The sequence below is a fragment of the Saccharopolyspora sp. 7B genome, from assembly GCF_020177435.1.
Classification (GTDB): Bacteria; Actinomycetota; Actinomycetes; order Mycobacteriales; family Pseudonocardiaceae; genus Saccharopolyspora_C; species Saccharopolyspora_C gregorii.
Window position 1 is genome coordinate 1 of record NZ_JAIUKC010000058.1, and the last position, 56,005, is coordinate 56,005.

Annotated in this window: 53 protein-coding genes, 2 pseudogenes and 1 riboswitch (1 of these 56 cut by a window edge); of the genes and pseudogenes, 40 read left to right on the plus strand and 15 right to left on the minus strand. The window is 73.2% G+C overall.

Features of this window, described 5'->3' with window-relative positions:
• The 6 genes and pseudogenes from LCD33_RS11065 to LCD33_RS11090 all read left to right on the plus strand — a co-directional run.
• Window positions 1-438, plus strand: a pseudogene (locus LCD33_RS11065) (hypothetical protein); the annotation flags it as partial.
• 186 nt (window positions 439-624) lie between these two features.
• A complete protein-coding gene (locus LCD33_RS11070) occupies window positions 625-1,437 on the plus strand; it encodes an ESX secretion-associated protein EspG (protein ID WP_224977792.1) in 813 nt (270 codons plus the stop codon).
• Window positions 1,438-1,521: 84 nt separating this feature from the next.
• Entirely contained in the window at window positions 1,522-2,847 is a 1,326-nt protein-coding gene (locus tag LCD33_RS11075; RefSeq protein ID WP_224977793.1) for a sugar ABC transporter substrate-binding protein, read from the plus strand.
• Window positions 2,844-3,728: a carbohydrate ABC transporter permease gene (locus LCD33_RS11080; RefSeq protein WP_224959320.1), complete on the plus strand. Its 885-nt coding sequence runs from the start codon at window positions 2,844-2,846 to the stop codon at window positions 3,726-3,728. Before LCD33_RS11075 ends, LCD33_RS11080 begins: the two co-directional genes overlap by 4 nt.
• Window positions 3,721-4,524 carry a carbohydrate ABC transporter permease gene (locus LCD33_RS11085; protein ID WP_224959321.1) on the plus strand — a complete coding sequence of 268 codons (804 nt, stop codon included), beginning with the start codon at window positions 3,721-3,723 and terminating at the stop codon, window positions 4,522-4,524. Before LCD33_RS11080 ends, LCD33_RS11085 begins: the two co-directional genes overlap by 8 nt.
• A gap of 55 nt (window positions 4,525-4,579) precedes the next feature.
• Window positions 4,580-5,605 (plus strand): YafY family protein, encoded by a 1,026-nt coding sequence (locus LCD33_RS11090; RefSeq protein ID WP_224959322.1) that lies wholly within the window; start codon window positions 4,580-4,582, stop codon window positions 5,603-5,605.
• Here LCD33_RS11090 and LCD33_RS11095 read toward each other — a convergent pair.
• A complete protein-coding gene (locus tag LCD33_RS11095) occupies window positions 5,548-6,456 on the minus strand; it encodes an SDR family oxidoreductase (protein ID WP_224959323.1) in 909 nt (302 codons plus the stop codon). The genes LCD33_RS11090 and LCD33_RS11095 overlap by 58 nt on opposite strands.
• Window positions 6,457-6,898: 442 nt before the next feature.
• Here LCD33_RS11095 and ftsZ point away from each other — a divergent pair, with 442 nt between their 5' ends.
• The 12 genes from ftsZ to LCD33_RS11155 all read left to right on the plus strand — a co-directional run bounded on the left by ftsZ (window position 6,899) and on the right by LCD33_RS11155 (window position 19,751).
• Window positions 6,899-8,263, plus strand: coding sequence for a cell division protein FtsZ (ftsZ, locus tag LCD33_RS11100; RefSeq protein WP_224959325.1), 1,365 nt, complete (start codon window positions 6,899-6,901; stop codon window positions 8,261-8,263).
• 132 nt (window positions 8,264-8,395) lie between these two features.
• The gene (gene pgeF / locus LCD33_RS11105; RefSeq protein WP_224959329.1) at window positions 8,396-9,112 is read left to right on the plus strand and encodes a peptidoglycan editing factor PgeF; all 717 of its coding nucleotides are present in this window, start codon (window positions 8,396-8,398) and stop codon (window positions 9,110-9,112) included.
• On the plus strand, window positions 9,109-9,846 hold the full coding sequence (locus LCD33_RS11110; protein ID WP_224959330.1) for a YggS family pyridoxal phosphate-dependent enzyme: 738 nt from the start codon (window positions 9,109-9,111) through the stop codon (window positions 9,844-9,846). Before pgeF ends, LCD33_RS11110 begins: the two co-directional genes overlap by 4 nt.
• Before the next feature lie 71 nt (window positions 9,847-9,917).
• The gene (locus LCD33_RS11115; RefSeq protein ID WP_224977794.1) at window positions 9,918-10,568 is read left to right on the plus strand and encodes a cell division protein SepF; all 651 of its coding nucleotides are present in this window, start codon (window positions 9,918-9,920) and stop codon (window positions 10,566-10,568) included.
• A 19-nt stretch (window positions 10,569-10,587) separates the two neighbouring features.
• Window positions 10,588-10,887, plus strand: a complete 300-nt coding sequence (locus LCD33_RS11120) for a YggT family protein (protein WP_224959332.1) — start codon at window positions 10,588-10,590, stop codon at window positions 10,885-10,887.
• A gap of 47 nt (window positions 10,888-10,934) precedes the next feature.
• Window positions 10,935-11,762 carry a DivIVA domain-containing protein gene (locus tag LCD33_RS11125; protein WP_224959333.1) on the plus strand — a complete coding sequence of 276 codons (828 nt, stop codon included), beginning with the start codon at window positions 10,935-10,937 and terminating at the stop codon, window positions 11,760-11,762.
• 117 nt (window positions 11,763-11,879) lie between these two features.
• Entirely contained in the window at window positions 11,880-12,356 is a 477-nt protein-coding gene (locus LCD33_RS11130; protein WP_224959334.1) for a hypothetical protein, read from the plus strand.
• 397 nt (window positions 12,357-12,753) lie between these two features.
• Window positions 12,754-15,942: an isoleucine--tRNA ligase gene (ileS, locus tag LCD33_RS11135; protein ID WP_224959335.1), complete on the plus strand. Its 3,189-nt coding sequence runs from the start codon at window positions 12,754-12,756 to the stop codon at window positions 15,940-15,942.
• Between the two features lie 124 nt (window positions 15,943-16,066).
• A riboswitch (SAM riboswitch) is annotated at window positions 16,067-16,181 on the plus strand.
• Between the two features lie 71 nt (window positions 16,182-16,252).
• Complete coding sequence (locus LCD33_RS11140; RefSeq protein WP_224966952.1) at window positions 16,253-17,581, plus strand: aminotransferase class V-fold PLP-dependent enzyme; 1,329 nt, start codon at window positions 16,253-16,255, stop codon at window positions 17,579-17,581.
• A 34-nt stretch (window positions 17,582-17,615) separates the two neighbouring features.
• Window positions 17,616-18,329: a signal peptidase II gene (lspA, locus tag LCD33_RS11145; RefSeq protein WP_224959336.1), complete on the plus strand. Its 714-nt coding sequence runs from the start codon at window positions 17,616-17,618 to the stop codon at window positions 18,327-18,329.
• A gap of 11 nt (window positions 18,330-18,340) precedes the next feature.
• A complete protein-coding gene (locus tag LCD33_RS11150) occupies window positions 18,341-19,258 on the plus strand; it encodes an RluA family pseudouridine synthase (RefSeq protein ID WP_373690067.1) in 918 nt (305 codons plus the stop codon).
• Between the two features lie 118 nt (window positions 19,259-19,376).
• The gene (locus LCD33_RS11155; protein ID WP_224959338.1) at window positions 19,377-19,751 is read left to right on the plus strand and encodes a hypothetical protein; all 375 of its coding nucleotides are present in this window, start codon (window positions 19,377-19,379) and stop codon (window positions 19,749-19,751) included.
• 223 nt (window positions 19,752-19,974) lie between these two features.
• Here LCD33_RS11155 and LCD33_RS11160 read toward each other — a convergent pair whose 3' ends face one another.
• Entirely contained in the window at window positions 19,975-20,991 is a 1,017-nt protein-coding gene (locus LCD33_RS11160; RefSeq protein WP_224959339.1) for an AsnC family protein, read from the minus strand.
• A gap of 412 nt (window positions 20,992-21,403) precedes the next feature.
• On the opposite strand from LCD33_RS11160, the gene LCD33_RS11165 reads away from it, so the two are divergent.
• Window positions 21,404-22,624, plus strand: a complete 1,221-nt coding sequence (locus LCD33_RS11165; RefSeq protein WP_224959341.1) for a cytochrome P450 — start codon at window positions 21,404-21,406, stop codon at window positions 22,622-22,624.
• 48 nt (window positions 22,625-22,672) lie between these two features.
• Here the strand turns inward: LCD33_RS11165 and LCD33_RS11170 are convergent, their stop codons facing one another.
• Window positions 22,673-24,622 (minus strand): arabinofuranosyltransferase, encoded by a 1,950-nt coding sequence (locus LCD33_RS11170; protein WP_224977795.1) that lies wholly within the window; start codon window positions 24,620-24,622, stop codon window positions 22,673-22,675.
• 462 nt (window positions 24,623-25,084) lie between these two features.
• On the opposite strand from LCD33_RS11170, the gene LCD33_RS11175 reads away from it, so the two are divergent.
• Window positions 25,085-25,618, plus strand: a complete 534-nt coding sequence (locus LCD33_RS11175; RefSeq protein ID WP_224966951.1) for a DUF2567 domain-containing protein — start codon at window positions 25,085-25,087, stop codon at window positions 25,616-25,618.
• A 26-nt stretch (window positions 25,619-25,644) separates the two neighbouring features.
• Here LCD33_RS11175 and LCD33_RS11180 read toward each other — a convergent pair whose 3' ends face one another.
• The 3 genes from LCD33_RS11180 to LCD33_RS11190 all read right to left on the minus strand — a co-directional run bounded on the left by LCD33_RS11180 (window position 25,645) and on the right by LCD33_RS11190 (window position 28,093).
• Entirely contained in the window at window positions 25,645-26,625 is a 981-nt protein-coding gene (locus LCD33_RS11180) for a hypothetical protein (RefSeq protein ID WP_224977796.1), read from the minus strand.
• A gap of 54 nt (window positions 26,626-26,679) precedes the next feature.
• Window positions 26,680-27,357 (minus strand): LON peptidase substrate-binding domain-containing protein, encoded by a 678-nt coding sequence (locus LCD33_RS11185; RefSeq protein WP_224959599.1) that lies wholly within the window; start codon window positions 27,355-27,357, stop codon window positions 26,680-26,682.
• 76 nt (window positions 27,358-27,433) lie between these two features.
• A complete protein-coding gene (locus LCD33_RS11190; RefSeq protein WP_224959598.1) occupies window positions 27,434-28,093 on the minus strand; it encodes an NUDIX domain-containing protein in 660 nt (219 codons plus the stop codon).
• Window positions 28,094-28,229: 136 nt separating this feature from the next.
• Here LCD33_RS11190 and nadA point away from each other — a divergent pair, with 136 nt between their 5' ends.
• From nadA to nadC, 3 genes are read left to right on the plus strand one after another with little or no spacing between them, the layout of a single operon-like run.
• Complete coding sequence (gene nadA / locus LCD33_RS11195; RefSeq protein WP_224977797.1) at window positions 28,230-29,234, plus strand: quinolinate synthase NadA; 1,005 nt, start codon at window positions 28,230-28,232, stop codon at window positions 29,232-29,234.
• Window positions 29,231-30,826, plus strand: a complete 1,596-nt coding sequence (locus LCD33_RS11200) for an L-aspartate oxidase (protein WP_224966861.1) — start codon at window positions 29,231-29,233, stop codon at window positions 30,824-30,826. The genes nadA and LCD33_RS11200 overlap by 4 nt, the downstream gene beginning before the upstream one ends.
• Complete coding sequence (gene nadC / locus LCD33_RS11205) at window positions 30,823-31,710, plus strand: carboxylating nicotinate-nucleotide diphosphorylase (protein WP_224959595.1); 888 nt, start codon at window positions 30,823-30,825, stop codon at window positions 31,708-31,710. The genes LCD33_RS11200 and nadC overlap by 4 nt, the downstream gene beginning before the upstream one ends.
• Before the next feature lie 171 nt (window positions 31,711-31,881).
• Here nadC and LCD33_RS11210 read toward each other — a convergent pair whose 3' ends face one another.
• Complete coding sequence (locus tag LCD33_RS11210) at window positions 31,882-32,673, minus strand: carbon-nitrogen hydrolase family protein (protein ID WP_224959594.1); 792 nt, start codon at window positions 32,671-32,673, stop codon at window positions 31,882-31,884.
• Window positions 32,674-32,761: 88 nt separating this feature from the next.
• Between LCD33_RS11210 and LCD33_RS11215 the strand changes: the two genes are divergently transcribed.
• A complete protein-coding gene (locus tag LCD33_RS11215; RefSeq protein ID WP_224959593.1) occupies window positions 32,762-33,388 on the plus strand; it encodes a GntR family transcriptional regulator in 627 nt (208 codons plus the stop codon).
• On the opposite strand, the gene LCD33_RS11220 is transcribed toward LCD33_RS11215, so the two are convergent.
• Complete coding sequence (locus LCD33_RS11220) at window positions 33,360-34,658, minus strand: MFS transporter (RefSeq protein WP_224959592.1); 1,299 nt, start codon at window positions 34,656-34,658, stop codon at window positions 33,360-33,362. The two genes, LCD33_RS11215 and LCD33_RS11220, sit on opposite strands and share 29 nt — an antisense overlap.
• Window positions 34,659-34,757: 99 nt before the next feature.
• Here LCD33_RS11220 and LCD33_RS11225 point away from each other — a divergent pair, with 99 nt between their 5' ends.
• Window positions 34,758-35,435, plus strand: coding sequence for a DUF2848 domain-containing protein (locus tag LCD33_RS11225; RefSeq protein WP_224959590.1), 678 nt, complete (start codon window positions 34,758-34,760; stop codon window positions 35,433-35,435).
• Between the two features lie 311 nt (window positions 35,436-35,746).
• Window positions 35,747-35,908, plus strand: coding sequence for a hypothetical protein (locus tag LCD33_RS11230; RefSeq protein ID WP_224959588.1), 162 nt, complete (start codon window positions 35,747-35,749; stop codon window positions 35,906-35,908).
• 485 nt (window positions 35,909-36,393) lie between these two features.
• Here LCD33_RS11230 and LCD33_RS11235 read toward each other — a convergent pair whose 3' ends face one another.
• Window positions 36,394-37,335, minus strand: coding sequence for an SAM-dependent methyltransferase (locus LCD33_RS11235; protein WP_224959586.1), 942 nt, complete (start codon window positions 37,333-37,335; stop codon window positions 36,394-36,396).
• Between the two features lie 15 nt (window positions 37,336-37,350).
• Window positions 37,351-38,478 (minus strand): annotated as a pseudogene (locus tag LCD33_RS11240) (M14 family metallopeptidase); the annotation flags it as partial.
• Between the two features lie 482 nt (window positions 38,479-38,960).
• Here LCD33_RS11240 and hisD point away from each other — a divergent pair.
• The 4 genes from hisD to LCD33_RS11265 are packed head-to-tail and all read left to right on the plus strand — an operon-like array spanning window position 38,961 to window position 42,224.
• A complete protein-coding gene (gene hisD / locus LCD33_RS11250; protein WP_224959582.1) occupies window positions 38,961-40,289 on the plus strand; it encodes a histidinol dehydrogenase in 1,329 nt (442 codons plus the stop codon).
• Window positions 40,290-40,311: 22 nt separating this feature from the next.
• Window positions 40,312-41,442 (plus strand): histidinol-phosphate transaminase, encoded by a 1,131-nt coding sequence (locus LCD33_RS11255; RefSeq protein ID WP_224977799.1) that lies wholly within the window; start codon window positions 40,312-40,314, stop codon window positions 41,440-41,442.
• Window positions 41,439-42,071 (plus strand): imidazoleglycerol-phosphate dehydratase HisB, encoded by a 633-nt coding sequence (hisB, locus tag LCD33_RS11260; RefSeq protein WP_224959578.1) that lies wholly within the window; start codon window positions 41,439-41,441, stop codon window positions 42,069-42,071. Before LCD33_RS11255 ends, hisB begins: the two co-directional genes overlap by 4 nt.
• Window positions 42,072-42,224 carry a hypothetical protein gene (locus LCD33_RS11265; protein WP_224966860.1) on the plus strand — a complete coding sequence of 51 codons (153 nt, stop codon included), beginning with the start codon at window positions 42,072-42,074 and terminating at the stop codon, window positions 42,222-42,224.
• Between the two features lie 245 nt (window positions 42,225-42,469).
• On the opposite strand, the gene LCD33_RS11270 is transcribed toward LCD33_RS11265, so the two are convergent.
• Window positions 42,470-43,393, minus strand: coding sequence for a PHB depolymerase family esterase (locus LCD33_RS11270; protein ID WP_224959572.1), 924 nt, complete (start codon window positions 43,391-43,393; stop codon window positions 42,470-42,472).
• Between the two features lie 49 nt (window positions 43,394-43,442).
• Window positions 43,443-44,822 (minus strand): cation:dicarboxylate symporter family transporter, encoded by a 1,380-nt coding sequence (locus LCD33_RS11275; protein ID WP_224959570.1) that lies wholly within the window; start codon window positions 44,820-44,822, stop codon window positions 43,443-43,445.
• Window positions 44,823-44,979: 157 nt separating this feature from the next.
• Between LCD33_RS11275 and LCD33_RS11280 the strand changes: the two genes are divergently transcribed.
• Together LCD33_RS11280 and LCD33_RS11285 are read left to right on the plus strand one after the other, a co-directional pair.
• Window positions 44,980-46,575, plus strand: coding sequence for a sensor histidine kinase (locus LCD33_RS11280; RefSeq protein ID WP_224977800.1), 1,596 nt, complete (start codon window positions 44,980-44,982; stop codon window positions 46,573-46,575).
• Window positions 46,572-47,255: a response regulator gene (locus LCD33_RS11285; RefSeq protein WP_224959566.1), complete on the plus strand. Its 684-nt coding sequence runs from the start codon at window positions 46,572-46,574 to the stop codon at window positions 47,253-47,255. Before LCD33_RS11280 ends, LCD33_RS11285 begins: the two co-directional genes overlap by 4 nt.
• Here the strand turns inward: LCD33_RS11285 and soxR are convergent.
• Window positions 47,252-47,710, minus strand: a complete 459-nt coding sequence (soxR, locus tag LCD33_RS11290) for a redox-sensitive transcriptional activator SoxR (protein ID WP_224959564.1) — start codon at window positions 47,708-47,710, stop codon at window positions 47,252-47,254. The two genes, LCD33_RS11285 and soxR, sit on opposite strands and share 4 nt — an antisense overlap.
• Before the next feature lie 27 nt (window positions 47,711-47,737).
• Complete coding sequence (locus LCD33_RS11295) at window positions 47,738-48,994, minus strand: helix-turn-helix domain-containing protein (RefSeq protein WP_224977801.1); 1,257 nt, start codon at window positions 48,992-48,994, stop codon at window positions 47,738-47,740.
• A gap of 243 nt (window positions 48,995-49,237) precedes the next feature.
• On the opposite strand from LCD33_RS11295, the gene LCD33_RS11300 reads away from it, so the two are divergent.
• The 7 genes from LCD33_RS11300 (at window position 49,238) to hisI (ending at window position 53,687) form a co-directional block, all read left to right on the plus strand.
• Window positions 49,238-49,948 (plus strand): thiamine pyrophosphate-dependent enzyme, encoded by a 711-nt coding sequence (locus LCD33_RS11300; protein WP_224959560.1) that lies wholly within the window; start codon window positions 49,238-49,240, stop codon window positions 49,946-49,948.
• The gene (locus LCD33_RS11305; RefSeq protein WP_374108085.1) at window positions 49,945-50,874 is read left to right on the plus strand and encodes a transketolase family protein; all 930 of its coding nucleotides are present in this window, start codon (window positions 49,945-49,947) and stop codon (window positions 50,872-50,874) included. Before LCD33_RS11300 ends, LCD33_RS11305 begins: the two co-directional genes overlap by 4 nt.
• A 9-nt stretch (window positions 50,875-50,883) precedes the next feature.
• Window positions 50,884-51,513, plus strand: coding sequence for an imidazole glycerol phosphate synthase subunit HisH (gene hisH / locus LCD33_RS11310; RefSeq protein ID WP_224959558.1), 630 nt, complete (start codon window positions 50,884-50,886; stop codon window positions 51,511-51,513).
• A 19-nt stretch (window positions 51,514-51,532) separates the two neighbouring features.
• Complete coding sequence (locus tag LCD33_RS11315) at window positions 51,533-51,712, plus strand: hypothetical protein (RefSeq protein ID WP_224959556.1); 180 nt, start codon at window positions 51,533-51,535, stop codon at window positions 51,710-51,712.
• A 46-nt stretch (window positions 51,713-51,758) separates the two neighbouring features.
• Window positions 51,759-52,490 carry a bifunctional 1-(5-phosphoribosyl)-5-((5-phosphoribosylamino)methylideneamino)imidazole-4-carboxamide isomerase/phosphoribosylanthranilate isomerase PriA gene (priA, locus tag LCD33_RS11320; RefSeq protein ID WP_224959554.1) on the plus strand — a complete coding sequence of 244 codons (732 nt, stop codon included), beginning with the start codon at window positions 51,759-51,761 and terminating at the stop codon, window positions 52,488-52,490.
• A gap of 85 nt (window positions 52,491-52,575) precedes the next feature.
• The gene (hisF, locus tag LCD33_RS11325; protein WP_224959552.1) at window positions 52,576-53,349 is read left to right on the plus strand and encodes an imidazole glycerol phosphate synthase subunit HisF; all 774 of its coding nucleotides are present in this window, start codon (window positions 52,576-52,578) and stop codon (window positions 53,347-53,349) included.
• Entirely contained in the window at window positions 53,346-53,687 is a 342-nt protein-coding gene (hisI, locus tag LCD33_RS11330) for a phosphoribosyl-AMP cyclohydrolase (RefSeq protein WP_224977802.1), read from the plus strand. The genes hisF and hisI overlap by 4 nt, the downstream gene beginning before the upstream one ends.
• Here hisI and LCD33_RS11335 read toward each other — a convergent pair.
• Entirely contained in the window at window positions 53,684-54,442 is a 759-nt protein-coding gene (locus tag LCD33_RS11335; RefSeq protein ID WP_224959548.1) for a TetR family transcriptional regulator, read from the minus strand. The genes hisI and LCD33_RS11335 overlap by 4 nt on opposite strands.
• 93 nt (window positions 54,443-54,535) lie before the next feature.
• Here LCD33_RS11335 and LCD33_RS11340 point away from each other — a divergent pair, with 93 nt between their 5' ends.
• Window positions 54,536-56,005 carry the 5' portion of an anthranilate synthase component I gene (locus LCD33_RS11340; protein ID WP_224977803.1) on the plus strand. It continues 93 nt past the right edge of the window, so only the first 1,470 of its 1,563 coding nucleotides appear in the window; its start codon is at window positions 54,536-54,538; its stop codon lies off the right edge, out of view.

The window sequence follows — 56,005 nt, forward strand, 5'->3', positions numbered from 1 at the left end:
CCACCGGTCCTGACCGGCCCGGTCCCGCTGCCCGCGCGCGGACTTCCCGGCGGCCCCGGGGGCCGCGGCGGTGGTCGTGGTGCCGGCGCTTCCGCGCTCGGCGGACCCGGCGCAGGCGGCCGGAACACCGGCGGCCCGGGCGGCAGACCCGGCGGCGGAACTCCCGGCACCCGCGCGGGCGGCACCGGCAACCAGCCCGGCCCCGGCGGACGGGCCGGCGTCGGAGCAGGTTCCGGCGCGGGCGCCCGCGGCATCCCGGCAGGCGGCCCGGCCGCCGCCACCAGCGGTGCGCGCGGTGGTGCCGGGGGAGCGGGCGCGGCCCGCCGCGGCGAAGGCGGCGAGGACTACGAGCACGAGCGGCCCGGCTGGCTGGAGGAGCAGGACGACGTCTGGATGGAAGGAATGCCGAAGACCGCCCCACCGGTCTTCGGCGAGTGAACGCCCGCTCTCGTCGCCACGGGGTGGCGGCCTCGTCACCGGTGAGCGAAGGCCGGACTCGCGAGAACGCCGCTGCGAATCCGCGGGCGGCCGGGCCGCGCACCTGGTCGGCGGCTTCGCCGCGGACAGGACGGCGGTCGGTGGACGGGTGGGAGTGTTCGAGGATCGTGCTCAGAGGGGAACCGGATGGCGCTGGTGGGTCGGTGGCGGTTGCACCCGCTGCACCTGTACTTGTTGCGCCGTTACCTGGCGGTGGATGATCTCGCGCTACCGCTGGAGGCCCCGGCGTACGGGCGCACGCGGCGGCAGCTTCGCGAGCTGGCGCGCCGTGAGGCCCCCGCGATGCACCGGGCCGGGCTCCTGGTGGACGACGACGCACCGGCGGAGCTGGCCGAGGCGCTGCGGGTGCTCGCGGGGCCGCAGCTGTGGGTCGACTCGTTGTGGTGCCCGGAGTTCGGCGGTGAGGCCGCGTGGCGCTCGGTGGCCGCGCTCACCGGCCGCGATCGGGTGGTGCTCGGCGTGCAGGAACCGGGGGAGGGCGCGCGGTACGGCGGGGCGCTGACCGTGGAGCTGCACCAGCGGGCGGCGCTGTCGGAGGTGCTGCTGGCGACGCTGCCGCCCGCGCCGCCCGGTACCCGCGGCCGGGTGCGGGTTCCGGAGAGCTCGCTGCGGTCCGGCCCGGAGGAGCTCGCCACCGGGTTCCTGCAGCACGTGGCGCCGGTGCGCGGCAGCAGCGGCGACCGGCTGGTCGAGCAGTACCGGAGCATCGGTTCCGGCCCGCACCTGCGGGCGGGACAGTTCGCCGCGTCCGCGCGCGATCCGCGCGGTGCGCGGCGGCGTTCGGCGGTGGTGCGCTGGTTCGACAACGCCGCCCCCGACGGCCGCTACCTGGATCACGCGGAGCGGGGCGGCGCGGGCGAACGGGTGCACGCCCTCACTCCGGCGGACGGGCGGGAGGTCCGCATCCGGTTGGAGGCGCTGGTCGACTCGGTGCGCTAACCCCGGCAGCGCCCCACCAATGGCGCATTGACCGTGTTCGATCGCCGGGAATAGCGTTCGGCAATCGATTTCTGGGGGAATCAGATGCGCGACGTGCCCGCGATCAGCCGCCGGACCGCCCTCGGGGCGGGTGCGGTGCTGCTCGCGGGTGCCGCCGGGTGCGCCCCGGCGCGGGATCCGCGCGAGATCAGCCTGTGGAACTTCTACGGGCCGGGCGGGCAGAACAAGAGCCAGAGCGACTGGATCAGCAGGCTCGCGGCGGAGTGGAACGCCACGCACGAGGTGCGGGTGCGGCTGCGGTACGTGCCGAACAAGGACTACAAGGCCGGGCCGACCTTGCAGACCTCGTTCAGCGCCGGTGCCGGTCCGGACGTGTTCCTGCTGAGCCCCGGCGATTTCCTGCGCTACTACAACGGAGGCGCGCTGGCCGACCTCACCCCGCACCTCGAACCGGGCGTGCGGGAGGACTTCCTGCCGGAGGTGCTGGCGACGCGGCTGGTCGACGACCGGGTGTACGGGCTGCCGATGGAGATCGAACCGCTGGCGCTGTTCTACAGCGAGGACGCGTTCGAGCGGGCGGGGCTCGCGGAAGGCGACCTGCCGGGTACGTGGGACGAGCTGCTGGGCCTGGCGGAGCGCCTGACCACCCCGGACCGGTTCGGGATGCTGTTCGAGACGAACCCGGGCTACTACCAGAACTTCACCTGGTACCCGTGGCTGTGGATGGCCGGTGGCGACGTGTTCACCCCGGACCTGCGGCGCAGCGCGTTCGACTCGCCGGCCGCGCACCGGGCGATGCGGCTGTGGCAGGACGCGGTCCGCTCCGGTGCCGCTCCGCGCCGGGTGCGCGGCGAGGGCGGCAACGACACGATCTCGAACCTGGCGCAGGGCTACTGCGCGATGCAGCAGCTGGGGATCTGGGGCATCGCCGAGATCGCCGAGCAGGCGCCCGGTTTCCGCTACGGCGTCACGCCGATGCCCGCGCCGCCGGGCGGCACCGCCACCACGGCGCTGGGCAGCTGGGCGATGGTCGCGAACGCCTACGGCGCCAACCCGGAGGCCGCGGCCGAGTTCGTGGCGTGGGCGCTCGGTTCGTCCGACCCGGCGGGGGTGGAGCGGATGCGGCAGTGGAACACCGTGGCGAAGACGGGGATCCCGCCCCGGCGTTCGGTGCGCCGCGCCGCCGAAGCCCAGGGCGCCTTCGACGACGGTCCGATGCGGGTGTTCGCCGACCAGGTGATGGCGCAGGCGCGTCCGGAACCCCGCTACCCGCCGGAGGTGTACCGCGCGATCTCCGACGCGCTGCAGTCCTGCCAGCTCGACGGGGCCGACCCGGCCGAGGCCGCCGGGGCGGCGTCCGAGCAGATCGACACGTTCCTGGCGGGCTACGACGGGGCGGCGATCCAATGAGCGCCCGGCGTTCCGACGGCCGGTCCGCGCTCGGCTTCCTCGCCCCGGACGCGGTGGGGCTGCTGGTGTTCGTGGCCGTGCCGACGGTGCTGGCGCTGGTGGTCGGATTGTTCGAAGTGGACGGTTTCGGCAACGTCGGGTGGGCGGGGCTGGACAACTTCCGGTTGATGGCGGGGGACGGGCTGCTGTGGCGCAGCTTCGGCATCACCGCGCTGTACGCGGGACTGTTCGTGCCGCTGGTGTTCGCGTGCGGGCTGGCGCTGGCGCTGCTGGTGCGGGACCACTTCCCGGGCGTGGGGGCGGTGCGCGCGGCGCTGTTCCTGCCGAACGCGGTGAGCCTGGTGGTGATCGGGCTGCTCTGGCAGTTCCTGCTCACCGACAAGACGGGCTTGGTGAGCCGGGTGCTCGCGGTGTTCGGCCTGGACGGCGTCTCGTGGCTGGGCGATCCGGACCTGGCGCTGGTCACGTTGGTGCTGATCAGCGTGTGGTTCCTGATGGGCTACCAGATGCTGATCTTCCTCGGCGGGTTGAACGACATCCCCGGGGACCTCTACGACGCGGCCACTGTGGACGGTGCGGGCGCGTGGCACCGGTTCCGGCACGTGACCTGGCCGATGCTGCGGCCGACGAGCTTCTTCGTCCTGGTCACGTCGACGGTGAACGCGGTGGCCGGGTTGCAGGCGTTCGACCTGGTCTTCGTGACCACCTCGGGCGGCCCGGCGAACGCGACGTCCACCGTCGTGTACTACGCCTACCAGCAGGCGTTCCAGTTCGGCCGGTTCGGCTACGCGGCGGCGATCTGCGCGCTGCTGGTGCTGCTGCTGGGCGCCATCACCGGGGTGCTGTTCGCCGCGACCCGAGGAGGCCGGTTCGATGCGTAGCGGGATCCGCGGGCGGGCGCTGCTGGCGTACCTGGTGGCGCTGGTGACGATCGCGCCGCTGCTGTGGCTGCTACTGGCGGCGTTCCGGCCGGCGGCGGAGCTGTTCTCGGTGGGCTGGCCGAGCGCGTTGACGCTGGAGAACGTGGGGTACGTGCTGACCGAGGTGCCGTTCCTGCGCTACCTCGCGAACAGCGCGTTCATCTCGGTGGTGGTGACGGCGCTGGCGTTGCTGGTGCACTCGATGGCCGCCTACGCCCTGGCGCGGATGCACTTCCGCGGGCGGGGGATCGCGTTCGCCGCGGTGATCGCGACGTTGCTGATCTCGCTGCCGGTGATCCTGGTGCCGCTGTTCCTGGTGGTCCGGACGCTCGGCATGGTCGACACGTACGCGGGGCTGATCGTGCCGGGCGTGTTCAACGCGTTCGGCATCTTCCTGCTGCGGCAGTTCTACCTGGGGGTGCCGCGGGAGCTGGAGGACGCGGCGCAGCTGGACGGCTGCGGGCACTGGCGCACCTACTGGCACGTGGTGCTGCCGCTGAGCAGGCCGATGCTGGCCGCGCTGGCGGTGCTGTTCTTCCTCGCCAACTGGAACTCGTTCCTGTGGCCGCTGGCGGTGGCCCAGGACGAGTCGTTGCGGGTGGTGCAGGTCGGCATCGCCTCGTTGCAGGGGCAGTACGCCTCCAAGCAGCAGTACGTGATCGCCGCGGCGCTGCTGGCCGCGATCCCGACGGTGCTGGTGTTCCTGCTGGGGCAGCGCAAGCTCATCTCCTCGCTGAAGACCACCGGGCTGAAGTGACCGGGCTCTGTCGGGGGCCGGGCGTAGCGTCCTCGGCACCGGCGGAGGGGGAGCGATGCGGGCGGCGCGGTTGATCTCGTTGGTGCTGCTGCTGCAGAACCGGGGCGCGGCGACGGGGCCCGAGCTGGCCGCGGAGCTGGAGGTCACCGAACGCACCGTCGCCCGCGACGTGCAGGCGTTGACGGAGGCGGGCGTGCCGATCTACGCGGAACGCGGCCGCAACGGCGGCTACCGGCTGCTCGGCGGCTACCGCACCCGGCTCACCGGGCTGCACCGGGCGGAGGCCGAGGCGCTGCTGCTGGCCGGAATTCCCGGCCCGGCGGCCGAGATGGGGCTGACCGAGGCCGTCGGCAGCGCCCGCCGCAAGATCTCCGCCGCGCTCGCGCCGGGGCACCGGGACGCGCCGGACCGGGTCGCGCGGCGCTTCCACCTGGACGCGCCCGGCTGGTTCCGGGAGACCGAGACGCCGCCGCTGCTGCCGGAGCTCGCCGACGCGGTGTGGCAGGACCGCGCGGTGCGGGCCACCTACCGCCGCCGGGACCGGGAGGTGCACCGCGAGATCGAGCCGCACGGCCTGGTCCTCAAGGCGGGTGCCTGGTACCTGGCGGGGCGCTGCGGCGGCCGGTTCCTGGTGTACCGCGTGGACCGGTTCCGATCGGTGGAGGTGGGCGGTCCGTTCGAGCGGGACGCGGAGTTCGCGCTGCCGGAGTTCTGGGCGCGGCGCGGCGCCGAGTTCGAACGCGCCCTGCTGCGCGCGGAGATCACCGTCCGGATCGCTCCCGACGCGCTCGCCGCCCTGCACGGCCAGGTCGGCGGCCCGGCAGCGGCGGACGCGCGCGCCGCGGCCGGGGAACCCGACGAGCAGGGCTGGGTGACGACCACCCTGCCGGTCGAGTCCCTGGAGGTCGCGCACGCGCAGCTGCTCGGGCTCGGCGCGCGGGTCCAGGTGCTGGCCCCGGCGGAGCTGGCCGAGCGGATGGCGCGGACCGCCGCCGAGCTCACCGAGCTGTACCGGCCGGCGGATCAGCGGTACCCGGTGGTGTCCTCCGGCGCCCCCGCTTCGACGACTTCGGCGATGTAGCGCCACGAATCCGGTCGCGAACCGTCCAGGTCGGTGAACCCGTAGTGCTCCGCGAGCTCGAAGCTGGACACGGTGCGCCCGGCCCAGCGGGACACCTCCGGGTCCGCCGCCAGCGCCGCGACCCCGCGGCCGACGAAGTGCGGCGATTCCGAGATCGAGAAGTGCGGTTCGGTTGCCTCGCGCCAGTTCTGCTCGGTGACGTCGAAGTGGTCGAGCATCATCTCCGAGCGCAGCCAGCCCGGGGTGATCGCGAGCGCGGTCCCGCCGTGGGGGCGCAGCTCCTCGGACTGGGCGAACGCCAACCGGCTCGCGGCGATCTTCGTCACATCGAAGAACGCGCCGCAGTCCGCGCGGTAGCGCCGGTTGTACTCGGTGGTGCCGTCGGTCAGCTCCACCACCAGCCCGCCCGGGGTGCGGGACAGCAGCGCGAGCGCGAAGTGGCTGGTGATCAGGTGCGCTTCGATGCCGGTCCGGAGCCTGCGCAGGCCCAGGTCCAGCGAGTGCTCCCACACCGGTTTGTGCCAGTCCATCAGGTGCTCGCCGCCCATGTCGTTGACCAGCAGGTCCAGCCGGCCGCGCTCCCGCTCGATCCGCGCGACCAGGTCCCGGACCTCCTCCGGGACCTGGTGGTCCACCCGCACCGCGACGCCCTCGCCGCCCGCGGCCGTCACCAGCTCCGCGGTGTCCTCAATGGACTCGGGCCGGTCGTAGTCGGAGCGCGCCTCCCGCGTGGTGCGCCCGGTGCCGTACACCGCGGCGCCCGCGGCTCCCAGCTCCACCGCGATCGCCCGGCCCGCTCCCCGCGTCGCGCCCGCGACCAGCGCGATCTTCCCCCGCAGCGGTCGTTCCATCGTCGTGCCCCTCCGTCGGTTCCGGTTCGTCCCACCGATGCTGGCGGCGAATCCGGACGACCGCGGTCCGGATTTCCGCGCCGTTCTTTTCGAGTGGGCCGCCCGGCACGCCCGGCCGCGCGGTACGGTGAACATCGGTGATCGCGCAGCGCCGATCACCGTGCAGGCGAGAACGACGGTCGAGGCGGATCTGCGACGTGGGTGGCATGACACACCTGGGAGAACTCCCGGCGTGGCTGCTGGACGCGGCGACGCGGGCATGCCTACGGTCCGCACCGGGTACGGGGTTGACCGCGTTTCGATCTTGTGCTCGCACGGGACCACTCCGGCGTCGACCGGTACCCGTGCCGGCCCCGGACTACTGTCCGGTTCCCACGGTGACCGCTCCCGCGGCGGTCCGAGCAACGCAGAGCGCTCAGCCACGACCAGGAAGGCGGACCCGATGACGCCCCCGCACAACTACCTCGCGGTGATCAAGGTCGTCGGCATCGGTGGAGGCGGCGTCAACGCCGTCAACCGCATGATCGAGGTCGGGCTCAAGGGCGTCGAGTTCATCGCGGTGAACACCGACGCCCAGGCCCTGCTGATGTCCGATGCCGACGTGAAGCTGGACATCGGCCGCGAACTGACCCGAGGACTCGGCGCGGGCGCCGCCCCCGAGGTCGGGCACAAGGCAGCCGAGGACCACAAGGAAGAGATCGAAGAGGTCCTCAAGGGCGCCGACATGGTCTTCGTGACCGCGGGCGAAGGCGGCGGCACCGGCACCGGTGGCGCCCCCGTGATCGCCGACGTCGCGCGCAAGCTCGGCGCGCTGACCATCGGCGTCGTGACCCGGCCGTTCTCCTTCGAGGGCAAGCGCCGGGCGAACCAGGCGGAGCAGGGCATCAAGGAGCTCCGCGACTGCTGCGACACGCTCATCGTGATCCCGAACGACCGGCTGCTGCAGCTCGGTGACATCGGGGTCAGCCTGATGGACGCGTTCCGCTCCGCGGACGAGGTGCTGCTCTCCGGTGTGCAGGGCATCACCGACCTGATCACCACGCCGGGTCTGATCAACCTCGACTTCGCCGACGTCAAGAGCGTCATGTCCGGGGCGGGCAGCGCCTTGATGGGCATCGGCTCGGCGCGCGGGGAGGGCAGAGCCGTGCAGGCCGCGCAGAAGGCGATCAACTCGCCGCTGCTGGAGGCCTCGATGGAGGGCGCGCACGGCGTGCTGCTGGCCATCGCGGGCGGCTCCGACCTCGGCCTGTTCGAGATCAACGAGTCGGCCTCGCTGGTGCAGGAGTCCGCGCACCCCGAAGCGAACATCATCTTCGGCACGGTGATCGACGACTCGCTCGGCGACGAGGTGCGGGTCACCGTGATCGCCGCCGGTTTCGACGCGGGTGCGCCGACCCACAAGAAGCTGGAGCCGACCAGGGTCGGCGGCAGGGACGCCGTCGCGGGCGGCGAAGCGGGTCAGGTCACGGAGGGACAGGTCGTCGACAGCACGGCCGAGGCCGCTCCCGAGCAGCCCGCCGCGCCGCAGCAGCAGGCCCCCGCGGAGCAGGCACCGCCCGCTCCGGCCCCGCAGCCCGAGCCGTACACCCCGCCGCAGAGCTACGAGCCGCAGGCCCAGAGCTACGAGCGGCGTCCCGCGTACGGCGAGGGCGGCACGCCCGGCGTCTCGGTGCCGACCCGCTCCGGCGGCGGCTACCCGACGCACACCGGCACCCAGGGCATGAGCGGTCAGCTGCCGTCGCGGCCGGTGCCGGTCTCCGACGACAACGACGACGACGTGGACATTCCTCCGTTCATGCGACGCTGATCGCCTTCGAGCGTGGGCCAGAATGGGCACCGGGACGGACTTCGTCCCGGGCCCCGCTCATGTGCGGGCACCGGTGCTCCGGGACGCCGCCCCGCCAGTCGGCAACGACCCTTCGAGATCGGGAGTGATGGAGTGCGGATCCGGCGCGTGATCACCACGCGGGAAGGCGGCAGCTCGAAGCCGCCGTTCGACTCGTTCAACCTCGGCGGCCGGGTCGGCGACGACCCCGAGGCGCTCGCGGCCAACGAGCGCAAGCTCGCCGCCGGCATCGGGCTGGACCCGTCGCGGCTGGTGTGGATGGAGCAGATCCACGGCAAGAACGCCGAACTCGTCGACGGCCCGCGCCCGGAACCGGTGGAGGCCACCGACGCCCTGGTGAGCGCGCAGCCCGGGCTGGCGCTGGCGGTGCTCACCGCGGACTGCGTGCCGGTGCTGCTCGGCGACCCGGTGACCGGCGTGGTGGCCGCGGTGCACGCGGGCCGGGTCGGCGCCCGGGTCGGCGTCCTCGTCGAGGCGCTGAAGGCGATGCGCGGCGCGGGCGCCCGCATCGACGACATCGAGGCGCTGCTGGGACCCGCCGCCTGCGGCCAGTGCTACGAGGTGCCCGAGTCGATGCGCGACGACGTCGAGGAGTACCTGCCCGGCAGCGCCTGCCGCACCCGCAAGGGCACGCCGGGGCTGGACCTGCGCGCGGGGCTGTGGGAGCAGCTGGCGGGCGCCGGGATCGCGAAGATCGGCATCGATCCGCGCTGCACGATGGAGAGCCGCGAGCTGTTCAGCCACCGCCGTGACGGGCCCCGCACGGGCCGGTTCGCCGCCGTGGTGTGGGCGGAGCGGGAGGAGTCGTGAGCGAGGACGACGAGCGCCGCGCGGAGCTCGCCGAGTCCCTGAGCTCGATCCGGCAGCGCCTCGCGGCGGCCTGTGCGGCCGCTGGGCGGCCGGTGGCGGACGTGCAGCTGCTGGCGGTGACCAAGACCTTCCCGGCGCGGGACGTGGCGCTGCTGGCCGATCTGGGCCTGGTCTCGTTCGCGGAGAACCGCGAGCAGGAGGCCCGGCCGAAGGTCGCCGAGCTGGCCGCCCTGCGCCCCGCCGCGGAGGCGCGCTGGCACATGGTCGGGCAGCTGCAGCGGAACAAGGCGCGCTCGGTCGCCCGCTGGGCGGACGTCGTGGAGTCCGCGGACAGCCCGCGGCTGGTGGAGGCGCTGGCCGGTGCCGTGCGCAACGCGCTCGACGCGGGAGAGCGGACACGCCCGCTCGAAGTTCTCGTTCAGGTGAACCTGGACGAGGCGGCCGGCCGGGGTGGCTGCCCCGCCGCCGAGGTGCCCGCGCTCGCCGCCGACATCGCCGCGCGGGATGAGCTCAGGTTGCGCGGAGTCATGGCCGTGGCGCCTCAGAACACCGCGCCGGACGTGGCCTTCGACACACTTTCGGCGATCTCCACCCGGCTCCGCCGGGACCACCCCGAAGCTGGGGAGATCTCGGCGGGGATGAGCGGCGATCTGGAGAGTGCTGTGGCCCACGGCTCCACCAGGGTGCGTGTCGGAACAGCGCTGCTGGGAGGGCGGCGGTTAATCTCGCCGTAGCCTGGGCGGAGGGTCGAACGCCGGTCGAACCGCGCTCGGCTCCGGAGGAGTCGCGGAGGAAGGGCACGCCGATGAGCACGATGCACAAGCTGAAGGCCTACTTCGGCATGGTGCCCGCCGACGAGGTCGACGACTTCGACGACGAGCCCTACGGCGACCGGTACGGCGATGCGGGCGAGTACGACGCGCCAGCCGACCGGGTCGGACGGCGGCGCGTCGGAGTGCGCGGCGGCTACCAGGACGAGGCGGCCGCCGACGAGGGATTCGACGATCACGGGCACCGCGAGGCCGCGCACCGGGACACCGGTCACCGCGGCGAGGAGTACCGCGACGTCAAGCCGTCGCGCAGGCAGTGGACGCTGGAGACCGCGGCGCGCACGGCCGCCGAGCGGGAGTCCGTCTCCCGGTTGCGGGCCGTCACCGACACCGGCAGCCACTTCAACTTGAGCAAGATCACAACTCTGCATCCTCGCAGCTACAGCGAGGCCCGCACGATCGGGGAGCAGTACCGGGACGGCACTCCTGTGATCATGAACCTGACGGAGATGGACGAAGCGGACGCCAAGCGTCTGGTCGACTTCGCCGCAGGTCTGGCCTTCGCGATGCGCGGTTCGATCGAGAAGGTCACCAACCGGGTGTTCTTGCTCTCACCCCCGAACGTGGACGTCGCAGCCGAGGACAAGCGCCGCTTGGCCGAGGGTGCCTTTTTCAACTACGGGTGACCGGTGGCAGAGTTGAGCTGTGGAACTGGCGCTGATCGTCCTTTACTACGCGGTCTTCTTCTTCTGGCTGCTGCTCACGGCCCGTATCGTGATCGAGCTCGTCCGGGTGTTCGCCCGCGACTGGCGCCCCGCTGGAGGGGTTGCAATCGCGTTGGAGAGCATCTACACAGTGACCGACCCGCCGATCCGGCTGCTGCGTCGGGTGATCCCGACGGTCCGGATCGGCGGTGTAGGGCTGGACCTATCCATTATGGTGCTGCTGCTGGTTGTGTTCATACTGATGCAGCTGCTGTTGAGACTATGGGCGCAGTCCGGGTAACGGGGAACCCGGGTGACCCGCAGCCGAAGAGTGCGTGAGGTGATCTTGTGGGCTTGACCCCCGCCGACGTGCATAACGTCGCGTTCAGTAAACCGCCGATCGGGAAGCGCGGTTACAACGAGGACGAGGTGGATGCTTTCCTCGACCTGGTTGAAGCCGAGCTCGCCCGGTTGGTGGAGGAGAACAACGACCTGCGGAGCCAGATGGAGCAGCTGGAGGGCCAGCTGCAGACCGCGCAGGTCGATCTCGACGACGCGCGCAGTCAGGCGTCCGCGGTTCCCGCCGCCCCCGCTCCGGTGGAGGAACCGCGTCGGCTCGCGCCGGTCCCGGCTCCCACCGCGGCCGAGCAGACCTCGCCGGGTGGTGACCACCACGTGCAGGCCGCCAAGGTCCTCGGGCTCGCCCAGGAGATGGCGGACCGGCTGACCGGCGAGGCGAAGGCCGAAGCCGACGGCATGCTCTCGGAGGCCCGGACCAAGTCCGAGCAGTTGCTCTCCGACGCCCGGTCGAAGTCGGACAGCATGGTCAACGAGGCGCGCACCCGCGCCGAGACGATGCTCAACGACGCCCGGACCAGGGCCGAGACGCTGGAGCGGCAGGCCAGGGAGAAGGCCGCCGGTCTGGAACGCGACGCGCAGCGCAAGCACGCCGAGGTGATGGGCAACATCACCCAGGAGAAGAACGCGCTGGAGAAGAAGATCGACACCTTGCGCACCTTCGAGCGCGAGTACCGCACCCGGTTGCAGACCTACCTGGAATCGCAGCTGCGTGAACTGCAGGACCGCGGATCGGCGGCACCCGCCGAGAGCGGGAGCCGCGCTGCCGGCCAGCAGAACACCTACAGCTTCGGAGCTCGGGCCGCCGAAGCCGGCTGAGCGGGCCGGTGACCGGATCCGCCGGTCGTGAGCCATCGCGCGGCCCAGGAGCCGCCGGTGGTCGGCTGCGGAGGGGACAAGGGGGTCCCCGCACGGTGCGGTGAAGGGAAGTTCGGCGTGTTGTTGGTAGTGCTGTTCCTGGTCCTGGCGGCCGGTGGCGTGCTGGTGACGTCGGTGCTGGTCCAACGCCCGGAATGGGCGTGGTTGTCGGTGCTGCTCAGCGTGCTGGCCGCGGCACTGCTCGTGGTGGAACGGTTGCGGCGGCGGAGGGAAGCGAGCTCACCGCCGCGGCAACCGGTCTCCGCGGGCGAGGCGGGGCAGGACCCGGCGGCACCGGCCGGCGAGGTCGACGTCGACGAGGAACCGGACGAGGAGGACACCGATGCGGCGGACGCGCTGCTGGTGTCCGAATCGGACGACGAAGTCGTGGTCGTCGACGAACGTCCCCGGTACCACTTGGCGAGCTGCGACTGGCTCGGCGAGCGCGAGGTGCAGGGGCTGCCGGTGAAGGAGGCCCGGGAACTGGGCTTCACGGCCTGCTCCCGCTGCACCCCGGACGCGGTGCTGGCGGGACAGGCGCGCGCCGCGCGCTAGCAGGACCGCCGGGAACGCGGATCCGCCGCGGAGCGCTCAGGGCCCTGGGCGCGGACCGCGGTGGCCGCGGAAAACCGGTGGCGTCGAATGGTTATGCTGAATGCGGGCTGGTCGCCGGGGAGCGACCGGCCCGCATCGGCGTTGATCCGGCCATCACCGGGGAGCCTCCGGAAGAACGGGCGCCGTGCTCCAGCGGGAGCAGCGCCCCAGTAGAACCGGACGGGTCCGGCCCGTGACAGCCGGCAACGAGTGGCCGTCGCGTTCTGCGGCGGCAAGCGGGGTGGTACCGCGGGACGCGGGCGGCCGGATGGTCGCGCGCCGTGTCGTCCCCGTGTGGGCATCGAGTCCGGATGCCCGTGCGGCTGCTGACGACACACCGGCGAGGAGAACACCCGCGATGGCTTACCCGAAGGTCCGATTCGGCGGAACGGCCGCCCCGGAGGACGCGGATCGAGAGGCCCCCCAGGAGCGCGGGGTGGCCGCACAACCGTCGTTCCCGCAGGTCGAGCGGGAAGTGCTGGACTTCTGGTCCGCGGACGGGACGTTCCGGGAGAGCGTGCAGGCCAGGGACGCGGGCGTCAACGGCTCGAACGAGTTCGTCTTCTACGACGGGCCGCCGTTCGCCAACGGCCTGCCGCACTACGGCCACCTGCTCACCGGGTACGTCAAGGACGCGGTGCCGCGCTACCAGACGATGCGCGGCCGCCGGGTGGAGCGCCGCTTCGGCTGGGACTGCCACGGGCTGCCCGCCGAGGTGCAGGCGGAGAAGCAACTCGGCATCACCTCGAAGTCCGAGATCGAGTCGATGGGCGTCGCCGAGTTCAACGACGCCTGCCGCGCCTCGGTGCTGCGCTACACGCGGGAGTGGGAGGACTACGTCACCCGCCAGGCCCGCTGGGTGGACTTCGAGAACGACTACAAGACGCTCGACGTGGACTACATGGAGAGCGTCATGTGGGCGTTCAAGACCTTGTGGGACAAGGGCTTGGTCTACGAGGGCTTCCGGGTGCTCTGGTACTGCTGGCGCTGCGAGACGCCGCTGTCCAACACCGAGACGCGGATGGACGACACCTACCGGCAGCGGCAGGACCCGGCGGTGACGGTGGGCCTGCGGCTCGTCGCGCCGGGCAAGGCGTTCGACGGGGCGCTGGCCCTGGTCTGGACGACGACCCCGTGGACGTTGCCGTCGAACCTCGCGGCCGCGGTGCACCCCGAGGTGGACTACGTGCTGGTGGAGCCCGGCCAGGGCGGGGAGCGCTACGTGCTCGCCGAGGCCCGGCTGGGCGCGTACGCGCGGGAGCTCGGCGAGGACGTCGCCGACCGCGTCGTCGCCCGGTTCACCGGCGCCGAGCTGATCGGCACGAGCTACCGGCCGCCGTTCGACTTCTTCGCCGGGCGACCCAACGCCCACCAGGTGCTGCCCGCCGACTACGTCACCACCGAGGACGGCACCGGTGTCGTGCACATCGCGCCCGCCTTCGGTGAGGAGGACAAGGCCGTCACCGACGCGCACGACATCGAACCGGTCGTCCCGGTCGACGCGCGGGGCCGGTTCACCGCCGAGGTCGCGCCGTACGAGGGCCAGCAGGTCTTCGAGGCGAACAAGCAGATCATCCGGGATCTCAAGGAAGCCGGGCTGCTGCTGCGGCACGAGACCTACGACCACCCGTACCCGCACTGCTGGCGCTGCGACAACGCGCTGATCCAGCGGGCCCTGTCGTCCTGGTTCGTGGCCGTCACCCGGTTCCGGGACCGCATGGTCGAGCTCAACCAGCAGATCAACTGGGTGCCGGGGCACATCCGGGACGGCCAGTTCGGCAAGTGGCTGTCCAACGCCCGCGACTGGAACATCTCGCGGAACCGGTTCTGGGGTTCGCCGATCCCGGTGTGGACCTCGGACGACCCGGCGTACCCGCGCACCGACGTGTACGGCTCGCTGGACGAGCTGGAGCGCGACTTCGGGGTACGGCCCGCCGACCTGCACCGCCCGAACATCGACGAGCTGACCCGGCCGAACCCGGACGACCCGACCGGCGCGTCCACGATGCGGCGGGTGCCGGAGGTGCTGGACTGCTGGTTCGAGTCCGGGGCGATGCCGTTCGCGCAGGTCCACTACCCGTTCGAGAACTCCGACTGGTTCGAGCACCACTACCCGGGCGACTTCATCGTCGAGTACAACGGCCAGTCCCGCGGCTGGTTCTACCTGCTGCACGTGCTGGCCACCGCGCTGTTCGACCGGCCCGCGTTCTCCAACGTGGTCGCGCACGGCATCGTGCTCGGCGACGACGGCATGAAGATGTCGAAGTCGAAGAACAACTACCCGGACGTGAACGAGGTCTTCGACCGCGACGGTTCGGACGCGATGCGCTGGTTCCTGATGGCGAGCCCGATCCTGCGCGGCGGAGACCTGGTGGTCACCGAGCGCGGCATCCGGGACGCGGTGCGCCAGGCGGTGCTGCCGCTGTGGAACTCCTGGTACTTCCTGGCGTTGTACGCCAACGCCGAAGGAGTCGAGGGCCGGTTCCGGGTGGACAGCGAGCACGTGCTGGACCGCTACGTGCTCGCCAAGGCGCACGAGCTGGTCGGCGACGTGCAGGCCGCGATGGACGTGTTCGACCCGGCCGGGGCGTGCGCCGCTGTCCGCGACTTCCTGGAGGTGCTGACCAACTGGTACGTGCGCCGCTCCCGGGACCGGTTCTGGGCCGGGGACGCCGACGCCATCGACACCCTGCACACCGTGCTGGAGGTGACCTGCCGGGTGGTGGCGCCGCTGCTGCCGCTGACCGCGGAAGCGGTGTGGCGCGGGCTCACCGGCGGCCGCTCGGTACACCTGTCGGACTGGCCGCTGGTCGACGAGCTGCCTGCCGACGCGGCGCTGGTCTCCGCGATGGACCGGGTGCGGCAGGTGTGCTCCTCGGCGCTGGCGCTGCGGAAGTCGAACTCGCGCCGCGTCCGGCTGCCGCTGGCGAAGCTGGTCGTGGCCATGCCGGAGGCCGAGTCGCTGCGGCCGTTCGTCGACCTGGTCCGGGACGAGGTGAACGTCAAGGAGGTCGAGCTGACCACCGACGTCGCCGCGCACGGCCGGTTCGAGATCGCCGTGAACGCCCGCGCCGCCGGACCTCGGCTGGGCAAGGACGTGCAGCGGGTGATCAAGGCCGTGAAGTCCGGTGACTGGACCCGCAACGCGGCCGGGGCCGTGGTCGCCGACGGCACCGAACTGCAGGAGGGCGAGTTCACCGAGCGGCTGGTGTCCACCGACTCCGGTGCCGCGGCCGCGTTGCCGGGCGGCGCCGGGATGGTGGTGCTGGACTGCGACGTCACCCCGGAGCTGGCCGCCGAAGGCGTGGCCCGCGACCTGGTGCGCGTCGTGCAGCAGGCGCGCCGGGACGCCGGTTTCGAGATCTCCGACCGCATCCGCGTCGAGGTCTCCGCGCCGGCCGAGGTGCTGGCCGCCGTGGACGCGCACCGCGAGTTCATCGCCGCCGAAACGCTCGCCGACGCCGTGTCCGAGGGCGCGGCCGCGGGTGGTTCCGCGGGCAGCGTCGGGGACGGCGTGGACGTCTCGGTCGCCGTCGAACGGGTCTGATCGGTCGCCGCCGGGCGGGTCCGCGGGAACCACCGCGGATCCGCCCGGACGGGCGTGGCGCACCTCCCACTTCGCACGGGGTGGTTGCGCGCGGCGGGGGCGATCCCTAGTCTTCTCCGTCGAAGGTCATGAGTGCCAGCGGGAAACCCCGGTTTGCTGGCCGGCAACCCTCCTACCGCGGTGGGGTGCCCCGGGTGAGGACCTGGCCGATCGCGCAGGGCGATCGGCAAGCGCGGGCCCCGAATGCTCCGGGCCCGGTGAGGCCCTAGGAGGCATCGTGTCGTCAGCCGTCCGCTCCGCCACCGGCGAGATCGCCGAAACCCCGATCTGGTCCGTCGTGGACTCCGTTCCCGCGGTCCCCGCGGTCGTCGGCGCGCAGCTGCGGGTTCCGCTGGTCACCGGCGGTTCCGCCGAGTACGCCAACCTGGACCACGGGGCCAGCGCGCCTTGCCTGAACGCGGTGCGCGACGCCGTGAACGAGCTGCTGCCCTGGTACGCCAGCGTGCACCGCGGCGCCGGGTTCGCCTCCCAGGTGTGCACCCGGGTCTACGAGGGGGCGCGGGAGACGCTGCGCCGGTTCGTCGGCGCCCGCCGCACCGATTCGGTGATCTTCACCCGGAACACCACCGACGCGCTGAACCTGCTGGCCGCCGCGCTTCCCGCGGACACCTCGGTGGTCGTGTTCGACACCGAGCACCACGCGGCGCTGCTGCCGTGGGCGGGGGAGCGGGTGCACCACCTCGGCATCCCGGAGAGCCCGCAGGAGGCGGTGCGACTGCTCGACGCCGCGCTCGCCGAGTGCGCCGACGGGCCGAAGCTGGCCGTGCTCACCGGGGCGTCCAACGTGACCGGCGAGCTGTGGCCGGTCGCCGAGCTCGCCCGCGTCGCCCGCGAGCACGGCGCCCGCACCGTGCTCGACGCCGCCCAGCTCGCCCCGCACCGCCCGGTGCGCATCGCCGACCTCGGCGTGGACCACGCCGTGCTGTCCGGGCACAAGCTCTACGCCCCGTTCGGCGCGGGAGCGCTCATCGGCCGCGACGACTGGCTGGACCGGGCCGAGCCGTACCTGGCCGGCGGCGGCGCCACCCGATCGGTCCCCGACGCGGGCGAGATCGACTGGAACACCGGTCCGGAGCGGCACGAGGCCGGTTCGCCGAACACCGTCGGGGTGCACGCGCTCGCCAAGGCCTGCGAGGTGCTCGCCGAGCACGCCGAGGCGATCGAGGGGCACGAGGACCTGCTGCTGCGCAGGCTCCGCGCCGGGCTCGCCACCGTTCCCGGGCTGCGCGAGCTGGGTCTGTTCGGCCCCGAGCACGACCGGGTCGGCGTGGTCAGCTTCACCGTGGACGGCCAGGACCCCGGGCTGCTGGCGGCGGCGCTGTCCGCGGAGCACGGCATCGGCGTGCGGGACGGGCTGTTCTGCGCGCACCGGGCCGTGCGGCACCTGCTGGCGGGCACCGACGCGCAGCGCGCCGTGCGGATCAGCCTCGGTCTCGGCACCACCGTCGAGCACGTGGACCGGATCGTCACCGCGCTGCGCGGGCTCGTCGCCCACGGTCCGCAGTGGAGCTACGAACTCGACGGCGGCCGCTGGGTTCCCGTCGACGACCCGCGCGAGTTCCCCGCCGCGTTGGCGTGAGCCGCTGCGAACGACCGATCGGCGGTCGGGGAGAATGGGCCGGGTGAACACCGAGCAGTCCGACTCCGAGCAGCCCGGATCGAACCCCGCCACCGGCGAGGGCTCGTCCTCAGAACCGGAAGCGCGACCCGCCGCGAGCGGGGACGGCGGTACCGCCGCGAGCGAGCCGGACCCGGGTTCGGACGGCGACGGTTCGACCGCGGTCGGGGCGGCCGGTGGCCGTGCCTCGCGGAAGCTGCTGGCGCTGCTGTTCGGGGTGGCCGCGCTGCTGCTCGCCGCGGACGTGGTGACCAAGATCGCCGCGGTCGCGCGGCTCGACGGGCAGCCGCCGCTGGAACTGTTCGGCGGGGCGGTGTACCTGGTGCTGGTGCGCAACCCGGGGGCGGCGTTCTCGCTGGCCACCGGCATGACCTGGCTGCTGGCGCTGCTGGCGATCGTCGTGGTCGGCGTCATCGTGTGGCTGGCGCCGAAGCTGCGCTCCACCGGGTGGGCCGTCGGGCTCGGCCTGGTGCTGGGCGGGGCGTGCGGGAACCTGGTCGACCGGTTGTTCCGGGAGCCCGGGCCGTTGCGCGGCCACGTCGTGGACTTCGTGTCGCTGTTCGCGCCGGACGGCAGCGTGTGGCCGGTGTTCAACGTCGCCGACTCGTCCATCGTGTGTGGCGGGATCCTCGTGGTGCTGCTGTCGCTGCTCGGCCGCGACTACGACGGCACCGTGCACACCCGGAAGAAGCGCGAGGACCGGGCATGAGCGATCTGCGGATGCTCCCGGTCCCCGACGGCCTCGAAGGGATGCGGGTCGACGCGGGCCTGGCGAAGTTGCTCGGGTTGTCCCGGAACACGGTGGCGGGGCTCGCCGAATCCGGTGAGGTGCTGCTCGACGGCGCTCCCGTCGGCAAGTCGGACCGGCTGATCGCGGGCGGGCTGGTGGAAGTGACGCTGCCCGACGCGCGGCCCGAACCGGAAGTGGTCGCGGTGCCCGTGGAGGGCCTGCGGATCCTGCACCAGGACGACGACATCGTCGTGGTCGACAAGCCCATCGGCGTCGCCGTGCACCCCAGCCCCGGTTGGGAGGGCCCCACCGTGATCGGCGGGCTCGCCGCCGCGGGCGTGCGCATCGCGACCTCGGGCGCCGCGGAGCGCCAGGGCGTGGTGCACCGGCTCGACGCGGGCACCACCGGCGTCATGGTCGCCGCGAAGAGCGAACACGCCTACACCGCGCTGAAGCGGGCGTTCAAGGAGCGCACCGTGGAGAAGCGCTACCACGCGCTGGTGCAGGGCCACCCCGATCCGAGCAGCGGCACCATCGACGCGCCGATCGACCGCCACCCCAAGCACGACTACAAGTTCGCCGTGGTCAGCGGAGGCAAGCCCAGCATCACCCACTACGAGACGGTGGAGGCGTTCCGCGCCGCGTCCCTGGTGGACGTGAAGCTGGAGACCGGGCGCACGCACCAGATCCGGGTGCACTTCTCCGCGGTCCGGCACCCGTGCGCGGGCGACCTCACCTACGGCGCGGATCCGGTGCTGGCGCGGCGGTTGCAGCTCGGCAGGCAGTGGCTGCACGCGCGGATGCTCGGCTTCGAGCACCCCGCCGACGGGCAGTGGGTGACGTTCACCAGCGACTACCCGGACGACCTCCAGCACGCCCTGGACACCCTCCGCGAACAGGACTCCTGAGCCGCCGGCCGCCCGCTCCCGCCGCCGGGACGCGCGTTGCGGCGATCGTCGTCCGGACGGGTCCGGCCGGTCGCGTAGCGTGGTCGTGCTGATCCAGGAACAGCGGGGGGAGTGGCCGATGACCCAGGCCGGAGCGAGCGGGACGTTCGACGGGCGTCGCGCGGAGTTCACCGACGACACGCCGACGCCGCCGACGGGTCTGCCGCTGGGCGGTGCACCGCCGTCCGCGTCCGCGCGGCGGGACGAGCGCGCGGAGGTCGAGGAGCGGTGGCCCACCACCGACGCGGAGCGGACCGATCCCGGCCAGCAGGGGCTGGCGGAGCTGCTGGCGGCGGAGGACGTCGGCCGCGCGGGCCCGGCGGTGCTCGGCGCCGATCCGGAACCCGGCCCGTCCGCGGACGCGGGTGACTGGCCGACCCTGCAACGCCGCGAACGCCGCCCGGAGCGCCCTCGCGGCGGTCCCCTCGACTGGGTTCGCCGCCGCGGCAACTGAGTGTCCGAAGTGGACGGACCAGCTGCGGGCTCCCGCGGTGGGTCCGGCGTCTTCCCGTCACCGGCGACCACCTGAGCAAGCCGCCCCACGCGAGTTCTCGGCCGTCTTCCAGCGAGGACGGCGCTTTCCCCTGTGGCGCAGAGCCACCGGTGCGAACGATCCCCCTCGGCGAGCGGACGGGCGAGGTCCCACCACCGCCCCGCTCAGCAGCGCGAGCGCGGAATCAGAGATCGGTGATGTCCCAGTGGAGGGTGCGCTGGTCGTCCCCGGGGCGCATGGCCCAGCGGACCGTGGACAGCTCGGTGTCCTCCGGCAGCACGTACACGGTGTGCCCGCCCGCGGTCTCGCCGGGCGGCACGCCGATGCGGTGCGGCGGCCGGGAGGACAACGCGACCGGTGCCTTGCCCACGGTGGACCCGTCCTCGGCGACCAGGACCAGGTAGAGGTCGGGCAGCGAGGTGAACGGCATCGGGCTGCGGTTGGTGAGCTCGGTGTGCACGACGACCGAGCGCTCGCCCTCCTGCAGCTGGTAGCCGGCCGCGGTGAACAGGAAGTCGGCCGGGTCGACGACCTCGACGAGCTGGATGGTGATCCGCTCGCCTTCGGGACCGTCCACGTCGAGCTTGCTGCCGACCTTGCCGGTGCGGGCCGCGGCGGGCACCGGGGTCTTGGCGGTCGGCGCGTGCGGGTTCGCCGGCTGCTGCGCCGGTTGCGGCCCGGACTGCGGTCCGCTCGCGGGCTGGCCGGGCTGCGGGGGCCGCTGCTGGTCGCCGCGCGCCCACGCGGCTGATCCGGGCGGGCCCCACGGGTTCGGCTGCGCCTGCTGCGGTGCGGGCGGCGGCGCGGGCCTGACCTGCTGCGGCTGGCCGAAGGAGGCGGGCGGGCCCGCGGGGGTGAACGGTTGCGGGCCACTGGGCGGGTTCTGGCCGGGATGCCCGCCGCTGTGCGCTCCGCTGGGGCCGCCGTGCACCTGGTAGCCGCCGCTGGGCGGGTTGGGCACCTGGTAGCCGCCGCTGGCCTGGGTCCAGGCGTTCGCGGCGGCGACCGCGTTGCGGATGCCCACCGGGTCGCACTCGACGCCGACGACCATGGGCAGCCCGGTGGTGGAGAGCACCGCGAGCCGGGCGGCCACGTCGCGGACGTCCATCCCGAGCCGCGACGCGATCTCGTGGACCGCGGCGCGCCCGGATTCGGCGACGGCGGTGAGCAGACGTACGTCCACGGGATCAGGTGCGGTCACGTCAGGCCACGCTACCCCCTAGGGGCGATCACCGTCCGCAAGGGCGGGATGTTCGCCGGAACCCGGCCCGTCGAGCTCGACGAGCTCGGGATCGATCCGGCCGGGCGCGGATCCGCGGCACGCCCGGGAGGGTCGCCGACGGCGCCGGGGAGTGGCGTCAGGCCGTCCCGGCCCGGCACCGCCGCGGCCGCCCCTTCGCGCCGAGAACGGGAGGTGCGGGGCGAGCTGACGGGCCTGGCACCTGCTGATCGGATGAGCGGAGCGGGGCCGTTCGGGCGGCCCCTCCCGGGTCCGCGGCGGTACCCGCGGAGCACCTCGGATGGTGGTCTCGGGACCGCCCTGGGAGCTGAGAATCCTCTCAGACAGCGGCGAGTTGACTGTCCCGCGACAGCCTCCGACCCGAGAGGACGCGATGCCCGCCACCACGGAGGACGCCGAGCCGACCGTCCTCGACGACGCGTTCATGCAAGATCCCTACCTGCGCTACGCGCGGCTGCGCGCCGACGCCCCCGCGCAGCGGGTGATCAGCCGGTCGGGCATCCCGGTGTGGGTCGTGACCCGCTACGCCGAAGCACGGCAGGCGCTCTCCGACCCGAGGCTGCAGAAGAACGTCGAAGGCACCAAGAAGGCCATCGACAACCAGCTGGGGGAGGGCGCGCACCGCGCCGAGTTCATCGACGACCTCAACGCGCACCTGCTCAACACGGATCCGCCGGACCACTCCCGGCTGCGCAAGCTCGTGCTCAAGGGCTTCACCCCGCGCCGCGTCGAAGACCTCCGGCCGCGCGTCGAGCAGCTCACCGGCGAACTCCTCGACGAGCTGGCCGACCGCGGCGAGATCGACCTGCTGCACGAGTTCGCGTTCCCGCTGCCCATCACCGTGATCTCCGAGATGCTCGGCGTGGAGCAGGAACGGCACGAGGACTTCAAGCGGTGGACCACGGCGCTGGTCAACGGCGCCGACGCCGAGACGATCAACTCGGCCGGGGCCGCCATCGGCGAGTACATCACCCGGCTCGTCGCCCGCAAGCGCGAAGAACCGGGGGACGACCTGGTCAGCGCGCTCATCGCGGCCGCCGACGGCGCGGACCGGCTCAGCGAACCCGAACTGATCTCCATGGCGTTCCTGCTGCTCGCCGCCGGGCACGAGACGACGGTGAACCTCATCGGCAACTGCGTCCACGACCTGCTCGGCAACCCGGAGCGGCTGGCCGAGGTGCGCGCCGACCCGGACCTCGTCGACGACGCCGTCGAGGAGACGCTGCGGCACGAGAGCCCGGTGAACCTGGCGACCATGCGGCACACCGCCGAACCGGTCCGGCTCGGCGACGTGGACATCCCGGCGGGGGAGCTGGTGCTCGTGTCGCTGGGTTCGGCGAACCGGGACGAGCGGCGCTTCGACCGGCCCGACGAGTTCGACCTGAGCCGCCCCAGCACCGGGCACCTCGGCTTCGGGCACGGCATCCACTTCTGCCTCGGCGCCTCGCTCGCCCGGCTCGAAGCGCGGATCGCGGTGCGCGGACTGCTGGAGCGCTTCCCGGAGCTGAGCCTCGCCGTGGACCCGGCGGAACTGCGGTGGCGGCCCAGCACCCTCGTGCACGGGCTGGAAGAACTGCCGATCAGGTTGTCCTGAAACGCACCGCGCCCCCGGGCGATCCCGGGGGCGCGGTGGTCGTGCGGGTCAGCGCGCGTCGCGCAGCGCGATCACCGTGTACGGGCCGACCTCGCGGCGCTCGAACCGCGGGTCGTCGAACGCGGCCGGGTCGAAGAACACGTCGTAGTCCCGCACGTTCGGCAGCTGCGGGAACGCGTCGCCCTTGAGGTTCAGCGCCAGCTTCCGGCCGTTCTCGTCCGACGGGTCCGCGGCGCGTTCCTGGTCCGCTTCCGAGGCGACCGGGCTGTCCTGGTTGCGCAGGACGAACACGTTCGGCGTGGTGAACGGGCTGCGCTGCAGCATGTCCAGCAGTTCCTGGCCGCTGCGGGCCTTCGTCCAGCGCTCGATCTCCGCGGTCCGCCCGTCGTAGTCCGCCAGCGGGTTCGCGTAGTGCGGCGTCTCCTGCTGGAAGCTCCAGTACGGCTGGAACGACAGCAGCTTGTAGTCGGTGGTCAGCAGCAGGTTCCGCTGCGGCGGGCGGCCGGTCAGCTGCGACACCGCCCGGTACACGTCGTCGGCCCACGAACCGGTCTGCTCCGGGTCGCGGGCGCCCTTCGCGTTGTCGCCCGTCGGGTAGTAGTCCTCGTAGGCCTGCGTCGCGGACGGTGCCAGCGCGCTGCCGATCGCGCCCTGCGTCAACGTGATCGCGCCGAGCAGCCCCAGCGCGCAGGACAGCACCGTGATCCGCGCGGCGTAGGCGGCGTCCACCCGTTCCCGCAGCCAGCCGATGAACTCCAGCACCGCGAACACCCCGGCGACCGCCAGCACCACGCCCAGGATCACGTTCAGCCGGAACGCGAGCAGCGTCGTCTTCGCGACCAGCGCCAGCGTCGAGAGGCCGAACCAGGTGTAGATCGCGACCACCACGGTCAGCATCGCCGCCGCGACCTCGCTGCGCCGCGCGCGCAGCACCAGCCAGGCGAACCCGGCCAGGCACAGCGCGCCGACCGGGCTCGCGTCCGTCATCGGCACCGGCAGGAACGAACCGTCCTCCGGCAGGTAGTGCAGCGCCGCGCTGCGCGGGTTGTCGGTGAACACGTGCGTGGCCAGCACGTACGGCAGCCACACCAGCAGCGAGATCAGCCCGCTGACCACGCCGATCGGCAGCAGCCGGAAGAACATGCGCTGGACCGTCGGCCACACCCGCTCGCCGCGGCGGACCCGGAACACGCCGACCACCACGGCCATCGCCACGATCAGCAGCACCGCGAAGCCGAAGTGCAGCGTGTAGGTGATCGCCGCGAAACCGACGTACCCGCCGACGCACACCAGCGTCCAGCGCGGGGCGCGCTCCTCGCGGCGCAGCGCGTGCCAGGCCAGCACGGCGATCGGCGCCAGCCACGCCGCCGACGGCCACGCGTAGGGCTCCTCGATGCCGTGCAGCATCCCCGCCAGCGAGGTCGCGATGGCCGCCAGCAGCGCCAGCCGCCTGCGCACCACGACGCTCCACAACGTGAACGCGACGACGCTCGTCACCGCCACCCAGATCAAGGCGTACGGCTTGTAGGCGGCCCAGCCCTCCCAGCCGAGCAGGTTCGCGAACCTGCCCCCCAGCCAGAACCAGCCGCCCGGGTAGTACGGCGCGACACCCGCGTAGTTCATGTCGGACAGGCCCCACGTGGAGGCCGCCCGCGTCATGTACTGCAGGCGGAACGCGTTGTCCGTCGAGGAACCGCCGAAGTAGTACCGCGTCGCCTGCAGCGGGATCGCCAGCGCCAGCGTGGTGAACGTGGACAGCGCGGCCCACGTCCCCGCCAGCCGCACCGGCCGCGGCAACCGCGTGGGGCCGACCGCCAGCAGCACGAACGTGATCAACAACACCAGCGCGGCGCCGAGCGAGGCCAGCGCCTCCGGCGCGAAGCTCGGTTCGCTGATGCCCAGCCGCGCCACCGCGAACTGCAGGACGAGGCTCACCGCGGCGGCGACGACCGATCCCGCGACCAGCTCGGAAACGGTGCTGCGCAGCGGAAGTCGCACGGCGGAATTCCGGCGCGGCGCATCGATCGATCGGGGCCCGGTGAGCACCGGACTCGGCAAGGTTCCCGCCACGTAAGTTCGATCCTTCGGAAGTGGGGGACAGGACGCCCGCGCAGAATAGAGGATGGCCACCCGGCGCCCGCGCCGCGCCTGGGCGGGTGCCGACGATCACCCGCTAGGGTGCTGGAGGCATCGACTTCGTGCTCCTGCCGCGAGGAGCGGGTGGCGGAACCCCGGCGTCCCCCCGCTGCGGAACCGCTCGGTGCACGGGACGAGCCGTCCCCGCGAGGAGCCGCCGCCGGTGGCGTGCGCGGCGGCCCCGCCGCCGACGGAACCGACGAACAACCCACCGCGCAGGCCCCAAGGCGGGCCAGTGCCTGCCACACCACCGAGGAGGGTCGGCTGTTGCCACCAGGAGCGGTCGAGACCAGCGGAACACCCGAACCCGCAGGTGCGGTGCGCGTGCCAGGACCGGAGGAGCGGACCGGGCGGCCGGCGGTGCGCGCCGACCTGCTGCCCGCGCTGAGCGCGCTGTCCCTGGTGGCGCTGCTCGGGATGCCGCTGGGGTGGGTGTGGTCCCGGATCGCGCCGCCGCAGGCGAGCCTGCTCGGCCGCACCGGGACGCCGGTGCCCGCGCAGATCGTGGAGAGCTACCACGACTTCGACGCGCTGGCGCTGTTCCTGCTGCTGTCGTTCGCGACCGGCATCGTCACCGCCGCCGTGCTGTGGACGTTGCGCAGGCGGCGCGGGCCGGTGCTGCTGGTCGCCGCCGCGCTCGGCTCGCTGGTCTCGGCGTGGCTGGCGATGCGGATGGGGGCGACGTTCGCGTCCGAGCTGTACCCGTGGCCGGCGGACCTGGGCTTCGGCTCCGCGCTCACCGTCCCGCCCGCGGTCGGCACGCCGTGGGCCGTGCTGGTGCAGCCGTTGGGGTTGGCGCTCGGCTACGGCCTGGCCGCTTCCTGGAACGGCTTCGACGACCTGGGCCGCCGCAGCTGATCGGCTCGGTCGCCCGGCGGCTCCGCTCAGCCCGCGGGCCGGTTGGGGGTCGTTCGGCCCGCGGGGCGCACCGAGGCCGTGATGCCGTCGAGGACGTCGGGGGTCACGGCGCCGGGCACCTCCTGGTCGGCACCGACGACGTGCACCACCGAGCTCTCCCCGTTCCCGTTGGTGGCGAGCACGTTGACCACCGCGCTCGGCGCGCCGCACGCCGCGGGCGCGGGGAACGCGGTGGCGACCACCTTGGTCCCCGGCAGACCACCGGGAAGCACCACCGGCTGCGGCGGCCCGAGCTCGATCCGGGCGTCGGCGCCGTAGGCGAGTTCGGCGAACCGGCGGGCCGTGTCGGTGGCGACCGTCGCGTCGTCCGGGCCGCGCCGTGCGGTGGCGCCCGCGAGCGCGCGGAAGCTGCCGCCGCGGTCCGGGCAGTAGCCGCGCTGGTAGATCGCGACCCCGGTCATGGTCACCGGGTCGTCCTGCTCCCCGAAGCCGATCACGTTGTCCGGGGTCTCCAGCCGCCATTCCGGCGGGACGTCGTAGGCGGCCTGCCGCTTCGGCACCGCCACCGCCTGCCAGCCCGGTACCAGCGGCGCGGGCGCGGGCGCGGTGGGCGGCGACGAGCCGGGGGAGGTCTCGGCGGAGGTCTGCGGCGCCGCGAGCGACTCCGAGGTGGGGGCGGGTGACGTCCCGGCCTGCGCGTCGTCGTCCCCGCCCGAGCCGCCGAAGAGGACCGCGGTGATCACCACGACCAGCACGACGGCCACCGCGGCGGACAGCGCGACCAGCGGGCCGCGGTTGCGCTTCGGCGGCGGGGGAGGAGGCGGTGGTGGCGCGGCGGCCGGTTGCGGCGGGCGGTCGAAGGTGCCGAAGCCCTGGTAGCGCATGCCGCCCTGGTACGGCGGTCCGCCGACGTGCTGCCCGGGCTGCGCGCCCCAGTTCTCGCGCCTGCCCCAGGCGTCCCCGTTCTCCGGGGAACCCCAGGTTCCCGGCCCGCCAGGTGATGACATGGGCGAGATCCTAGCGAGTGATCGCGGCGCGCCGGACGGCGTTGCGCGCAGCGGTCAGTTCACGCTGGTCTGCTCGGCGAACTCCGCGAACGGTGCCGGGACGGCCCGCAGTTCCCGCAGGAACTGCGCCTCCCGCGCCAGCAGCCGCCGCACGAGCCGCAGCCGGGCCAGCGGATCGGTCTCGGCGAGCAGCGCCTGGCGGTCCTCGGTGCTGAGCACGCAGTCCTCCGCCAGCGCGTAGGAGAGCTCGCCGGGTTCGAGGTCGGCCGCCGCGGGTTCGTAGTGGTCGCCGCGGAGGCCGGTGCCGTGGTAGCGCTCGTGGGCTTCGCGGGCGGCTTCGTCGAGCCTGCTGACGAGCCGCGGGTCCTCGTCGGGTTCGTCGTCGGGGAGCCATTCCACGCGGGCCATCAGGTACGGCGCGGCCTCCCGGTCGATCTGCAGCAGCCGGAACCGGGCCCCGCCCTCCGCGGTGATGTCGTAGCGGCCCTGCGGCAGCTGCTGCACCTGCTGCAGCCGCGCCGAGCACCCCACGTCGTACATCGAGTCGACGTTGTCGTCGCCGACCTCCCAGCCCTGGCGGATGCCGACGACGCCGAAGCGGCGGTCCGGGACGACCTCGTCGACCAGGTCGAGGACCAGCTGCCGGTAGCGCGCTTCGAAGACGTGCAGCGGCAGGTCGGCGCCGGGGAGCAGCACGGTGCTCAGCGGGAACAGCGGGAGCGTGTCGGTCACGACCGCCAACCTACGTCCCGGCCCCGCCGATCGGCCACCACGGCGCACCGGTGAGCTCGGTCGGCGGGGCCGCCGGTCAGGTCCGCTCGGCCGGCGGGCGCAGCACCGCGAACGGATCGGTGATCTCCAGGTCGGGTTGGGTGAAGCGGAACAGCGCGGGCGGCCGGCCCCCGGCGGGTCCGGCGGGCAGGGTGCGGCCGGTGGGTCGCAGCGCGCCGCGGCGGGTGAGGACCCGCTGCAGGTTGGTGGCCGCGACCTCGTAGCCGAGCGCTGCGGAGTAGATGCGGCGCAGTTCGGAGATGGTGAACTCGGCGGGCGCCAGCGCGAACCCGATGTTGGTGTAGGACAGCTTGGCGCGCAGCCGGTCCCGCGCGGCGCGGGTGATGCGCTCGTGGTCGAAGGCGGTGTCGGGGAGGCCGTCGAGCGGGTGCCAGGCGGTGTCGTCGGGGACCTCCGGGTCGACGTCGGCGGGGACCAGCCCGAGGAAGGCGGTCGCGACCGTCCGCCGCCCGGGGACGCGCGCCGGCTCGCTGAACACGGAGAGCTGCTCGACGTGGCTCAGCTTGTGCACGTCGACCTTCTCGGCGAGCTGGCGGCGGATGGAGGTCTCCACGTCCTCGTCGTCGCGGAGCCTGCCGCCGGGCAGCGACCAGCGGTTCCGGTGCGGTTCCCGGGCGCGCTGCCACAACAGCACGTGGAGCAGGCCGTCCTGCGCGCGCAGCACTCCGGCGAGCACTTCGTGAGCGGTATCTCTCCCGTCCGCATGACCTGCGGTGTTACGATGAGGCACGTTTTCGACCCTAAGGCGAAAACTGCTGGGGAGCAAACGGGGGCGCGCGCGACGCGGCGCGCATCGCCGGTGAGGAGGAGAAATGGTGGTCGCCGAACAGCTCGCGCCGTACGCGGGCGTCGAACCGGACCAGGCGTGGGCGCAGGAGGTCCGCATGCTCGCCGACGAACGCGGCGCCGTCCTGCTCGCGCACAACTACCAGCTGCCCGCGATCCAGGACATCGCCGACCACACCGGGGATTCCCTGGCGCTGAGCCGCATCGCGGCCTCCAGCGACGCCTCGACGATCGTGTTCTGCGGCGTGCACTTCATGGCCGAGACCGCGAAGATCCTCAGCCCCGGGAAGAAGGTCCTCATCCCGGACGAGCGGGCCGGCTGCTCGCTCGCCGACTCGATCACCGCCGAGCAGCTCCGCGCCTGGAAGGCCGAGCACCCCGGCGCCGTCGTGGTCTCCTACGTCAACACCACCGCCGAGGTGAAGGCGGAGACCGACATCTGCTGCACCTCCTCGAACGCGGTGGACGTGGTGCGTTCCATCCCCGCGGACACCGAGGTGCTGTTCTGCCCCGACCAGTTCCTCGGCGCGCACGTCCGCCGCGAGACCGGGCGGGAGAACGTGCACGTGTGGGCGGGGGAGTGCCACGTGCACGCGGGCATCAACGGCGCCGAGCTCGCCGACCGCGCCGCGGCGAACCCGGACGCCGACCTGTTCATCCACCCGGAGTGCGGCTGCGCGACCTCCGCGCTGTACCTCGCGGGGGAGGGCACGTTGCCGCCGGAGCGGGTCAAGATCCTCTCCACCGGCGGGATGCTGGACGCCGCGCGCGGCACCGGTGCCGAGTCGGTGCTCGTGGCCACCGAGGTCGGGATGCTGCACCAGCTGCGCCGCGCCGCGCCCGAGATCGACTTCCGGGCGGTGAACGACCGCGCCTCCTGCCGCTACATGAAGATGATCACTCCGGCCGCGCTGCTGCGCTGCCTGCGCGAGGAGGCCGACGAGGTGCACGTGCCCGCCGACGTCGCCGAACGGGCCCGCGCCTCGGTGCAGCGGATGATCGGCATCGGCAAGCCCGGAGGCGGCGAATGACCTGGGAGGCCCGCGCCGACCTCGTCGTCGTCGGTACCGGGGTCGCCGGGCTCACCGCCGCGCTGCGCGCCCGCGAGCTCGGCCTGCGCACCCTCGTGATCACCAAGGACGCCGCGGCGGCGGGCGGTACCGGCTGGGCGCAGGGCGGCGTCGCGGTCGTGCGCCCCGACGAGCACGACGAGGGCGACAGCGTGCAGCGCCACGTCACCGACACGCTCACCGCGGGCGCCGGGCTCTGCGACGAGCGGGCGGTGCGGGAGATCCTCGCCGACGGGGCGGCCGCCGTGGCGCGGCTGCGCGCGGCGGGCGCGCGGTTCGACGGCACCGGCGGCGCGCTGGCCCGCACCCGCGAGGGCGGGCACACCGCGTTCCGCGTGATCCACGCGGGCGGGGACGCCACCGGCGCCGAGGTGCAGCGGGCGCTGTCCGAGGCGGTCGGCACCGGCGGGATCCCCGTGCTGGAGCGGCATTGCGCGGCGGAACCGGTGCGCGGCGACGGCGGCAACCTCGCCGGGCTCCTCGCGCTCGACCCGCACGGCAACCCCGGAGTGGTGCGCGCCCCCGCCGTGCTGCTCGCCACCGGCGGGCTCGGCAGGCTCTACGCCGCGACCACGAACCCCGAGGTGGCCACCGCCGACGGGATCGCGTTCGCGCTGCGGGCCGGGGCCACCGCGGCCGACCTCGAATTCGTCCAGTTCCACCCGACGGCGCTGCACGTGCCCGGCGCTCGCGGCCGCCGCCCGCTGGTCACCGAGGCGGTGCGCGGCGAGGGCGCGGTGCTGCTGGACGCCCGCGGCGACCGGATCATGGCCGGGGTGCACCCGCTGGCCGACCTGGCGCCGCGGGACGTGGTCGCCGCGGAGATCGACCGGCGCATCGCCGAGACCGGTGCCGAGTGCGCCTACCTGGACGCCACCGGCATCCCGGAGTTCGCCGCCCGGTTCCCCACCGTCTTCGGGTCCTGTCGCGCCGTCGGGGTCGACCCGCGGCGCGAACCGATCCCGGTGACCAGCGCCGCGCACTACTCCTGCGGCGGCGTGGTGACCGATGTGGACGGTCGGACCGGGGTGGCCGGGCTCTACGCGGCGGGCGAGGTGGCGCGCACCGGCCTGCACGGGGCGAACCGGCTCGCGTCGAACAGCCTGCTCGAAGGCCTGGTCGTGGGGGGCCGGGCCGCCGCGGCGGTGGCCCGCGACCTGCGCGGCGGGCTGCTCGCGGCCCGCAGGCCGGTGCTGCCGCCGGTCCCGGCCGCCGCCGTCGTGGACCGCGAGCTGCTGCAGCGCACCATGACCGCGCACGCGGGGATCGGCCGCACCGGGGACGGTCTCGCGGCGGCCCGCGCGACGCTGGACAAGGCGGGCATCGTCCGTCCACTACGGACTCGCGAGGCGGTGGAGGACGCCGCTCTGGCGCTCACCGCGCAGGCGCTGCTCGCCGCCGCCGAGGCCCGCACCGAATCCCGCGGCAGCCATCGCAGGCGTGATCATCCGGCGCGCGACGACGTACGCTGGCGGCGCAGCGTCGCGCTGCGCCTGGACGTGTCCGGCTGGCTGTTCCGCACCGACCGAGAACCCCCGAGGAGCGTGGCATGACCCTGTCCGAGGTGACCACCGGCCACCTGCGCGCCGCCGGACTCGACCCGCAGGAGGTCCGGACCCTGGTGCGGGCCGCGCTCGCCGAAGACCTGCGCTACGGGCTCGACGTCACCACCGAGGCCACCGTGCTCGTCGACGCCATCGCCGAAGCCGCCTTCCGGGCGCGCCCCGCCGGGGTCGTCGCGGGCATCCCCGTGGCCCGCGCGGTGCTCGACGAGGTGCTCGGCGCGGACGGCTACAAGGTGCTGCACAGCCGCGGCGACGGCGACATGATCATGCCGGGGGAGAGCGCGCTGAGCGTGCACGCGCCGGTGCGCGGGCTGCTCACCGCCGAGCGCACCGCGCTGAACCTGCTCTGCCACCTCTCCGGCATCGCCACCGCCACCGCCGAGTGGGTCCGCGCCGTGGAGGGCACCGGCTGCCGCATCCGGGACAGCCGCAAGACCCTGCCCGGGCTGCGGGTGCTGCAGAAGTACGCGGTGCGCTGCGGCGGCGGGGTGAACCACCGGATGGGCCTCGGCGACGCCATGCTGATCAAGGACAACCACGTGGTGGCCGCCGGATCGGTGGTGGAGGCGCTGCGGGCCTGCCGCGACCATGCGCCGGAACTGCCCCTCGAAGTCGAGGTGTCCACGCTGGAGGAGCTGGACGAGGTGCTGGAGGAGGGCGCCGAACTCGTCCTGCTCGACAACTTCACGCCGCAGGACTGCGCCGACGCGGTGCGCCGCACCGAGGAGATCTCGCCCGGCACCGAACTGGAGGCCTCCGGCGGGCTCACCCTCGACGTGGCCCGCACCTACGCCGAGACCGGGGTGCACTTCCTCGCCGTCGGCGCGCTCACCCACTCCTCGCCCGCGCTGGACATCGGCCTGGACATGTGACCGGCCGGGCCGCCCCGGCGCGCCGATCAGCACCGCCGGGCGGCCCCGGGACCTGATCGAAACCGCCGGGCCGCCCCACGGCCGATCAGCACCACCGGGCCGCCCCGTGGCCGATCAACACCGCCGGTGCGCCCTGCAACCGATCAGCACCGCCGGTGCGGCCCGGGCCGGTCAGAACCGCCGGTTCGCCAGCACCGGGATGCTGGCCCGCGCCTGCTCGACCGCGGCCGGGTCCAATTCGGCGACCAGCACGTCCGGTGCGTCGCCGAGCTGCGCGTGCACCGTCCCGACCGGCGTGGCCACGGTGCTGAACCCGATGCCGGTCGGCGCCTTGCCGCTGGCCTCGATCCCCGCGGTGCGCGGATCGCCCTGGCCGCACGCCACCACCCAAGAGGTGCTGTCCAGCGCGCGGGCCCGCACCAGCAGCTCCCACTGCTCGCGCTTGCCCTCGCCGGCGCCCCAGGAGGCCGCGGTGACGATCACCGAGGCACCCCGGTCGGCCAGCGCCGCGTACAGCCCGGGGAAGCGCACGTCGTAGCAGGTCGTCACGCCCACACCGGTGCCGCCGATGTCGACCACCAGCGGCTCCGCGCCGGGCGCGACCGTGCGCGACTCGGCGAAGCCGAACGCGTCGTAGAGGTGGATCTTGTCGTAGTGCGCGTCCACGCCCGGCCCGGTGACCAGCAACGTGTTCGCCACCCGCCCGTCGTCGGCCGGGGTGAACATGCCCGCGACCACGACGAGGCCGGCGTCCGCGGCCAGCCGGCGCACCTCGGTGGCCCACGGGCCGTCCAACGGCTCCGCGATCGGCCCCAGCGGGATGCCGAAGCAGGCCATGGTGGCCTCCGGGAAGACCGCGAGCTCCGCGCCCGCCTCCGCCGCCCGGCGGACGCCGTCGGCGACCAGCTCCAGGTTCGCCGCCGGATCAGGGGTGGACACGATCTGGCACAGCGCGACGCGCATGGGTTCCGCCTCTCTTCGCCTCTGCCTGGTTGTATACCAAGGATATGCAAGACTGGGACGGCATCGTCCCGCCGCGCAAGGAGCCGCCGTGACCTCGGGCCGCCAGCTCGCCTACGACCACCTCAAGGACACCGTGCTCAGCGACCCCGCGATGCAGGGCAGCTTCGTCAACGAGCAGTCCCTCGCCGACGCCATCGGCGTCTCCCGCACCCCGATCCGGGAGGCCCTGCTGCTGCTCGCCGCCGAGGAGCTCGTGCAGCTGGTCCCCAAGCGCGGCGCCTACATCGCGCCCGTCGCCGGGCGGGAGATCCGCGAGCTGTTCGAACTGCGCGGGATGATGGAGCGCTACGCCGCGCAGCGCACCCTCGAACTCGGCACCGCCCCGGTCCAGGAGATGAGCGGCGAACTCGATCGGCAGCGCGAGCTGCGCGCCGCCGAGGACGCCAGGGCCTTCATCGACCTCGACCACCGCTTCCACGCCGCGCTGGTGCGGGCCGTCGGCAACGACATGCTCACCAAGAACTACGACGGGCTGCGCGCCCGCCAGGTCCGCGCGGGCATCGTGGCGCTGTTCTCCGCGCGGAACCGGCGCGAGGCCGTCGTCGACGAGCACGACACGATCCTCGCCGCGCTCGCCGACGGCGACACCGCGGCCGCGCACGCCGCGATCACCGCGCACCTGGACGCTACGCAGCACGTGCTGCTCGCGGGCTGATCGCCAACCCGAGCAAGGTCACCGCGCAGGTCGCGAACAGGTAGCAGGCGGGCGCGACCCAGCTGTCGAAGTACGCGAACAACGAGGTGAACAGCAGCGGCGCCAGCGCACCGCCGATCACCCCGGCCAGCGTGTACGCCAGCGAGCAGCCGGTGTAGCGCAGCCGGGTGCTGAACTGCTCCGACACGAACGCCGCCTGCGGCCCGTACATCAGCGAGTGCCACAGCAGGCCGACGACCACGCCCAGCACCAGCAGCGGCGCCGAACCGCCGCCGATCAGCGGGAAGAAGGCGAACGGCCACACCGCGCCGCCGATCGCGCCGATCGCGTACACCCGCCGCCTGCCCCAGTGGTCCGACAGCCACCCCGCGGCCGGGATCAACGCCAGCTGGCAGGTCGACCCGAGCATCACGCCGGTGACCGCCCAGCTCTGCGGGAGCCCGAGCTCCTTCGTCACGTAGGTCAGCACGAACACGGTGAACAGCGCGTAGAGCACGTCCGGGCCGACCCGGGACAGGATCGCGGAGATCAGCGCCCGCGGTTCCTCGGTGAACACCTCGCGCAGCGGCGCCGAGGCCTGGTCGCCGGAGCGCTGCAGCTCGCGGAACACCGGCGTCTCCTCCAGCTTCACCCGGATCCACAGGCCGAAGACCACCAGCACCGCGGAGAGCAGGAACGCGACCCGCCAGCCCCAGGACAGGAACTGCTCCGAGGTGAGGGTGGCGGCCAGCACCGCCAGCACCCCGTTGGCCAGCAGGTTGCCCGCGGGCGGTCCGACCTGGGCGGCGGAGGCCCAGAAGCCGCGCCGCTTGTCGTCGCCGAACTCGCTGGACAGCAGCACGGCGCCGCCCCACTCGCCGCCGATGCCGACGCCCTGGGCGAAGCGCAGCACCACCAGCAGCACGGCACCCCACGCACCGACCTGGCCGTGCGTGGGCAGCAGCCCGATGAGCACGGTCGCGATGCCGGTGAGCAGCAGCGTCGTGACCAGCACCTGCTTGCGGCCGAGGACGTCGCCGAGCCTGCCGAACACGAACCCGCCCAGCGGCCGGGACAGGTACCCGACGGCGTAGGTGGAGAACGCCAGCAGCGTGCCGGACAGCGGGTCGTGGCTGGGGAAGAACAGGTCGCCGAACACCAGCGCGGAGGCCACCGAGTAGGCGGCGAAGTCGTACCACTCCAGGGAGGTCCCGGACAGCGCGGCGATGAACGCCTTGACCAGGTCCTTGCGCGGTGGGCGGGCGGGTGCGTCGGGGAGCGCTTGACTCATCGGCGGTCCTTGTCGAGGCGGTTCGTCACATCGGTCGTGTCGTCCGGCGAATCGGTGATACGAACTGTATACAAGAAGTATGCTGATCGGGAGGGTCTGATGTTTCCGCTTCGTTTCGATGTGGCAGGCACGTCCGTCGAGGTGCCGGTGCGCACCCTGCTCAACGCCGGGTACGCCGGGCGCAGCCAGGACGACGTGGCCGCGCACGTCGCCGAACTCGCCGAGCTCGGCGTGCCCGCGCCCACCCGCACGCCCTGCCTCTACCCGGTCGCGCCCTACCTCGCCATGCAGACCGGCGAGGTGCCCGCGCAGCACGGCCGCACCTCCGGCGAGGCGGAGTGGGCGCTGGTCATCGCCGGGCCCCGAGAGGAGGACGTGCTGCTCACCGTCGCCTGCGACCACACCGACCGGGCGCTCGAAGTGCACGGCGTGGCCTGGAGCAAGCAGGCGGGGCCGGACGTGCTCGGGTCCCGGGCCTGGCGGCTCGTGGACGTCGCCGACCGGATCGACTCGCTGACCCTCAGCGCGCACGTCGGCGGGCGGCGCCTCCAGCACGGCTCGCTCGGCGAGCTGCTCACGCCCGCGTACTGGCTGGACGAGCTGCGCGGGCTCGGCCTGGCCGAGGAGGGCACGGTGCTGCTGTCCGGCACCATCCCGATGGACGCCGAAGTGGACCAGTTCGCGGGCCCGTGGCGCGTCGAACTGGCGGACCCGGCGACCGGCGACGTGCTGACCTGCGAGTACACCGTCCGGCAGCTGCCGGAGCCGATCGCCTAGCGCGCCACTCCCGAGCGCGGTCGCACGATCGTGCCCGATCTCGCGGACCGGTCGGCCGGTGCCGGCCGCCCGGTCGCCGCGGGAGCCCCGCCGGGTGCGCGGGCTGCTTGCCCTGCGGGGGTGTCCGCCGTCATGCTCGGCGGCACCGCGGCGGCCCGGGGCCGGTGAAGCCCGAGGTGCCGCGAAGCCGGGCCGCCACCGGGCACGTGGTCGGAATGTGATCCGGCCGATGTGGCATCGTGACTCCCTGCAAGTTCACGACGCCCCGTCGTGAACGGTGCCAGGAGCAGCACACGAAGAGGGAGACAGACGTGAGCGACAGCGGCGAGGGCACCACTTTCATGCAGTGGCGCGAGCGGGCGCAGTCGGAGGTCCAGGAGGAGCGGCCGCAGCTGCGGGCCGTGCTGATCACGGCCGCGGTCGTGGTCCTGGTCGGCATCCTCGTGGGTGTCGTCGTGCTCCTGCTGTCCTGATCGTTCGTCCGGGCGTTTCGGGGGCGCCCGGATGGTCGGAGCCGGTGTGGGCGCGGTTCTCGGAACCCGCCCGCCGGTCTCGATGGGCCGGGAGGCCGCCTCCGATGCTCGGATGCCGTGAGAATTCTTGGCGGTCGTGGCTGATTCCCACTGGATACAGCCCGATCAAGTGATGACGAACCCGTGTTCGAATCGGAACACTGGGTGTCATGGAATCCACGATCTCGCCCTCGGCGATCGGCCACCGGTCCGCACCGCGCTCTTCCGCGCTGCCCGGGCTCCGCGCGTCCGGTTCCGCCTTCCGGTCCGCCGCGCTCAGATCCGCCGCGCTCGTGTCGGCCGCACTGCTGTCGGCCGCGTTCCGGGCCGCCGCCCTCCACACCGCGATGTCCCGGTACACGGCGTGCCGACGTGGCGCCGTGCGGCTCGTGCCGCCCGCCATACCGGACCGGATGAGCGGAAGCGGCGGTCTCCCGCCGCCCGGATCACGACCGTGCCGACGGTCGCACGCCTACCGCGGACCAGCCGCTGCCCACGGCGGCGCGGACCTCCGCGCCCACCGGGACGTCCGGTCGCCAGTCGACCACCGGCACCACTCCCGGCGGGACCAGCGCCCAACCGGCCATCAGCTCCCCGGCCTGCTCCGCGGGCCGCAGGCTCAGCGGGGTCGGGGTCCGGTCGTAGATGCGCAGCCCCTCCACCACCTGCGTCGAGGTCAAGCCCGCGCCGGAGGCGTGGCTGACCGCCAGCACGCTGCCCGGGGCGCAGGCGTCCCGGTAGGTCGCGAGCACTCCGGTCGGGCCGGATTCGTCCGGGATGAAGTGCAGCACCGACAGCGCCAGCACCGCCACCGGCTCGCGCAGGTCCAGCAGCCGCCGCACCCCGGCGGCGGCGAGCACGTCCGCCGGGTGTGCCAGGTCGGCCTGCGTGACGCTCACCCGCGGCTCCGCCTGCAACAGCCGACGCGCGTGCGCGACCGCCACCGGCTCGTGGTCCACGTAGGCGATCACCGCGTCCGGATCCCCCTGGTGCGCGACCTCGTGCACGTTGCCGACCGTCGGGATCCCCGAACCCAAGTCCAGGAACTGGCGGATGCCGCGCTCCACGCAGAACCGCACGACCCGGCGCAGGAAGGACCGGTTCTCGCGGACTCCGACGCGGGTCTCGGGGAGCAGTTCCAGCTGCTTGCGGGCTGCCCCGCGGTCGGCGGGGAAGTTCTGCGTCCCGCCGAGGAAGTAGTCGTACATGCGTGCCGCGTTCGGCCGATGCAGGTCGAGCTCGCCGTGGATGTCGGCCAGCTCCCCGACGCGTTCGTCCTCGTTGATCGCGAACTCCTTCCCGGCCGGGCCGATGCTCGCGCGCGTACCGCTCGGCCCTTCGAACGGGAAGAGCCCGGACGCCCCACGGGCATCCGGGCTCTCCAGCACCGTGCGAACCGCGGCTCAGGCGCCGGCTTCGCGGAGCACGATGTCCACGGCGCCGTCGTTGCGGGCGGTTTCTCGCTCGATCACGTCACCCGGCGGGTAGAACCCGTCGAGGCCACCGTCGGAGGGGTACATCTCCAGGGTGAACGCGAGGATCTTGTGCTTGCCCCACATCCAGTCGAGGCTGTCGCCGTCGGTGGTGTAGAGGTCGCTGGACTGCTGCGGGGTGTAGCCGTTGGTCTCCGCCATCTCGGTGCCGACCTTCTCGAACCGGTCGAACTCCTCCTGGGTCATCCCCTCGGTCACGTCGTCCTGGGTGTGCCCGAACGGCCACAGCACCAGCTCCGAGAAGGTGTGGAAGTCGATCGCCGACTTGATCTGCTGCTCACCGCCGATCACGCGGGAGTCGATGAAATCGGCCAGCGCCTTCGTCTCCGGCGCGGAGAACGCCTCGGTGCCGCGGTAGGTCTCGTCCTGCGGGTCGTCGCTGGCACCGCCGCAGCAGCCCCACAAGTAACCCCAGTTGCGGTTCAGGTCGGTACCGCTGTCCTGCCGGTTCTTCCGCCAGCCCTGGTACTCGCCGGACTCCACGTCGTAGGTGGAACCGTCCACGTTCACCGACGGGACGATCCACACCTCGCGGCTGTCCACGTTCTCCTTGACCGCGGGGTCGTCGGCGTAGCCGTCGGTGAGCCGGTTCGCGATCTGCAGGCACATCTCGGTGGTGAGGTGCTCGCGCGCGTGCTGGTTGCAGTCGAACAGGACCTCCGGCTCGTCCTCGTCCTCCGCGACGTTGCCGCTGATCTTGAGCAGCGGGATGTCCCGGCCCTCGAAGCTCTCGCCGAGGCTGGACTTGGCGGCGATGTCCGGGTGGTCCGCGACGATCGCGTCGAGCTCGGCGACCATCTCGTCGTAGTTGTGGTACGCCTCGTCGCCGGGCGGGAAGTCCCGCGGCGTCGCCTTCTGCCGCAGCTCGAAGCCCTGCGCGCGCAGCTGTTCCGCCTGCGCCGCGGTGGCCTCCACCGTCGCCACGCCGTCCTTCGCGCCGAGGACCTGGGCGCCGGAGGCGTTGATGTCGGTACGGGTCCGGCTGTCGGTGTTCGGTACCGAGTACACCCCGCTCGGCCCCCCCGCCCCCCCGGCGGGGGGCCCCCCCCGGGGGGGGGGGCGCCCCCCGGGGCGGGGGGGGCCCGGGCCGGGGGGGGGGGCGGCGCCCCCCGGGGGGGGGGGCGGGGGGGGGGGGGGGGGGGGGGGGGGGGGGGGGGGGGGGGGGGGGGGGGGGCCCCCCCCCCCCCCCCCCCCCCCCCCCCCCCCCCCCCCCCCCCCCCCGGGGCCCGAAGCGGGTGCGGCGACGCTCGCCTGGACGGGAAGGAGCAGGGCCAGGGATGCGGCGGCGGCCACCGCCGTTGCTCTGCGCCGTGCGCTGGACATCTGGCCTCCCGATCGATCACGGATGGTGATCACGCGAGCCTCCCCGAGTCACGCACGGTTGGCAACCCACTTACGTCGGAAGCGGCGGATCACCGTTTACCGTTCGTCCGCGGACGTGCGTCGGACGTCGCCGAACAGGGCGATTACCCTGGTGACCGAGCTAGTAGCCGACATCCGCCCGCACTGAGAGGACGCCCATGCTCACCCGTACCGACCTGCGCGGTCGTGTTCCGTCTACCGCCGAGCTGCGCGCCACGCTGCCGCGCGCCGACACGGACGTGGAGCACGTGCTGCACCAGGTTCGGCCGGTGGTCGAGGCGGTCCGCGAGCGCGGTGTCGACGCCGTGCTGGAGTACGCCGAGAAGTTCGACGGCGTGCGGCCCGAGCAGGTGCGGGTGCCCGCCGCCGAGCTGGCCGACGCGCTGGAGCGGCTCGACCCGGCGGTGCGCGACGCGCTGCAGGAGTCCATCGACCGCGCGCGCCGCGTGCACGGCGACCAGCGGCGCACCGACGTCACCACCCAGGTCGTGCCGGGCGGCACCGTCACCGAGCGCTGGGTGCCGGTCGCCCGCGTCGGGCTGTACGCGCCGGGCGGTCTCGCGGTGTACCCGTCGAGCGTCGTGATGAACGTGGTGCCCGCGCAGGCCGCCGGGGTGGAGTCGCTGGTGGTGTGCTCGCCGCCGCAGGCCGAGTTCGGCGGGCTGCCGCACCCCACCATCCTCGCCGCGGCCGCGCTGCTGGAGGTCGACGAGGTGTGGGCGGTCGGTGGTGCCCAGGCGGTGGCGCTGCTCGCCTACGGCGGGCGGGACACCGACGGGGCCGAGCTGCTGCCCGCGGACCTGGTGACCGGGCCCGGCAACGTCTACGTCACCGCCGCGAAGCGGCACCTGCGCAGCGTCATCGGCATCGACGCGGAAGCCGGGCCGACCGAGATCGCGGTGCTGGCCGACGGCACCGCCGACCCGGTGCACGTGGCCGCCGACCTGATCAGCCAGGCCGAGCACGACACGCTGGCGGCGAGCGTGCTGGTCACGACCTCGCCGGAGCTCGCCGACGCGGTGGACGCGGAACTGGACCGCCAGGTGCCGCTGACCAAGCACACCGAGCGGATCCGCACCGCGCTCACCGGTGAGCAGTCCGGCTGCGTGCTGGTCGGCACCCTCGACGAGGGCCTCACCGTCGTCGACGCCTACGCGGCCGAGCACCTGGAGATCCAGACCGCGGACGCCGAGGCGGTGGCCGCGCGGGTGCGGAACGCGGGCGCGATCTTCGTCGGGCCGCACGCTCCGGTGTCGCTCGGCGACTACTGCGCGGGTTCGAACCACGTGCTGCCCACCGGCGGCTGCGCGCGGCACTCCTCCGGGCTGAGCGTGCAGAGCTTCCTGCGCGGCATCCACGTCGTCTCCTACGACGAGCGGGCGCTGCGGGAGGTCGCCGGCAAGGTCGTCGCCCTGGCCGACGCCGAAGACCTGCCCGCGCACGGGCAGGCCGTCACGGCCCGCTTCCCGTCCGGACTCGACCGCTGATCCACACCGCGAAGAGAGAACCATGAGCGACGTGCTCGGCGCCGACGTGGCGCTGACCGACCTTCCGCTGCGCGATGACCTGCGCGGCCGCAGCCCGTACGGCGCCCCGCAGCTGGACGTGCCGGTGCGGCTGAACACCAACGAGAACCCGTACCCGCCGCCGCCCGAGCTGGTGGCCGACGTGGCCGAAGCGGTCCGGGAGGTGGCCGGGACGCTGCACCGCTACCCGGATCGGGACGCGGTGGCGCTGCGGGAGGACCTGGCCGCCTACCTCAGCGGTGCCACCGGCGTCGCGGTCTCGCACCGCAACGTGTGGGCCGCGAACGGCTCCAACGAGGTGCTGCAGCAGGTGCTGCAGGCGTTCGGCGGGCCGGGGCGCAGCGCGCTCGGCTTCGAACCGTCGTACTCGATGCACCCGATCCTGGCCGCGGGCACCCGCACCGACTGGTTGCCCGCACCGCGCCGCGCCGACTTCGGCCTGGACGCGGCGCGGGCCGCCGCGATCGTGGCCGAGCGGCGTCCGGACGTGGTGTTCGTGACCAGCCCGAACAACCCGACCGGCCAGGTGGTCCCGCAGCAGGACCTGCGCGCGGTGCTCGACGCGGCCCCGGGGATCGTGGTGGTCGACGAGGCCTACGTCGAGTTCTGCACCGAACCGAGCGCGATCGAGCTGATCGACGAGTACCCGGCGAAGATCATCGTCAGCCGGACCATGAGCAAGGCGTTCGCGTTCGCCGGCGGCAGGCTCGGCTACCTGGCGGCGGCGCCCACGATGATCGACGCGCTGCTGCTGGTGCGGCTGCCGTACCACCTCTCGGCGCCGACCCAGGCCGCTGCCCGCGCCGCGCTGCGGCACGCGAAGGCGACGCTCGGTTCGGTGCGGGCGCTGGCGGACGAGCGCGACCGCGTCGTCGCGCGGCTGCGCGAACTCGGGTTCGGCCCGGTGCGCAGCGACGCGAACTTCGTGCTGTTCGGCCGGTTCTCGGACGCGCACGCCGCGTGGCAGCGCTACCTGGACGCGGGCGTGCTGATCCGCGACGTCGGCATCGAAGGGCACCTGCGGGTCACCATCGGCACCCCCGAGGAGAACGACGCGTTCCTGGCCGCGAGCAAGGGCCTGGTGGACGCGGTGGACGAGGAGAACACGCGATGACGGCGACCGAGGCGGCGTTCGCGCCGGGCACCCGCACCGGCAAGGTGGAACGCACCACGAAGGAATCCTCCGTGCTGGTCGAGCTGGACCTCGACGGCACCGGGCAGGTCGACATCGACACCACGGTGCCGTTCTACGACCACATGCTCACCGCGCTCGGCACGCACGCCGCGTTCGACCTGACGGTGAAGGCGTCCGGTGACATCGACATCGACGCCCACCACACCGTCGAGGACACCGCGATCGTGCTCGGGCAGGCGTTGCGCCAGGCGCTCGGTGACAAGAAGGGCATCCGCCGCTTCGGCGACGCCTGGATCCCGATGGACGAGACGCTCGCGCACGCGGCGGTGGACGTCTCCGGCCGCTCGTACTGCGTGCTGACCGGGGAACCGGAGCAGTACAACAGCTTCACCATCGGCGGGAACTACCCGTTCGTGCTGAACCGGCACGTGTTCGAATCGCTGGCGTTCCACTCGCAGATCAACCTGCACGTGCGGGTGATCCACGGGCGGGATCCGCACCACATCGCCGAAGCCCAGTACAAGGCGATCGCCCGGGCGCTGCGCGCGGCGGTGGAACCCGATCCGCGGTTCGCCGGCGTCGTGCCCTCCACGAAGGGCGCGCTGTAGATGCAGGCCCTCGGCCCGATCGTGCTGCTGGCCGTCGCGGGCTTCCTCGTCGGCGGCGTCGCCGCGACCTGGAAGACCGCACGCCTGGCAGCGGTGGTGCTCGGCGTGCTGGCAGTGCTGGCGGCGGCGGGTGGGATCGCCTGGTTGCTGTGACAGGGACGTGAACAGCAACCAGGCGAAGAATTGTGGTCCCCTCGGCTTGCTCGGGGGTGGGGTGGCGGAACCTCAGCGGCGTTCTCGCTGCGGGATCGTTTTCACCGGTGGCTCCGCCACAGGAGAAAACGCTGTCCTCGCGAGAACGCCGCTGAGAACCCGCGGCGGTGCCGGTGTCTCAGGTGGTCGCTGCTCAGCGGCTTCGCCGCTGACAGGATGGGAGGCACCGGGCCGGGTTCGGCTGCTCAGGCGTGCAGTGGGTGGTTCTGGAAGAACTTCCAGATCAGCGGGGTTGCTTCGATGACGGTCGGGTCGTCGGAGTCCGGATTGGACGAACGGCTCGGCCAGTCGTGCCCCAGCTCGTCGATGCGGTAGTGCACCAGCGCGCCCCGGTCGGCGCAGCCCTCCCAGCGCTGCTGGGTGACCAGGTCCTGCGGGTGCTCGGTGACCGGGTCGGGCGAGCACTCGTCGCGCTCGGCCCACCCGTCGAGCCAGTCGGGGATGGCGGGCAGGCCCTTCTCCGGGTTCCCGTCGTAGGGGATCGTACCGTCGGCGGTGCCGTGGAAGGAGATCATCGGCACCGGCTCGGACGGCGAGCACTTCCCGCTCTGCGGGTAGTAGGCCCCGGCCACCGGGGCGAACGCGGCGATGCGATCGCCCAAGCGGCAGGCCAGCACGTTGGTGAAACCGCCGCCGTTCGACTTCCCGGCCGCGTACACCCGGTCGGTGTCGACGCAGAAGTCGTCCTCGACCCGGTCGAGCAGGTCCTCGGTGAACCGGACGTCGTCGGCGTCCGCCGAGTACGGGGCGCCCTGCCACGCGGTGCCGCCGTCGGTGCCGACGAGGCCCTGCGGGTAGACGGCGATCGTGTCCAGCTCGGAGAACCGGGACAGCCGCTCCTGGTACTCGGCCGTGCGGTTGTGGCCGTGGAAGGACAGCACCACCGGCGTGGCGCGGTCCGGGTCGTAGTTCTCCGGCACGTGCACCAGGAACTCCCGGGTGCGGCCGCCGGAGGTGAGTTCCCGGTGCTCGGTGGTCCCCGGTTCGACATCGGGGGTGGTGCCGCAGCCGCCGCGCGGCGCGGGCCGCTCCGGCGTGGCGAGGGCGGGTGCGCCGGTGGCGGCGACCGCGCCGAGGGCGATCAGCAGGCTCAGCACTGCTCTGTGCATCGTCGACTCCTGTCTCGGCGCGGCCCGCCGCTGCGCGGCCGCGCGGTCCTCACTTCGCGGCGACGGGTTCCTTCCCGGAATCGCCGCCGGCCGCGGAGGATTCTTCCTCGTCCAGGAAGCTCTGCTCGTTGAACGGGTCCTCCTTGGCGAACACCCGCTGCATCTGCTCGCGGTCGATCTCCTTGGTCCAGGAGCCGATGATGACCGTGGCGATCGCGTTGCCCGCGAAGTTGGTGAGTGCGCGGGCCTCCGACATGAACCGGTCGATGCCGACGATGAGGCCGACGCCGTCGACGAGTTCGGGGCGGTGCGACTGCAGGCCGCCCGCGAGGGTGGCGAGCCCGGCGCCGCTGACGCCCGCGGCGCCCTTCGACGCGATGATCATGAACACGAGCAGCGAGACCTGCTCGCCGAGCGCCAGCGGTTCACCCATCGCGGAGGCGATGAACAGCGAGGCCATCGTCAGGTAGATCGCGGTGCCGTCCAGGTTGAACGAGTACCCGGTGGGCACGGTGATGCCGACGACGGGCTTGCTGACGCCGAGGTGCTCCATCTTCGCGATCAGCCGCGGCAGCGCCGCCTCCGAGGAGGAGGTGGACAGGATGAGCAGGAACTCGCGGCCCAGGTAGCCGAGCAGCTTGAACACGCTGACCCGGGCGAACGCCCACAGCAGCGGCCCGAGCACGAGGAAGATGAACAGCACGCAGGTGATGTAGAAGCCGGCCATGATGACGCCGAGGCCCTTGAGCGCGTCGACCCCGGTGGCGCCGACGACGGCGGCGATGGCGCCGAACGCGCCGATCGGGGCCACCCACATCACCATCGCGAGGATCTTGAACACGAGCCGCTGGATGTGCTCGATGCCGTTCAGGATCGGCGTGCCCTTGTCGCCGAGGGCCTGCAGGGCGAACCCGGCGAGCAGCGCCACCAGCAGGGTCTGCAGCACTTCACCTTCGGTGAGGGCGGAGACCAGGGTGTTCGGGATGATCCCGATGAGGAACCCGGACAGGCCCTCGGCCTCGCCCGGGGCCTGGTCGCTGCCGCTGGCACGCAGCTCGTCGGTGAGCTGGAGACCTTCGCCGGGGTGCAGCACGTTGCCGACGAGCAGCCCGACGACGAGCGCGACGAACGACATCACGAGGAAGTAGCCCAGTGCCAGGCCGCCGACCTTGCCGACCTTCGCGGCCTGCCGCACACCGCCGACGCCCAGCACGATGGTGCAGAAGATGACCGGGGAGATCATCATCTTGATCAGGTTGACGAACCCGGTGCCCAGCGGTTTCAGTGCGGTGGCGAAGTCGGGGAACGCGAATCCCACGGCGATGCCCGCCAGGACCGCGACGATGACGAAGATGTACAGGAAGTGGGTGCGGTCCCGCTTCTTCGGCGGTGCACCGGCGGCCTCGGGTGCAGCGTCTTTGCTTGGCACGGGTCAACTCCTACGGGATGTACCGATCACGTGGGTCGGCGATCACTCATTCGGTCGTGTCTCAGGTCACGAGCATGTCGGGGGAGACTATCGGACTCACCGGTGGTGACCGTCACGGTTGTGTTCATTGAGTTCATGCGGGAGCAACAGCAACGTCATGTCGTACCTCCGGCGGATCGGCCGCGCCAGCCTCGCGGCCAGGTTGTTCGTGCTGCAAGTGATCGTGGTCGCGGTGGTGGTGCTCAGCGGGGTGGCGTTGGGCTACGTCGAGGCGGAGCGCCGCACCGAGGAGGCCGCCGCGGACGAGGTCGCCGCGGTGGCGAACACCCTGGCGGTGGACCCCGGAGTGCTGGCGGCCGTCACCGGTGGTGATCCGCCGCGCACCTTGCAGCCGTGGGCGGAGCGGGTGCGGACGGCGACCGGCGTCGGGTTCATCACGATCATGGATCCGTCGGGGATGCGCTACACGCACCCGAACCCGGAGCTGATCGGGAAGCGCTTCGTCGGCAACATCGGTGCGGCCCAGCACGGCAGGCCGCTCACCGAGACCTACGAGGGCACCCTCGGCCCGTCGGTGCGGGTGGTGGTCCCGGTGCTCGACGACTCGGGCCGGGTGCGCGCGCTGGTGTCGGTGGGCATCACGGTGCGGGTGCTCACCGCGGAGCTGAGCGGGCAGCTGCTGGTGCTGGCCGGGGTGGGTGCGGTGGCGCTGCTGTTCGGCGGGGTGGCCGGGTACCTGGTGTCGCGCCGGCTGCGCAGGCACACGCACGGGCTGACCCCGGCGGAGCTGAGCCGGATGTACGAGTACCACGACGCGATCCTGCACGCGGTCCGCGAGGGCCTGCTGCTGGTGGCGCCGTCCGGCGTGGTGACGCTGTGCAACGATGGCGCGGCGGTGCTGCTGGGGTCGGACCCGGCCGCGGCGGAGGGCGCGCGCTTCGCGGACCTCGGTTTCCCGGAGCCGCTGGTGGAGGCGCTCGCCGAGCGGGAGCCGGTGCGCGACGAGGTGCACGTGACCGAGGACCGGGTGCTGCTGGTGAACGTCTCCGCGGTGCGCAGCGGCGACCGCGACCTGGGCAGCGTGGTGACGTTGCGCGACCACACCGAGTTGCAGACGTTGACGGGGGAACTGGATTCGATGCGCGGGTTCTCCGAGTCGCTGCGCTCGCAGGCGCACGAGTCGGCGAACCGGCTGCACGCGGTGGTGTCGTTGATCGAACTGGGGCGGGTCGAGGAGGCGGTGGGGTTCGCGACCGCGGAGCTGGAACTGGCGCAGCAGCTGACGGATCGCGTGGTGGGCGCGGTGGGGGAGCCGGTGCTGGCGGCCGTGCTGCTCGGCAAGAGCGCGGAGGCGCGGGAGCGGGGTGTGGAAGTGGTGCTGTCGGAGGGCAGCGCGGTCGACGATCGCGCGTTGGACCGGGTGGGTTCGCGCGATCTGGTGACGATCTTGGGGAATCTGATCGACAACGCGGTGGAGGCGACGTTCGAGGTGCCCGCCCCGCGGGTCGAGGTGAGCATCCGCTCCGACGAGGAGGAGCTGTCCATCGTGGTGTCGGACAACGGGCCCGGGGTGGATCCGGCGGTGGCCGGGTCGGTGTTCGAGCGCGGCTGGTCGACGAAGCGCCCGGGTCGCGGGCTGGGCCTGGCGCTGGTGGGGCGCAGCGTGCGCCGCTACGGCGGGTCGGTGCGGGTCGGTACCGGTCCGGGCGGCAGGTTCGAGGTGCGGATCCCGTTGACCGAGGTGCGCTCGTGATCTCGGTGCTGGTGGTGGAGGACGACCCGGTCGCGGGCGAGGCGCACGAGCTGTACGTGTCCAGGGTGGACGGTTTCGAGGTGGCCGGCCGCGCCCGCACCGGGCAGGACGCGCTGCGGTTCCTGGAGCACACCCAGGTGGACCTGGTGCTGCTGGACCTGCGGTTGCCGGACATGGACGGGCTGGCGGTGGCGCGGGCGCTGCGCAACGCGGGCAGCAACGCCGACGTGATCGCGGTGACCTCGGCGCGGGACCTGCGCGTGGTGCGCGCTTCGGTGGCCAGCGGCGTCGTGCAGTACCTGCTGAAGCCGTTCACGTTCGCGGCGATGCGGGAGAAGCTGGAGCACTACGCCCGCTTCCGGCAGAGCCTCGGGCACGACCGGGAGGCCAGCGGGCAGAGCGAGATCGACCGCGCGTTCTCCACGCTGCGCGGGGTGGACCGCGCGTCGCTGCCGAAGGGCATGGGGGAGGAGACGCTGGCCGCGGTGGTCTCGGCGCTGCGGGCGCACCGGGAGGGTGCCGCCGCGGGTGCGGTGGGCGAGCTGGCCGGGGTGTCGCGGGTGACGGCCCGGCGCTACCTGGAGTACCTGGTGGACAACGGGATGGCGGGCCGCGAGCCGCGCTACGGCGGGGTGGGGCGCCCGGAGATGTTCTACCGCTGGGCCGAGGATTTTGGTTAGGACCGGTCGGCGGACGGTGTGAGCAGCGGCGAGCCGGGGCCCTGCGCGGCCATCTGGTCGTCGGCGTTGTTCAGGGTGCAGGTGCGCAGCGACAGGCAGCCGCAGCCGATGCAGCCGCTGAGCCGGTCGCGCAGCCGCTGCAGCCCGTCGATGCGCGCGTCGAGCTCGTCGCGCCAGGAGCGGGACAGCCGCGTCCAGTCGGCCTTGGTGGGCGCGTGGTCGGTGGGCAGCGTGGCGAGCGCGTCGGAGATCTGCTCCAGGCTGAGCCCGACGCGCTGGGCGGCGCGGATGAACGCGAGCCTGCGCAGCACGGGACGCCCGTAGCGGCGCTGGTTGCCGCTGGTGCGGGTGGAGGTGATCAGGCCGCGCTGCTCGTAGAAGCGCAGCGCGGTCTGGGCGACTCCGCTGCGGTGGGCGACCTCGCCGATGGTGAGCAGCGCGGGAAGTGCGGACATGCTCCCAAGGTAGCCGCGAAGTTCACCTTAGGTCGAACTCCTGCCGGTCCCGGCCGGCTCCGGGACGAGCGCGCCGTAGCTGAGCAGGCGTCCGGCGGCGCGCAGCGCGATCTCCAGCTCGAATCGCGCCTGCGGGTCGGTGAGCGCGTCGCCGAAGAGGTCTTCGAGCTGGTGCAGGCGGTAGCGCACGGTCTGCGGGTGCACTCGCAGCCGGTGCGCGACCTCGGGGGCGCCGCCGCGGGTCTGCAGCCACGCCAGGAGGGTGTCGGCGAGCCGGACCTGCTGCTTCGGCTTGAGCCCGCCGAGCGGGGCGAGCCGGGTGTGCACGACCTGCCGGGTCAGGTTCTCGTCGCTGAGCAGCAGCAGGTGCGAGAGGTGGTCCTCGCAGCGCAGCACGGGGCGTTCCGGCACGAGTCCGGCGTGCGAGAGCTCCAGGAGCTTGCGCGCCCAGCGCAGCGCGTGCGGTGCGCGGTGCAGTTCGACGCGGGGCCCGAGCGCGACCCGCCAGCCCGCGAGCTGCTGCTCCCACGGCGGTTCGTCGTCCGCGTCGTCGTCGGGGCACGGCACGAGCAGGTGCGGGTGGCCGCTTTCGAGGTCGAGGAGCGCTTCCCGGCGGCTGAGCGGGTTGCTGCGCTGCTCCTGCCCGTCGACGCGTTCGAGGGCGGCGACGACGAGGGTGCGCGGCAGCGTCCAGTGCGCGGCTTCGGCGGCTTCGGCGAGGATCCGGCGCGGTGGTTGCGGATCGGTGAGCAGCAGTTCCAGCAGCCGCCGCCGGCGCCGGGCGCGGGTGCCGGCGGCGCGGGCCTGCGCTTCGGCGAAGCCTTCGACGGACCGGGCGGCCAGCTCGTCGATGTGCGCGTAGATCGCTTCGCCGAGCAGCAGCATGGTGCGGGGCGCGACGCGGGCGCGTTCGCCGATGCGGGCGGTGCGCCGCCAGGCGAGGCGGGCGCCGAGCCGGTAGGCGGCCTGCAGGCTGTCGAGGCTGCGGCCTTCGTGCATCTCGGCCTTGCCGAGCGCCCGGTGCACCTCGGCGCAGCGTTCCTGCGGTGCGGTGGGGTCGGCGATCTGGTCGACGAACTGGCTGAGGGCCTCTTCGACGCCGCGGCGGATGGCGTGCACGTACTTCTGGTCCATGGGCCGGGCGTATTCGGGGATCCGGAGTTGGATCTCGGTGAGGATCTGCGTGGCGAGGCTGCTCATCTCGGGCCGCAGGATGGGGGCGAGTTCGCTGGGCAGCGCCGCCCACGGATCCGGTGCGCCGGTGCGGGCCGCCCTCGTCAGCATGATCTTCTTCTCCTGTCGGGTGACGCCGGTCGGGTTCGGAAGGCGCCGCCGGAAAAGTTACTACTAATGAGTAGGAACTGTAATGAGCGGCTCCGCTCGGCCCTAACCGGCAATTCGGGTGAATACGAAGGTGGGCTGAATCCGGTTCAACATGAAGAAAATTCGTTTTCAATCGGTGATTCGGAGACACCGCCGCCGAGCGCCGCTTGACTTCGAGCTAACTCGAAGTTCGAGGCTGTCCGCATGACCACCTCCACCCCAGCGGGAACCGGGCTCGGCCACCCGGAGCTGCCCGCGCTGCTCGCCCGGATGTCCGGCGACGAGAAGCACTCGCCCGCCGCCACCTCCACCCTCGACGTGCTCTGGGTGCTCTACGACCGCGTCCTCGACGTCGACCCCGCGCACCCCGACGACCCCGACCGGGACCGCTTCCTGCTGTCCAAGGGGCACGGGCCGATGGCCTACTACGCGGTGCTCGCCGCGAAGGGCTTCCTCGACCCCGCCGAACTCGACGGCTGGAGCAGCTTCGACTCCCGCCTCGGCCAGCACCCGGACCGGCTGCTCGTGCCCGGCGTGGAGATCGGCAGCGGCTCCCTCGGCCACGGCCTGCCGCTGGCGCTCGGCACCGCCCTCGGGCTGCGCGCGCGGGGCCGCACCCACCCGCGCGTCGTCGTCCTCGTCGGTGACGCCGAACTCGGCGAGGGCAGCAACCACGAGGCGATCGCCGTCGCCGGCCGCCTCGGCGCCGGGCAGCTGACCGCGGTCGTGGTCGACAACGCCTCCGACTCGCACGGCTGGCCGGGCGGCATCGCGGAGCGCTTCTCCCGCGAGGGCTGGGCCGCGCACTCCGTCGACGGCCGGGACCACGAAGCCCTGCACCGCGCCCTCACCGACACCCGGCCCGACCAGCCGCTCGCCGTCATCGCCCGCGTGGAACCGAAGGAGTTCGCATGACCGCCCCGACCGAACCGCGCACCCGCCCGATGCGCGAGGAGTTCACCGACCTCGTCGGCGCCGCCCTCGACGTGGACCCGCGGCTCGCGGTGGTGCTCGCCGAGATCTCCGCCGACCGGTTCGCCGCCGCCGCCTCGCGGCACCCGGACCGGGTGATCAACGTCGGCATCCGGGAGCAGGCGCTGATCGGCGTCGCGGGCGGGCTCGCGCTCACCGGGATGCGGCCCGTCGTGCACTCGATCGCGCCGTTCCTGGTGGAGCGGCCGTTCGAGCAGCTCAAGCTGGACCTCAACCACCAGGGCGTCGGCGCGGTCCTGGTCAGCACCGGCGCGTCCTACGACTACCCGGCCGCGGGCCGCACCCACATGGCGCCCGGCGACGTGGCCCTGCTCGACACGCTGCCGGACTGGACGGTGCACGTGCCCGGGCACCCGCGGGAGTTCGCCGAGCTGCTCAGCGCGGCGCTGCTCACCGACGACCTCGTGTACCTGCGGATGAGCGAGCGCACCAACGCGGCGCCGCCGCCGGTGGGCCGCCGGTTCCTGGTGGTGCGCGAGGGGCGAGGTGGGGTGGTGCTCGCGGTGGGGCCGATGCTGCGGCCGGTGCTCGCGGCGACGGTCGAGCTGGACGTGGCGGTGCTCTACGCCTCGACCGTCCGGCCCTTCGACGCCGCGGGCCTGCGATCGGCGGCGCTGGCCGCGACCCCGGACGTGGTGCTGGTGGAGCCCTACCTGCGGGACACCTCCACGGCGGCCGCGAACGCCGCGCTGGCCGACCTGCCGCACCGGGTGCTCGGGCTGGGCGTGCGGCGGGACGCGGAACTGCGCGCCTACGGCACCGCCGACGAGCACGAGGCCGCGCACGGGCTGGACCCCGCGGGCCTCGCCCGGTCGATCCGCGGATTCCTCGCCACGAGCGGCCGGTAGCCTGGCGGCGTGGCACGCGTCGTCGTTTTGGACTATGGCTCCGGCAACCTGCGCTCCGCCGAACGCGCTCTCGAGCACGCGGGCGCCGATGTGCGGGTGACCTCGGACGCGCACGCCGCCGTCGAGGCCGACGGGCTCGTCGTGCCCGGCGTCGGCGCGTTCGGGGCCTGCATGGAAGGTCTGCTCGCCGCGGGCGGGGACAAGATCATCGATCGGCGGCTGGCCGGCGGGCGCCCGGTGCTCGGCATCTGCGTGGGCATGCAGGTGCTGTTCGACCGCGGCGTCGAGCACGGCGTGCAGGCCGACGGCTGCGGCCAGTGGCCCGGCGACGTCGAACGGCTCCAGGCGGACGTGCTGCCGCACATGGGCTGGAACGAGGTCGCGCCGCCCGCCGGCTCGGTGCTGTTCGCCGGGATGGAGCCGGGCACCCGGTTCTACTTCGTGCACTCCTTCGCCGCCCGGCGCTGGGAACTGCCCGAGTCGGAGACGATCGCCCCGGCCAAGGTGACCTGGTCCGAGCACGGCGAGCCGTTCGTCGCCGCGGTGGAGAACGGCCCGCTGTCGGCGACGCAGTTCCACCCGGAGAAGTCCGGCGAGGCGGGCTCCCGCCTGCTGCGCAACTGGCTCGGGACGCTGTGACGTGCGCCGCCACGGATTGATGAACCCGCGCGGCACCCGGGTCGTGGCCCTGGTCCTGGCCGTGGGCGTCGTCGCGGGCTTCAGCTCCACGTACCTGGTCGAGGCGGGCGTGCCCGCGTGGCTGGTGCTGGTGCTCGCGGTGCTGGCGCTGCTGGTCCCCGTGATCGCCGCGGCCCGCTCCGGTGACCGGCACCGCTGACCCCGCGCCGCACGGCCCGCACCAGGCCGCCAGATACAGTTGCCGCGTGACTTTCACGCTTCTTCCCGCAGTTGACGTGGCCGATGGCCAGGCCGTCCGGCTGGTCCAGGGCGCCGCCGGAACCGAGACCTCCTACGGCGATCCGCTGGAGGCCGCCCTCGCCTGGCAGCGCGCCGGGGCCGAGTGGATCCACCTGGTGGACCTGGACGCGGCGTTCGGCCGCGGCTCCAACCGGGAGCTGCTGGCCGACGTGGTGCGGCGGCTCGACGTGCGGGTGGAGCTCTCCGGCGGCATCCGGGACGACGACTCGCTGAAGGCGGCGCTGGCCACCGGCTGCCACCGGGTGAACCTGGGCACCGCGGCGCTGGAGAACCCCGAGTGGGCGGACCGCGTGGTCGCCGAGCACGGCGAGCAGGTCGCCGTCGGCCTGGACGTGCGCATCACCGAGGAGGGCCACCGGCTCGCGGCCCGCGGCTGGACCCGCGACGGCGGCGACCTGTGGGAGGTGCTGGCCCGGCTGGACGCCGCGGGCTGCCGCCGCTACGTCGTCACCGACGTGAGCAAGGACGGCACGCTGCAGGGTCCGAACACCGAGCTGCTGCGCGAGGTCTGCGCTCGCACCGAGGCGCCCGTGGTCGCCTCCGGCGGGGTGTCCAGTGTGGACGATCTGCGGGCGCTGGCGGAGCTCGCGCCGCTGGGCGTGGAGGGCTCCATCGTCGGCAAGGCCTTGTACGCCGGGAACTTCACCCTCGAAGAGGCCCTCGCCGCGGTGTCCTGATCGGACCGGACCCGGCGGTGCGGCACCCGCGCCGCCGGGCGACCCGGTGCCCCGGCGGGCGCCGCGCACGGCCTACGCTGGAGGCATGGGCGTCGCGGTACGAGTGATCCCCTGCCTGGACGTGGACGCCGGGCGGGTCGTCAAGGGTGTCAACTTCACGGACCTGCGGGACGCGGGCGACCCGGTGGAGCTGGCCAAGACCTACGACGCCGAGAGCGCCGACGAGCTCACGTTCCTCGACGTGACCGCGTCCTCCTCGGACCGGGAGACCACGTTCGAGGTGGTGCGCCGGGCCGCCGAGCAGGTGTTCATCCCGCTGACCGTCGGCGGCGGGGTCCGCAGCGCCGAGGACGTGAACCGGTTGTTGCGCGCGGGCGCCGACAAGGTGAGCGTGAACACCGCCGCCATCGCCCGCCCCGAGCTGCTGCGGGAGGCCTCGCACCGGTTCGGCGCGCAGTGCGTCGTGCTCTCCGCCGACGCCCGCCGCGTGCCGGAGGGCGGGCAGCCGACCGCGTCCGGTTTCGAGGTCACCACGCACGGTGGCCGCCGCGGCACCGGGATCTGCGCCGTCGAGTGGGCCGAGCGCGCCCAGGAGCTCGGCGTCGGCGAAATCCTGCTGAACTCCATGGACGCCGACGGCACCAAGGCCGGTTTCGACCTGGAGCTGATCCGCGCGGTCCGCTCCCGCGTCGACGTCCCCCTCATCGCCAGCGGTGGCGCGGGCGCCGTCGAGCACTTCGCGCCCGCGGTGCGCGCCGGCGCGGACGCGGTGCTCGCGGCCAGCGTCTTCCACTTCGGCCGGCTGCGGATCGGTGAGGTGAAGGACGCGATGCGCGCGGAAGGGATCACCGTCCGATGAGCGAGCTGGACCCGGCGATCGCCGGGCGCCTCAAGCGCAACGCCGACGGCCTGGTGGCCGCGGTCGCGCAGCAGCGCGGCACCGGCGAGGTGCTGATGATGGCGTGGATGGACGACGAGGCGCTGCACCGCACGCTCACCACCCGCCGCGGCACCTACTTCTCCCGCAGCCGGGGGGAGTACTGGGTGAAGGGCGAGACCTCGGGACACGTGCAGCACGTGCACGAGGTGCGGCTGGACTGCGACGGCGACACGGTGCTGCTGGTCGTCGACCAGGTCGGCGCGGCCTGCCACACCGGTGACCGCACCTGCTTCGACGCGGACGTGCTGCTCGGCTAACTCTCCGGGCCGAGGTCCCCGGTGAGGTAGCGCTGCAGGTTGGGGGCCACCGCGGCCACCACGGTGTCGTGGTCGGCGGAGGCCAGCGGCTCCAGCTCCACCACGTAGCGGGTGATGCCGAGCCCGATGATCTGCGAGGCGCTGAGCGCGGCGCGCAGCTCCGGGCGGTCCATCCGCAGCTCCCGCACCAGCCGGTCGATGATCACGGTGGCGACGAACTCGCGCAGCATCCGCACCGCCGAGCGGTGCGAGGCGACGCTGCGCACGAGTGCGGCGAACGCCCGGCCGCCCGCCGCGTCCCACGCGCCGAGGAACCGGCGCAGCACGCGTTCGGCGAGCTGCTCCCGGTCCCCGGCCAGCAGTTCCGGGATGACGGTGGTCGGGTCGACGGGGATGTGCACGGCCGCGGTGAACAGGGCCTCCTTGCCGCCGAACCAGTGGTTGACCATCGCCGGGTCGACGCCGGCCCGGGTCGCGATCACGCGCACGGTCGCGTCGTTGTAACCGGATTCGGCGAAGACCTCGCGGGCCGCGGCGACCAGCGCGGCCCTGGTGTCCTGCCCGCCCGCGCGGCGCCCGCGCCGCTTCCGGCCGTCCTGCTCGCCGCGAGGACCCGGCGCGCCGGGGTCGCCGCTGTCCCCGGGGTCGCCGAGCTGCCCGAGGTCGGCGTGCTGCCCGAGGTCGGCGTGGTCGAGGTCGTCGTCGTGGTCCCCGAGGTCGTCGTGGTCGCTCCCACGGCCGGTGCCGCTGTTCATCCCCGCCATCTTCGTCGCTGCCGGGTGCGGGCCGCAAAAGCCCGCCGCCCGACCGCTGCGACGCGCCCGGTGCGGGGTCGGCACAATGTGGACATGGTTGGCGACGGCGACATCGGCAGCATCACCCCGGACCGCGCGGAGTTCCGCGACCTGGCCGCCGGGCGGCGGGTCATCCCCGTCGTGCGGCGGTTGCTGGCCGACGACGAGACCCCGCTGGGGGTGTACCGGAAGCTCGCGGGCGACCGGACGGGCACGTTCCTGTTCGAGTCGGCGGAGAACGGGCGCTCCTGGTCGCGCTGGTCGTTCATCGGGGTGCGCAGCGCGGCCGCGCTGACCGCGCGCGATGGCGAGGCCTGCTGGACGGGCACGCCGCCGGTGGGCCTGCCGACCGGTGGTGACCCGCTGGAGGCGCTGCGGGAGACGGTGCGGCTGCTGCGCACCGACCCGCTGCCGGGCCTGCCGCCGCTGACCGGGGGCATGGTGGGCTACCTAGGCTACGACGCGGTGCGCCGCCTGGAGCGGCTGCCGGAGCTCACCGAGGACGACCTGCGCATCCCCGAACTGGTGATGCTGCTGGCCACCGACCTGGCCGCGCTGGACCACCACGAGGGCACGATCACCCTGATCGCGAACGCGGTGAACTGGGACGACAGCCCGGAGCGGGTGGACGCCGCCTACGACGACGCGGTCCGCAGGCTGGACGAGATGACCGAGCGGCTGTGCACGCCGGCGGCGCCGACGGTGGCCGCGTTCTCCCGCCCCGCCCCGGAGTTCACCCGCCGCCGCACCCCCGAGGAGCACCACCGGGCGGTGGAGGCGGCGAAGGAGGCGATCCGCGCGGGCGAGGCCTTCCAGGTCGTCGTCTCGCAGCGCTTCGAGATGGAGACCAGCGCCGACGCCCTCGACGTGTACCGGGTGCTGCGCACCACGAACCCGAGCCCGTACATGTACCTGCTGCGGCTGGCCGACCCCGAGGGCGGCAGCCCGTTCGACATCGTCGGATCGAGCCCCGAATCACTGGTGACGGTCCGCGACGGCCAGGCGACGACGCACCCGATCGCGGGCACCCGCTGGCGCGGCGCCGACGAGGACGAGGACGCGCGGCTGGAGAAGGAGCTCAGCAACGACGAGAAGGAGCGGGCCGAGCACCTGATGCTGGTCGACCTGGGCCGCAACGACCTGGGCCGGGTGTGCCGCCCGGGCTCGGTGCACGTGGTCGAGTTCTTCCGGATCGAGCGCTACAGCCACGTGATGCACCTGGTCTCCACGGTCACCGGCACCCTGGACGAAGGCCGCACCGCGTTCGACGCGGTCACCGCGTGCTTCCCGGCGGGCACCCTGTCGGGCGCGCCGAAGCCGCGGGCGCTGGAGCTCATCGAGGAGCTGGAGCCGACGCGCCGCGCCCAGTACGGCGGGGTGGTGGGCTACCTGGACTTCGCCGGGGACGCCGACACGGCGATCGCGATCCGCACCGCGCTGGTGCGCGACGGGATGGCGTACGTGCAGGCGGGCGGCGGCATCGTCGCCGACTCGGACCCGGTGGCGGAGGACCAGGAGTCGTTG

Bases quoted from the DNA above. Each gene is read 5' to 3' on its own strand.
- LCD33_RS11155 (WP_224959338.1), top strand. From the start codon at position 19,377: ATGACCCAGGCCGGAGCGAGCGGGACGTTCGACGGGCGTCGCGCGGAG.
- LCD33_RS11070 (WP_224977792.1), top strand. From the start codon at position 625: ATGGCGCTGGTGGGTCGGTGGCGGTTGCACCCGCTGCACCTGTACTTG.
- LCD33_RS11220 (WP_224959592.1), bottom strand. From the start codon at position 34,658: ATGAGTCAAGCGCTCCCCGACGCACCCGCCCGCCCACCGCGCAAGGAC.
- nadC (WP_224959595.1), top strand. From the start codon at position 30,823: ATGACCCTGTCCGAGGTGACCACCGGCCACCTGCGCGCCGCCGGACTC.
- hisF (WP_224959552.1), top strand. From the start codon at position 52,576: ATGGGCGTCGCGGTACGAGTGATCCCCTGCCTGGACGTGGACGCCGGG.
- LCD33_RS11150 (WP_373690067.1), top strand. From the start codon at position 18,341: ATGCTCCCGGTCCCCGACGGCCTCGAAGGGATGCGGGTCGACGCGGGC.
- LCD33_RS11080 (WP_224959320.1), top strand. From the start codon at position 2,844: ATGAGCGCCCGGCGTTCCGACGGCCGGTCCGCGCTCGGCTTCCTCGCC.
- LCD33_RS11115 (WP_224977794.1), top strand. From the start codon at position 9,918: ATGAGCACGATGCACAAGCTGAAGGCCTACTTCGGCATGGTGCCCGCC.
- LCD33_RS11165 (WP_224959341.1), top strand. From the start codon at position 21,404: ATGCCCGCCACCACGGAGGACGCCGAGCCGACCGTCCTCGACGACGCG.
- LCD33_RS11305 (WP_374108085.1), top strand. From the start codon at position 49,945: ATGACCGCCCCGACCGAACCGCGCACCCGCCCGATGCGCGAGGAGTTC.
- LCD33_RS11090 (WP_224959322.1), top strand. From the start codon at position 4,580: ATGCGGGCGGCGCGGTTGATCTCGTTGGTGCTGCTGCTGCAGAACCGG.
- lspA (WP_224959336.1), top strand. From the start codon at position 17,616: ATGGGCCGGGTGAACACCGAGCAGTCCGACTCCGAGCAGCCCGGATCG.
- LCD33_RS11255 (WP_224977799.1), top strand. From the start codon at position 40,312: ATGAGCGACGTGCTCGGCGCCGACGTGGCGCTGACCGACCTTCCGCTG.
- LCD33_RS11280 (WP_224977800.1), top strand. From the start codon at position 44,980: ATGTCGTACCTCCGGCGGATCGGCCGCGCCAGCCTCGCGGCCAGGTTG.
- nadA (WP_224977797.1), top strand. From the start codon at position 28,230: ATGGTGGTCGCCGAACAGCTCGCGCCGTACGCGGGCGTCGAACCGGAC.
- LCD33_RS11315 (WP_224959556.1), top strand. From the start codon at position 51,533: ATGAACCCGCGCGGCACCCGGGTCGTGGCCCTGGTCCTGGCCGTGGGC.
- ileS (WP_224959335.1), top strand. From the start codon at position 12,754: ATGGCTTACCCGAAGGTCCGATTCGGCGGAACGGCCGCCCCGGAGGAC.
- LCD33_RS11300 (WP_224959560.1), top strand. From the start codon at position 49,238: ATGACCACCTCCACCCCAGCGGGAACCGGGCTCGGCCACCCGGAGCTG.
- LCD33_RS11295 (WP_224977801.1), bottom strand. From the start codon at position 48,994: ATGCTGACGAGGGCGGCCCGCACCGGCGCACCGGATCCGTGGGCGGCG.
- LCD33_RS11225 (WP_224959590.1), top strand. From the start codon at position 34,758: ATGTTTCCGCTTCGTTTCGATGTGGCAGGCACGTCCGTCGAGGTGCCG.
- LCD33_RS11180 (WP_224977796.1), bottom strand. From the start codon at position 26,625: ATGTCATCACCTGGCGGGCCGGGAACCTGGGGTTCCCCGGAGAACGGG.
- soxR (WP_224959564.1), bottom strand. From the start codon at position 47,710: ATGTCCGCACTTCCCGCGCTGCTCACCATCGGCGAGGTCGCCCACCGC.
- LCD33_RS11270 (WP_224959572.1), bottom strand. From the start codon at position 43,393: ATGCACAGAGCAGTGCTGAGCCTGCTGATCGCCCTCGGCGCGGTCGCC.
- LCD33_RS11095 (WP_224959323.1), bottom strand. From the start codon at position 6,456: ATGGAACGACCGCTGCGGGGGAAGATCGCGCTGGTCGCGGGCGCGACG.
- LCD33_RS11075 (WP_224977793.1), top strand. From the start codon at position 1,522: ATGCGCGACGTGCCCGCGATCAGCCGCCGGACCGCCCTCGGGGCGGGT.
- LCD33_RS11200 (WP_224966861.1), top strand. From the start codon at position 29,231: ATGACCTGGGAGGCCCGCGCCGACCTCGTCGTCGTCGGTACCGGGGTC.
- hisI (WP_224977802.1), top strand. From the start codon at position 53,346: ATGAGCGAGCTGGACCCGGCGATCGCCGGGCGCCTCAAGCGCAACGCC.
- LCD33_RS11210 (WP_224959594.1), bottom strand. From the start codon at position 32,673: ATGCGCGTCGCGCTGTGCCAGATCGTGTCCACCCCTGATCCGGCGGCG.
- hisD (WP_224959582.1), top strand. From the start codon at position 38,961: ATGCTCACCCGTACCGACCTGCGCGGTCGTGTTCCGTCTACCGCCGAG.
- LCD33_RS11085 (WP_224959321.1), top strand. From the start codon at position 3,721: ATGCGTAGCGGGATCCGCGGGCGGGCGCTGCTGGCGTACCTGGTGGCG.
- LCD33_RS11335 (WP_224959548.1), bottom strand. From the start codon at position 54,442: ATGAACAGCGGCACCGGCCGTGGGAGCGACCACGACGACCTCGGGGAC.
- LCD33_RS11265 (WP_224966860.1), top strand. From the start codon at position 42,072: ATGCAGGCCCTCGGCCCGATCGTGCTGCTGGCCGTCGCGGGCTTCCTC.
- hisB (WP_224959578.1), top strand. From the start codon at position 41,439: ATGACGGCGACCGAGGCGGCGTTCGCGCCGGGCACCCGCACCGGCAAG.
- ftsZ (WP_224959325.1), top strand. From the start codon at position 6,899: ATGACGCCCCCGCACAACTACCTCGCGGTGATCAAGGTCGTCGGCATC.